The sequence below is a fragment of the Cytobacillus solani genome, assembly GCF_001420595.1.
Taxonomy (GTDB): domain Bacteria; phylum Bacillota; class Bacilli; order Bacillales; family Cytobacillaceae; genus Cytobacillus; species Cytobacillus solani.
This window is the reverse complement of the sequence record NZ_LJIX01000006.1, coordinates 1-57096: the sequence shown is the minus strand read 5'-3', so window position 1 is coordinate 57096 and position 57096 is coordinate 1. Positions and strand designations below refer to the sequence as shown.

At 37.5% G+C, this 57096-nt stretch carries 61 protein-coding genes, 20 tRNA genes and 1 pseudogene; 20 read left to right on the top strand and 62 right to left on the bottom strand.

All coding sequences use genetic code 11. From position 1 onward, the window contains the following. Positions 1-383: 383 nt before the first annotated feature. The 10 genes from AN957_RS02035 to AN957_RS01990 all read right to left on the bottom strand — a co-directional run bounded on the left by AN957_RS02035 (position 384) and on the right by AN957_RS01990 (position 9194). A complete protein-coding gene (locus AN957_RS02035) occupies positions 384-1592 on the bottom strand; it encodes an MFS transporter (RefSeq protein ID WP_053478168.1) in 1209 nt (402 codons plus the stop codon). 319 nt (positions 1593-1911) lie between these two features. Continuing rightward, positions 1912-2109, bottom strand: a complete 198-nt coding sequence (locus tag AN957_RS02030) for a hypothetical protein (RefSeq protein WP_380000889.1) — start codon at positions 2107-2109, stop codon at positions 1912-1914. A gap of 183 nt (positions 2110-2292) precedes the next feature. Further along, a complete protein-coding gene (locus AN957_RS02025) occupies positions 2293-2904 on the bottom strand; it encodes a DedA family protein (RefSeq protein WP_053478170.1) in 612 nt (203 codons plus the stop codon). 40 nt (positions 2905-2944) lie between these two features. After that, on the bottom strand, positions 2945-3589 hold the full coding sequence (locus AN957_RS02020) for a hypothetical protein (protein WP_053478171.1): 645 nt from the start codon (positions 3587-3589) through the stop codon (positions 2945-2947). Between the two features lie 15 nt (positions 3590-3604). Continuing rightward, the gene (locus AN957_RS02015) at positions 3605-3925 is read right to left on the bottom strand and encodes a PadR family transcriptional regulator (RefSeq protein ID WP_231690167.1); all 321 of its coding nucleotides are present in this window, start codon (positions 3923-3925) and stop codon (positions 3605-3607) included. Positions 3926-4284: 359 nt separating this feature from the next. Next, positions 4285-5535: an MFS transporter gene (locus AN957_RS02010; RefSeq protein WP_053478173.1), complete on the bottom strand. Its 1251-nt coding sequence runs from the start codon at positions 5533-5535 to the stop codon at positions 4285-4287. A 295-nt stretch (positions 5536-5830) separates the two neighbouring features. Next, entirely contained in the window at positions 5831-6748 is a 918-nt protein-coding gene (locus tag AN957_RS02005; RefSeq protein WP_321172078.1) for a sensor histidine kinase, read from the bottom strand. 2 nt (positions 6749-6750) lie between these two features. Further along, complete coding sequence (locus AN957_RS02000) at positions 6751-7506, bottom strand: ABC transporter permease (protein WP_053478174.1); 756 nt, start codon at positions 7504-7506, stop codon at positions 6751-6753. Next, on the bottom strand, positions 7499-8422 hold the full coding sequence (locus tag AN957_RS01995; RefSeq protein ID WP_053478175.1) for an ABC transporter ATP-binding protein: 924 nt from the start codon (positions 8420-8422) through the stop codon (positions 7499-7501). Before AN957_RS01995 ends, AN957_RS02000 begins: the two co-directional genes overlap by 8 nt. Positions 8423-8501: 79 nt before the next feature. Further along, on the bottom strand, positions 8502-9194 hold the full coding sequence (locus AN957_RS01990; protein ID WP_056681990.1) for a response regulator transcription factor: 693 nt from the start codon (positions 9192-9194) through the stop codon (positions 8502-8504). Between the two features lie 301 nt (positions 9195-9495). Here AN957_RS01990 and AN957_RS01985 point away from each other — a divergent pair, with 301 nt between their 5' ends. Next, entirely contained in the window at positions 9496-10560 is a 1065-nt protein-coding gene (locus tag AN957_RS01985; protein ID WP_053478176.1) for a DUF418 domain-containing protein, read from the top strand. Positions 10561-10673: 113 nt separating this feature from the next. Here AN957_RS01985 and AN957_RS01980 read toward each other — a convergent pair whose 3' ends face one another. Next, positions 10674-11261, bottom strand: a complete 588-nt coding sequence (locus tag AN957_RS01980) for a TetR/AcrR family transcriptional regulator (protein WP_053478177.1) — start codon at positions 11259-11261, stop codon at positions 10674-10676. A gap of 118 nt (positions 11262-11379) precedes the next feature. On the opposite strand from AN957_RS01980, the gene AN957_RS01975 reads away from it, so the two are divergent. Then, positions 11380-11943, top strand: a complete 564-nt coding sequence (locus AN957_RS01975; protein ID WP_053478178.1) for a hypothetical protein — start codon at positions 11380-11382, stop codon at positions 11941-11943. A gap of 45 nt (positions 11944-11988) precedes the next feature. Here AN957_RS01975 and AN957_RS01970 read toward each other — a convergent pair whose 3' ends face one another. Continuing rightward, entirely contained in the window at positions 11989-13044 is a 1056-nt protein-coding gene (locus AN957_RS01970; RefSeq protein WP_056681988.1) for a YeiH family protein, read from the bottom strand. Positions 13045-13158: 114 nt separating this feature from the next. Here AN957_RS01970 and AN957_RS01965 point away from each other — a divergent pair, with 114 nt between their 5' ends. Continuing rightward, positions 13159-14046, top strand: a complete 888-nt coding sequence (locus AN957_RS01965) for a LysR family transcriptional regulator (protein WP_053478179.1) — start codon at positions 13159-13161, stop codon at positions 14044-14046. Between the two features lie 66 nt (positions 14047-14112). On the opposite strand, the gene AN957_RS01960 is transcribed toward AN957_RS01965, so the two are convergent. The 11 genes from AN957_RS01960 to AN957_RS01910 form a co-directional block, all read right to left on the bottom strand. Continuing rightward, a complete protein-coding gene (locus tag AN957_RS01960; RefSeq protein ID WP_075209067.1) occupies positions 14113-14709 on the bottom strand; it encodes a hypothetical protein in 597 nt (198 codons plus the stop codon). Positions 14710-14740: 31 nt separating this feature from the next. After that, entirely contained in the window at positions 14741-15379 is a 639-nt protein-coding gene (locus AN957_RS01955; protein WP_053478180.1) for a hypothetical protein, read from the bottom strand. A 13-nt stretch (positions 15380-15392) separates the two neighbouring features. After that, complete coding sequence (locus AN957_RS01950) at positions 15393-15791, bottom strand: permease prefix domain 1-containing protein (RefSeq protein WP_053478181.1); 399 nt, start codon at positions 15789-15791, stop codon at positions 15393-15395. Next, entirely contained in the window at positions 15788-16117 is a 330-nt protein-coding gene (locus AN957_RS01945; RefSeq protein ID WP_053478221.1) for a PadR family transcriptional regulator, read from the bottom strand. The genes AN957_RS01950 and AN957_RS01945 overlap by 4 nt, the downstream gene beginning before the upstream one ends. A gap of 164 nt (positions 16118-16281) precedes the next feature. Then, positions 16282-17664: an MATE family efflux transporter gene (locus AN957_RS01940; RefSeq protein ID WP_053478222.1), complete on the bottom strand. Its 1383-nt coding sequence runs from the start codon at positions 17662-17664 to the stop codon at positions 16282-16284. 39 nt (positions 17665-17703) lie between these two features. Further along, entirely contained in the window at positions 17704-18060 is a 357-nt protein-coding gene (locus tag AN957_RS01935; RefSeq protein WP_053478182.1) for a GIY-YIG nuclease family protein, read from the bottom strand. 18 nt (positions 18061-18078) lie between these two features. Beyond that, positions 18079-18834 carry a DUF2087 domain-containing protein gene (locus AN957_RS01930; protein WP_053478183.1) on the bottom strand — a complete coding sequence of 252 codons (756 nt, stop codon included), beginning with the start codon at positions 18832-18834 and terminating at the stop codon, positions 18079-18081. Positions 18835-18976: 142 nt separating this feature from the next. Beyond that, positions 18977-20236: a polysaccharide deacetylase family protein gene (locus tag AN957_RS01925; protein ID WP_053478184.1), complete on the bottom strand. Its 1260-nt coding sequence runs from the start codon at positions 20234-20236 to the stop codon at positions 18977-18979. A 93-nt stretch (positions 20237-20329) separates the two neighbouring features. Next, entirely contained in the window at positions 20330-20644 is a 315-nt protein-coding gene (locus AN957_RS01920; RefSeq protein WP_053478185.1) for a DMT family transporter, read from the bottom strand. Positions 20645-20646: 2 nt separating this feature from the next. Further along, entirely contained in the window at positions 20647-20994 is a 348-nt protein-coding gene (locus AN957_RS01915) for a DMT family transporter (protein ID WP_053478186.1), read from the bottom strand. A 72-nt stretch (positions 20995-21066) separates the two neighbouring features. Further along, entirely contained in the window at positions 21067-21645 is a 579-nt protein-coding gene (locus tag AN957_RS01910) for a TetR/AcrR family transcriptional regulator (protein ID WP_053478187.1), read from the bottom strand. A gap of 162 nt (positions 21646-21807) precedes the next feature. Between AN957_RS01910 and AN957_RS01905 the strand changes: the two genes are divergently transcribed. Both AN957_RS01905 and AN957_RS01900 read left to right on the top strand, forming a co-directional pair. Beyond that, the gene (locus AN957_RS01905; RefSeq protein ID WP_056681985.1) at positions 21808-22704 is read left to right on the top strand and encodes an SDR family oxidoreductase; all 897 of its coding nucleotides are present in this window, start codon (positions 21808-21810) and stop codon (positions 22702-22704) included. 547 nt (positions 22705-23251) lie between these two features. After that, entirely contained in the window at positions 23252-25432 is a 2181-nt protein-coding gene (locus AN957_RS01900) for an MMPL family transporter (RefSeq protein ID WP_056681983.1), read from the top strand. Positions 25433-25457: 25 nt separating this feature from the next. On the opposite strand, the gene AN957_RS01895 is transcribed toward AN957_RS01900, so the two are convergent. Together AN957_RS01895 and AN957_RS01890 are read right to left on the bottom strand one after the other, a co-directional pair. Next, complete coding sequence (locus tag AN957_RS01895; RefSeq protein WP_053478190.1) at positions 25458-26384, bottom strand: CBASS cGAMP-activated phospholipase; 927 nt, start codon at positions 26382-26384, stop codon at positions 25458-25460. Between the two features lie 90 nt (positions 26385-26474). Then, the gene (locus AN957_RS01890; RefSeq protein WP_053478191.1) at positions 26475-26987 is read right to left on the bottom strand and encodes a YbaK/EbsC family protein; all 513 of its coding nucleotides are present in this window, start codon (positions 26985-26987) and stop codon (positions 26475-26477) included. A gap of 276 nt (positions 26988-27263) precedes the next feature. On the opposite strand from AN957_RS01890, the gene AN957_RS01885 reads away from it, so the two are divergent. The 6 genes from AN957_RS01885 to AN957_RS01860 all read left to right on the top strand — a co-directional run bounded on the left by AN957_RS01885 (position 27264) and on the right by AN957_RS01860 (position 33932). After that, complete coding sequence (locus tag AN957_RS01885) at positions 27264-27611, top strand: hypothetical protein (RefSeq protein WP_053478192.1); 348 nt, start codon at positions 27264-27266, stop codon at positions 27609-27611. A gap of 79 nt (positions 27612-27690) precedes the next feature. After that, on the top strand, positions 27691-28677 hold the full coding sequence (locus AN957_RS01880; RefSeq protein WP_053478193.1) for a ketoacyl-ACP synthase III: 987 nt from the start codon (positions 27691-27693) through the stop codon (positions 28675-28677). 356 nt (positions 28678-29033) lie between these two features. Further along, a complete protein-coding gene (locus AN957_RS01875) occupies positions 29034-30599 on the top strand; it encodes a Vga family ABC-F type ribosomal protection protein (RefSeq protein ID WP_053478194.1) in 1566 nt (521 codons plus the stop codon). Between the two features lie 204 nt (positions 30600-30803). Beyond that, on the top strand, positions 30804-31865 hold the full coding sequence (locus AN957_RS01870) for a metal ABC transporter substrate-binding protein (protein WP_053478195.1): 1062 nt from the start codon (positions 30804-30806) through the stop codon (positions 31863-31865). Positions 31866-31991: 126 nt separating this feature from the next. Beyond that, positions 31992-32996, top strand: a complete 1005-nt coding sequence (locus AN957_RS01865; RefSeq protein ID WP_053478196.1) for a permease — start codon at positions 31992-31994, stop codon at positions 32994-32996. A gap of 12 nt (positions 32997-33008) precedes the next feature. Further along, positions 33009-33932, top strand: coding sequence for a TIGR03943 family putative permease subunit (locus AN957_RS01860; RefSeq protein ID WP_053478197.1), 924 nt, complete (start codon positions 33009-33011; stop codon positions 33930-33932). 64 nt (positions 33933-33996) lie between these two features. Here the strand turns inward: AN957_RS01860 and rpmG are convergent, their stop codons facing one another. The 11 genes from rpmG to AN957_RS01805 form a co-directional block, all read right to left on the bottom strand. Then, positions 33997-34146 (bottom strand): 50S ribosomal protein L33, encoded by a 150-nt coding sequence (gene rpmG / locus AN957_RS01855; RefSeq protein ID WP_053478198.1) that lies wholly within the window; start codon positions 34144-34146, stop codon positions 33997-33999. Positions 34147-34162: 16 nt separating this feature from the next. Next, positions 34163-35353 (bottom strand): GTP-binding protein, encoded by a 1191-nt coding sequence (locus AN957_RS01850; RefSeq protein ID WP_053478199.1) that lies wholly within the window; start codon positions 35351-35353, stop codon positions 34163-34165. Positions 35354-35673: 320 nt separating this feature from the next. Next, a complete protein-coding gene (locus tag AN957_RS01845) occupies positions 35674-36321 on the bottom strand; it encodes a PspA/IM30 family protein (protein WP_053478200.1) in 648 nt (215 codons plus the stop codon). A gap of 23 nt (positions 36322-36344) precedes the next feature. Then, positions 36345-36686, bottom strand: coding sequence for a lmo0954 family membrane protein (locus tag AN957_RS01840; RefSeq protein ID WP_053478201.1), 342 nt, complete (start codon positions 36684-36686; stop codon positions 36345-36347). Positions 36687-36954: 268 nt separating this feature from the next. Continuing rightward, positions 36955-37326, bottom strand: a complete 372-nt coding sequence (locus tag AN957_RS01835; protein ID WP_056681979.1) for a VOC family protein — start codon at positions 37324-37326, stop codon at positions 36955-36957. Continuing rightward, positions 37323-38357, bottom strand: coding sequence for an S-adenosylmethionine:tRNA ribosyltransferase-isomerase (locus AN957_RS01830; protein ID WP_245637753.1), 1035 nt, complete (start codon positions 38355-38357; stop codon positions 37323-37325). The genes AN957_RS01835 and AN957_RS01830 overlap by 4 nt, the downstream gene beginning before the upstream one ends. Continuing rightward, positions 38357-39088 (bottom strand): SDR family oxidoreductase, encoded by a 732-nt coding sequence (locus AN957_RS01825; protein ID WP_053478204.1) that lies wholly within the window; start codon positions 39086-39088, stop codon positions 38357-38359. Before AN957_RS01825 ends, AN957_RS01830 begins: the two co-directional genes overlap by 1 nt. A 180-nt stretch (positions 39089-39268) precedes the next feature. After that, positions 39269-39727 carry a hypothetical protein gene (locus AN957_RS01820; protein ID WP_056681976.1) on the bottom strand — a complete coding sequence of 153 codons (459 nt, stop codon included), beginning with the start codon at positions 39725-39727 and terminating at the stop codon, positions 39269-39271. 149 nt (positions 39728-39876) lie between these two features. Continuing rightward, positions 39877-40578: a response regulator transcription factor gene (locus tag AN957_RS01815; RefSeq protein WP_053478223.1), complete on the bottom strand. Its 702-nt coding sequence runs from the start codon at positions 40576-40578 to the stop codon at positions 39877-39879. A 51-nt stretch (positions 40579-40629) separates the two neighbouring features. Next, positions 40630-41550 (bottom strand): c-type cytochrome, encoded by a 921-nt coding sequence (locus AN957_RS01810; RefSeq protein WP_053478206.1) that lies wholly within the window; start codon positions 41548-41550, stop codon positions 40630-40632. 196 nt (positions 41551-41746) lie between these two features. Further along, on the bottom strand, positions 41747-42439 hold the full coding sequence (locus AN957_RS01805) for an ArsR/SmtB family transcription factor (RefSeq protein WP_053478207.1): 693 nt from the start codon (positions 42437-42439) through the stop codon (positions 41747-41749). A gap of 98 nt (positions 42440-42537) precedes the next feature. On the opposite strand from AN957_RS01805, the gene AN957_RS01800 reads away from it, so the two are divergent. After that, positions 42538-43158: a flavin reductase family protein gene (locus tag AN957_RS01800; protein WP_053478208.1), complete on the top strand. Its 621-nt coding sequence runs from the start codon at positions 42538-42540 to the stop codon at positions 43156-43158. Between the two features lie 105 nt (positions 43159-43263). On the opposite strand, the gene AN957_RS01795 is transcribed toward AN957_RS01800, so the two are convergent. Further along, the gene (locus tag AN957_RS01795) at positions 43264-44085 is read right to left on the bottom strand and encodes a GNAT family N-acetyltransferase (protein WP_053478209.1); all 822 of its coding nucleotides are present in this window, start codon (positions 44083-44085) and stop codon (positions 43264-43266) included. A 311-nt stretch (positions 44086-44396) separates the two neighbouring features. Continuing rightward, positions 44397-44768 carry a winged helix-turn-helix transcriptional regulator gene (locus tag AN957_RS01790; RefSeq protein WP_056681973.1) on the bottom strand — a complete coding sequence of 124 codons (372 nt, stop codon included), beginning with the start codon at positions 44766-44768 and terminating at the stop codon, positions 44397-44399. Positions 44769-44972: 204 nt separating this feature from the next. Between AN957_RS01790 and AN957_RS01785 the strand changes: the two genes are divergently transcribed. Both AN957_RS01785 and AN957_RS01780 read left to right on the top strand, forming a co-directional pair. Then, positions 44973-46166, top strand: coding sequence for an MFS transporter (locus AN957_RS01785; RefSeq protein ID WP_053478211.1), 1194 nt, complete (start codon positions 44973-44975; stop codon positions 46164-46166). 25 nt (positions 46167-46191) lie between these two features. After that, on the top strand, positions 46192-47034 hold the full coding sequence (locus AN957_RS01780; RefSeq protein ID WP_053478224.1) for an aldo/keto reductase: 843 nt from the start codon (positions 46192-46194) through the stop codon (positions 47032-47034). A 217-nt stretch (positions 47035-47251) separates the two neighbouring features. Here the strand turns inward: AN957_RS01780 and AN957_RS27490 are convergent, their stop codons facing one another. Together AN957_RS27490 and AN957_RS01775 are read right to left on the bottom strand one after the other, a co-directional pair. After that, complete coding sequence (locus tag AN957_RS27490; RefSeq protein ID WP_156319161.1) at positions 47252-47419, bottom strand: hypothetical protein; 168 nt, start codon at positions 47417-47419, stop codon at positions 47252-47254. A gap of 39 nt (positions 47420-47458) precedes the next feature. Next, on the bottom strand, positions 47459-47737 hold the full coding sequence (locus AN957_RS01775; protein WP_053478212.1) for a hypothetical protein: 279 nt from the start codon (positions 47735-47737) through the stop codon (positions 47459-47461). A 206-nt stretch (positions 47738-47943) separates the two neighbouring features. Here AN957_RS01775 and AN957_RS01770 point away from each other — a divergent pair, with 206 nt between their 5' ends. After that, positions 47944-48987, top strand: a complete 1044-nt coding sequence (locus AN957_RS01770) for an ArsR/SmtB family transcription factor (protein ID WP_053478213.1) — start codon at positions 47944-47946, stop codon at positions 48985-48987. Positions 48988-49009: 22 nt separating this feature from the next. Continuing rightward, the gene (locus AN957_RS01765; protein WP_056681970.1) at positions 49010-50230 is read left to right on the top strand and encodes an MFS transporter; all 1221 of its coding nucleotides are present in this window, start codon (positions 49010-49012) and stop codon (positions 50228-50230) included. A gap of 49 nt (positions 50231-50279) precedes the next feature. Here AN957_RS01765 and AN957_RS01760 read toward each other — a convergent pair whose 3' ends face one another. Continuing rightward, positions 50280-50717: a MarR family winged helix-turn-helix transcriptional regulator gene (locus AN957_RS01760; protein ID WP_053478215.1), complete on the bottom strand. Its 438-nt coding sequence runs from the start codon at positions 50715-50717 to the stop codon at positions 50280-50282. A 189-nt stretch (positions 50718-50906) separates the two neighbouring features. Here AN957_RS01760 and AN957_RS01755 point away from each other — a divergent pair, with 189 nt between their 5' ends. From AN957_RS01755 to AN957_RS01745, 3 genes are read left to right on the top strand one after another with little or no spacing between them, the layout of a single operon-like run. Beyond that, positions 50907-51311, top strand: coding sequence for a CidA/LrgA family protein (locus AN957_RS01755; protein WP_053478216.1), 405 nt, complete (start codon positions 50907-50909; stop codon positions 51309-51311). After that, positions 51281-51973, top strand: a complete 693-nt coding sequence (locus AN957_RS01750; protein ID WP_053478217.1) for an LrgB family protein — start codon at positions 51281-51283, stop codon at positions 51971-51973. Before AN957_RS01755 ends, AN957_RS01750 begins: the two co-directional genes overlap by 31 nt. Positions 51974-51997: 24 nt before the next feature. Continuing rightward, the gene (locus tag AN957_RS01745; protein ID WP_053478218.1) at positions 51998-52903 is read left to right on the top strand and encodes an aminoglycoside phosphotransferase family protein; all 906 of its coding nucleotides are present in this window, start codon (positions 51998-52000) and stop codon (positions 52901-52903) included. A gap of 23 nt (positions 52904-52926) precedes the next feature. On the opposite strand, the gene AN957_RS01740 is transcribed toward AN957_RS01745, so the two are convergent. Next, on the bottom strand, positions 52927-53670 hold the full coding sequence (locus AN957_RS01740) for an alpha/beta fold hydrolase (protein WP_053478225.1): 744 nt from the start codon (positions 53668-53670) through the stop codon (positions 52927-52929). Between the two features lie 642 nt (positions 53671-54312). Here AN957_RS01740 and AN957_RS28325 point away from each other — a divergent pair. Further along, positions 54313-54567, top strand: a pseudogene (locus AN957_RS28325) (GNAT family N-acetyltransferase); the annotation flags it as partial. A gap of 210 nt (positions 54568-54777) precedes the next feature. Here AN957_RS28325 and AN957_RS01735 read toward each other — a convergent pair. The 20 genes from AN957_RS01735 to AN957_RS01640 form a co-directional block, all read right to left on the bottom strand. Beyond that, positions 54778-54851: transfer RNA gene (locus tag AN957_RS01735), tRNA-Arg, on the bottom strand. A gap of 12 nt (positions 54852-54863) precedes the next feature. Beyond that, positions 54864-54954 (bottom strand) — tRNA-Ser (locus AN957_RS01730). 11 nt (positions 54955-54965) lie between these two features. Continuing rightward, positions 54966-55040, bottom strand: a tRNA-Asn gene (locus AN957_RS01725). A gap of 15 nt (positions 55041-55055) precedes the next feature. Then, positions 55056-55132: transfer RNA gene (locus tag AN957_RS01720), tRNA-Ile, on the bottom strand. A gap of 16 nt (positions 55133-55148) precedes the next feature. Further along, positions 55149-55222, bottom strand: a tRNA-Gly gene (locus AN957_RS01715). A 10-nt stretch (positions 55223-55232) separates the two neighbouring features. Continuing rightward, positions 55233-55306, bottom strand: a tRNA-Cys gene (locus tag AN957_RS01710). A gap of 11 nt (positions 55307-55317) precedes the next feature. Beyond that, positions 55318-55392, bottom strand: a tRNA-Gln gene (locus AN957_RS01705). A 72-nt stretch (positions 55393-55464) separates the two neighbouring features. Continuing rightward, a tRNA-His gene (locus tag AN957_RS01700) sits at positions 55465-55540 on the bottom strand. 17 nt (positions 55541-55557) lie between these two features. Beyond that, positions 55558-55641 (bottom strand) — tRNA-Tyr (locus AN957_RS01695). 34 nt (positions 55642-55675) lie between these two features. Continuing rightward, a tRNA-Phe gene (locus AN957_RS01690) sits at positions 55676-55751 on the bottom strand. Positions 55752-55797: 46 nt separating this feature from the next. After that, a tRNA-Asp gene (locus AN957_RS01685) sits at positions 55798-55874 on the bottom strand. A gap of 3 nt (positions 55875-55877) precedes the next feature. Further along, positions 55878-55951, bottom strand: a tRNA-Met gene (locus tag AN957_RS01680). Positions 55952-56115: 164 nt separating this feature from the next. Further along, a tRNA-Ser gene (locus AN957_RS01675) sits at positions 56116-56208 on the bottom strand. A gap of 45 nt (positions 56209-56253) precedes the next feature. Further along, a tRNA-Ala gene (locus AN957_RS01670) sits at positions 56254-56326 on the bottom strand. Positions 56327-56338: 12 nt separating this feature from the next. Then, a tRNA-Pro gene (locus tag AN957_RS01665) sits at positions 56339-56415 on the bottom strand. Positions 56416-56421: 6 nt separating this feature from the next. Further along, positions 56422-56498: transfer RNA gene (locus AN957_RS01660), tRNA-Arg, on the bottom strand. A 12-nt stretch (positions 56499-56510) separates the two neighbouring features. Continuing rightward, positions 56511-56599 (bottom strand) — tRNA-Leu (locus AN957_RS01655). 7 nt (positions 56600-56606) lie between these two features. Then, a tRNA-Gly gene (locus tag AN957_RS01650) sits at positions 56607-56681 on the bottom strand. Between the two features lie 11 nt (positions 56682-56692). Continuing rightward, positions 56693-56774, bottom strand: a tRNA-Leu gene (locus AN957_RS01645). Between the two features lie 10 nt (positions 56775-56784). Then, positions 56785-56860 (bottom strand) — tRNA-Lys (locus AN957_RS01640). Between the last annotated feature and the right edge of the window lie 236 nt (positions 56861-57096).

Below are 57096 nucleotides of genomic sequence, written 5' to 3'. Positions count from 1 at the left end.
TAGCTTAAGATCCTGCTATCATTAAAGATAAATATCATGATATTAGATGAACTATTTTATTTTAAAGACAACAAAAAGAGAGTGAGTTCGTCCTCACCCTCTTTTTACATATGCCGTAAAATAAGGTTTCCTTAAAAAAGGCAGACCAATCCCGTTTACTCTGCGCACAAGCAGAGCCTTGAACGTATTCAATTACTGGTTCAAAGTTTGGAATCGAAGTCTGTTATCTAACACTAAGGAAAACCTCCATTCATTATAATTAACATTATCATAACATACCAAAGCAGCTATAACAACGCAAAAATTCAAAAATATTCCAGAATTATAATAATCAAAAGCAATTTAAAACTAATCAAACGTTTGATTAAGATATTAGCACTGATTTATGCTTTCTCCATCTTCACCTTAAACTTGTTATTTAATGCACGTTTTTGCCATACAATCGTCGTCGCTAACGTGATCACTAGGAGTATTAATCCTAAAACAAACGGATAAACTATTTTAACATCGTACAGCAGACCAGCAAGCGTTGGTCCTAAAACATTCCCTATACTCATATAAGCGTTATTCATTCCCATAGCAAATCCTTGCTCGTTGCCTGCCAGCTTGGAGATAAGTGTATTCAAAACAGGACGAAGGATAGAAGTTGCAAGGAAAATTAATAGTGTAATACCGAAGAAAAGCACATAGCTGGATGCGAATAACGACAGTAGAAAACCGAATGTTGCTACACCAATAAACATCGTCAATACGGTTCCTTCACCAAAACGGCTTACAATGCGATCGACGATAAATAGCTGAACGATGACACTAATAATCCCAGTAGAAGTAACCATAATGGCAATATCCTGCGGAGATGCACCAAACTGATTATCAACAAATAAACCAAGAACCGATTCATAAGCCATTAAACCAAAGCTCATGACAAGTGTAATGATGAGTGGAATGAAATAAGGCATCTTTACAGAACGTACCATTTTTCTTGCCATTGATTCATCCTCAGGGATATCACCCATAGCTCCTGACGGCAGATCATGCTGGCTTTCTTTAAGAACAATGATTGAGAAAACGACCGCTACAAGTGATACGACTGCCGAGATCAAGAAGGGCATCTTAAGGCCGAAATCAGCTAAAAAGCCACCGACTCCTGGACCTATAACAATCCCAAGTGACATAGCCGCTGAAACTAAGCTATTTCCCTTAGCTCGTTGATCCATGGTCGTAATATCTGCTACATAAGCGAAAATGGCAGGTACTAGCAGTGCAGCTCCTACCCCGCCAATAAACCGAGAAATATATAGCCACCAAATAGAATTAGTCCCATAAAACACAAACATAGAAGCCGTTAAGCCTATTAGCCCGTAAATAATCATTTTTCTTCGCCCATATTGATCCGTCCATTTTCCCGCAATTGGTGAAAAGATCAACTGTGCACCCGCAAAAATAGCAATCATTAAACCTGCAGCTGTTCCGCCTTGATTAATTGACTCCAAATAGGCTGGGAGGATTGGGATGATGATCCCAAAGCTGCCGATGGCAATAAACATATTAATCATCAAAATGGTCAATTTTTTCCTTTGATCCTTTGTCATATAATAAACACCTCTTTCCCTTAAATTCATTCGAATGAGAAGGTTCCTATCTAATGTTATAATCCCTTTACTACTTTAGGAGATTGATAACATAATTTTACAGCCGCTAAAAAGAAAATATCATATCACGATATACAAATGATGTCAATACATTCAAATAAAATTGGATGAAAATATTATTCTAAATCTTTTATTATAATCAGCATTCTATTAATCAAACGTTTGATTAATAGTTATTTCCTTTAATATTCCGAAAAAAAAAGGGATTAGACCAGCCTAACCCCTCCTCTTGTTGAAACTTTTTAAGAATAATCTTCAATTATTCAGACTTTTGAACATTTAATGCACTTTGAACCTGGCTTACAGCCGTTTGTGCTTGTGCAATTTCTTCCGCCGCCTGTTTAAGCGCCTGTTCAGCTAAAGCTGGGTCTGAAGAAGATTTTTCAATTGCTTGGTTTAATAATGTTTGTGTTAATGTTACATTGGCTTTTGCTTGATTTAATTGATTGACATCCATTTGTTGAGGCACTCAAATCTCTCCTTATCAATTTGAAATTACCTCTATATCTTAACCACACATGAAATTTTTATTATTAGAAAAAAACACCATGAATTAGTCTATTTACACTTTCCTAAAATCGAGAATTATTTTTCAAAAAAAGTCACAGGAAAATGTTCCTGCGACTCTTTCCTATATATACTATTTTTTTGTTACTCTTTTCTTAATGAATAAAACAACGAATACAATAACTGCCAGCGCTAAGAACGCATAAACAAAGTTTGAATAGATATCCATGTACTCCACAATCGTTTCCCATGAATCCCCCACTGCTGCACCGACATTCACAAGAATCACATTCCAAATTAACGTTCCTAGTGTTGTAAATAAAAGGAATACACCAAAGTTCATATGTGACATTCCTGCAGGTATAGATATCAAACTTCTAATTAATGGGATTAAACGGCAGAAGAAAACGGTCCATACTCCATATTTGTCAAACCATTGATCAGCCTTTTGAATATCCTTTTTCGTCAGGCGAAGAATATGTCCCCATTTTTCTATGATTTTTTCCATTCTGTCTACGTCGATCAGCCGGCCGATCCCGTAAAGGATAACCGCTCCAGCTACTGAACCAATAGTGGAAAAAGCAACTACTCCCAATACGGTTAATTCTGAAGTAGTTGTCATAAACCCGCCTAATGTTAGAATAACCTCAGATGGAATTGGCGGGAAAACATTTTCTAATGCAATCAGCAGTAATATCCCCATATATCCGAATTCATTCATAATCTCAGTAATCCAGTTTTCCATTTATGACACTCCCCATAAAATTTCATACTCAACTAATTTATCATGATACATTCTCTTTTAACTTTCGATAAATCATTGCATCAAATAACTTATACACAAAAAACAATCCCACAAATCCTAAACTATAAGCAAACAGCATAGATTCAACAATAAGCAATAAGGTGGATGAAGCAAATAAAACAATCCAAAATACCCCTATAAATGTAAAGAAAATACAAGCTAGAATTACCCAGCCTAATAAATAGTAGTGTGCATGTAAATTAAATAGTAACGTATTTTTCGATAATGATAAAATCTCTTGGACCTTAAAATGGTTAATTGCCTCTATTGAAGCATCTTCCTTTGTCTTTCCTTGCTGAATTAAATCTTCCGCAAAGTCCTCTAAATAAGCTTGAAGCTCCCATTTATCCTCTTGGCTTAACGCAAGCTGAGCAACATAAGCATGGATATTGTTTTGTTTTTGGTACATCACATTCATTCGAATATGCCCAATATAATTGATGGCTCCCCATAAAACCGCAATGGAAAAGGAAAGAAGATAGCCAGTGGTTACTATAGCCGAATCAATCAAAAGATCAGCACGATCAATATAAAATATCAGAAAGCATAGAATTATTGATAGCAACAGAATCCAACTATACTTTATATCATTTAAACTAAACATTTTCCGCATAAACTGACTCATTTTTTATCCCTCCCTCTATATAAACCGATCAACCATCTCAACAGTTTGCTTCCATTCATATATAGACTTTTGCAATAGATTCAATCCCTCCACGGTTACAGCATAGTATTTGCGCCTGCCGCCATGGCTTTCATTGCCCCAATAAGAAGTGATTGCTTGCTGTTTTTCTAATCGTTTTAATGATAAATACAGAGTAGCTTCCTGTATTTCAAAGGTTCCTTCTGTTCTTTCCTTTATCGCCTTTGAAATCTCATAGCCATAATTCTCCTTTTCTTTAAGAATAGAAAGAATAAGAAGATCAATCGTTCCTTTCAACATCTCTTTATTCAAAATCATAACCCCCAAAATTACTTAATAAAATTAAGTACTTAACAATCATAAGTTATATTACTTAAAATGGCAAGGTAAAAGAAAAGTGAAAGCGCTATGCTTAGTGACGTATGGACTGGACGTCTCCTGACTGAGATAAAGGAAACAACACGAAGAACGAGAGTGATTCGATGTTGACTTATCGTAGGGAAGGAACGGAAGTACATTAGTCGCTGGGCGCTGGAACTAGACAATTCTCAGACCCAAAAGATACACTTTTTTATCTGCAACAAAAAATCCACTGCTCTATTTTTTAGAACAGTGGATTTTTAATGGTTGTTATTTATTTCTTGTAAACTTTGTCATCACGCATCCGATCACTCTTATTAATCTTGCGAACCTAGAACCTCTTGCTTCTGCTCTACTTTCATATTATAAATTGGCAATATGAATAACAAACCAATAATAAACAAGATCGCTGCTGATTCAAAGATGGCAACTAATGAAAATTGTTCCTTTAGAATTCCTGCAGCACTCATTGTTAATACCATGGAACCCGTGAACAGCGGACTTAATATTCCATTGACCCTGCCTATAAAAGCAGATTCTGTTCTCTGCAAAATCATTGTATTAATTCCAATCTGGATACACGGAAGCATTAATCCGTTTAAAAACTCAGCACCAAGTGTTAACCAAAGATTTGTTGATAATCCCATGACTGCCAAGCCAATGCCATTAGCAAGCATTCCAAATATTAAAAGCTTCTGTGGTGGGACTTTTTTGGCAAATATCATGACTCCTGCCCCACCGATAATCATACCAATGCCATTAGCAGTAAGTAACCATTGCAGGTTTTCCTTTGGTAAACCTAATTGTTCCGTAACAAGAAAAATAGAGAGAGGCTGAACAAAACCAAGTCCAAGCCCTGCTGCTAAAAAGCATAAACCTAATTGGCTTAATTCCTTCTTATTTAACACATATTTAATGCCGCTCTTCATTTCTTCCCATAGTGAAGTCGTACGGCTCTCCTCTTCCATGAAGCGATCTTGAGGAAGGAAAGCTAAGGCAGCAGCTGATAGCAAGAATGCTATTCCTGTAATCGCAATGGAAATATTAATGCCAAATGCTTGAAATGCAAATGTTCCAAGAATTGGACCTAACACCATAAATACAGCAAATACCGTTTGATAGACAGACATCCCCGCCTGAATTTGTTCTTCCGGCAAATGCATCTTAAACAGCTTCATCCCAGAGGGCTGAGAAAATTGCGACAGAATGGCAGATATTAATGTTGCAAAAAACACAACCTGCCATGTTCCGAACATAAGTGTCACTAATACTGCAAATACAGATATGGCACTTAAGATATCACACCAAACCATTGTTCTTTTCGGACGCCAGCGGTCAGCAAACGTTCCTCCGATAAAAGAAAAGATAAAAATAGGCGCGAACTCAGCAACAGAAATCATTGAAACTGCAAAAGGATCTCCCTTTGTCTGCTCCATTACAAACAGCAGAACAGCAAAGTTTCGTACCCAAATTCCTATCTGTAAAAACAAGCCTGACATAATAATAGCTTGAAAAACCCGATTTCCAAACAGGCTTGATGAACGACCAGCTAATTGATTTGTTTCCAAAATAAAACCTCCTGTCAATATTCTAGACAGGAGGAGAAGGTACAATACAACACCAAAATGGCATAATACCCCTGATGGAAGGGACACAATGAACATATCGTTTGTATAAAAGTGTACAGACTAATCCTATCTAGAAAAAATGAATCGTATCATAAACGAATTTTTTCTTAACAAATAGGATTAATTGTTCATTGTTCCACGGACACCCTTCCTTTTTTTGATATTAACATCATAATTGAAAAATTATGGGAACGCAAGGTTTTTCGCAGCCTATTTTTTTACATATACTCTCAATTTAAAGCTCCCATTCACACTTCATATATAATTGATTCTCTTTTAATTCTGCCGTTAGTTTCCCATTCATTTTCAGCATTAGGCTTTTCGCAATAGATAATCCTAACCCTGTACTTTTTTCTGACCGGGTTTTATCTCCTTTGTAAAACCGGTCAAAAAGCAGATGAACATCTTTTTCGCTTAATTGATGTACAGGATTACTTATTATCAGTTGAACTGTTGAAGAAAGCTGATCAAGCTGTATTTTCACATTCCCTTTTGAATGTTTAACCGCATTAAGCACTAAATTTTCAATCACACGTTTAACTGCCGACGAATCAGCCTTCATTCGAATATCTTTCTCAGGAATATGAATGGAAGGCTCTAATCCCCTTTGGTTAAATTCCTCATAAAAACCTGCTAAAACATCAAATACCAAGTTATTCAATGAGATTGTTTCAACATTTAATGGATAATCTGCAGACTCAATGATCGATAATTCGAAGAAATCCTCTAATAAATCTTTCAACCTTAGTGCCCCATTTTTAACAATCTCAAAATACGCTGATCTATTCTCTGATGTATGTTCATCAGATTCCAAAAGTTGAATATACCCTAAGATAGAGGTCATTGGCGTTCGTATATCATGTGAAATATTAGCGACTGCCTGCTTTAACTCATTTTCTGTTCGCATTTTTTCTGCATTTGCCCTTTTTGTTTCATCTATTTGATCATTGATTTCTTTTGCCAGCTCTTCAAGATCCCTATCAAACAAAGTAAGGTTAATTTTTTTTCCCGTTATTTTGTTGTTCAGTTCCCTCAATTGACGGGCTGTACTCTTTATTTCTTTTTTCAAACGATAGTAGCGAGTGAGAAATAAAAGGGCTACTGCAGCACAGATAAACAACGTAATATAGTACATATCCTCACTCGCTTTCATCGTTATTTTATTTCTTTCTTCTGAAATACCCAGCTGCCTATAAGTCCAAAAACTGCAAAGGTTATGATTGGAACAAGCACAAATTTCAGAAGGGTGCCATGACTTATGTTAAATTCGTCGATTTCTAAAAACAGCTTGAACACTGAGTAATTAAAGATTTGTTCAATAAAAGAAAACTTTTGACTTAATGCATAGAAGATACTATCAAAAAGAATGAAGAATAAAATAAGAAAACCAATTGTCTTGCCGCTGTCAGTAAATATAATTGAAACTAAAGCCATAATGGAAGCAAATGCCGCTGCATAGATGATGGTTAAACCGAGAGTCCGAACGATGTAATCTAGTGCTGGCATATCATTAAAACCTGATAACATGGCTCCCACTACCATTATGACAATTGGGAAAGTTAATGAAATAATCATTGCTCCAATAGAAAAAATCATTAATTTAGAAAAGTAGATTCGAATTCTGCTATTGCCAGATGCTCCGATACTTTTCATTGTACCCATTGAATACTCACCGGAAATAAAGAAACCTGCAAGGATACAAGGGACAAGTTTAACGATGTAATTATTGCCGCCAAGTGCCGTATAAGCATACAATTCTTTCACCGAAATAGCATCTGCGCCAAATACTCCATCATTAAAAAAGATCAGCATCGGATAAAAAATTCCTGATGCAAGCAACCCAATAATTAATGTCGCAAAGGAACGATCCTTCCTTAACTTAAATAACTCTGCCTTTACTAAATTATCCATGCTGAACACCCCCGATCCGATTGGAGAAATATGTTTCCAAATCTTCCCCCATCGGCATGAATTGCTCGATTATTAGCCCTTCATCTGCAAGTGTCTTGGAAACACGGCCGGGAGCATCCAGATAGTCGAACAGCTTAATGGTACCTTCAGGCATGACTTCATATTGAGTTGTCCCAAGCTTCGTTTCAAAAATGGCTGCCGCTTTATCTGGATGATCGACTTTCACATGAATGTACTGCTGGCATCTTTCATTAAGTTCCTTTACTGTCAATTGCTCTAACAATTCCCCTTTATGAATAATTCCATAATGGGTCGCAAGTAAATGAAGTTCGCTTAATATGTGGCTCGAAATCAAGATGGTGATCCCATACTCCTGATTTAATTTCTTCAATAGCTCTCTTATTTCTACAACGCCCATAGGATCTAATCCATTTATCGGTTCATCAAGAATCAAAAATTCCGGATCACCTAATAAGGCAATTCCAAGACCGAGGCGCTGCTTCATCCCTAAAGAAAAATTCTTTGCTTTTTTCTTCCCTGCTCCTTGAAGACCGACAAGAGCAAGCATATTTTCCACACAATCTTTTCCAGGTATACCTTTTAAAAGTCTGTGCGTTTCAAGATTCTCCGCTGCTGTCATTTGCGGATACAAGGCAGGTCCTTCAATAATTGTCCCAATTCTTTTTCTAGCCTGAATAAGCTCTTGTTCACTGCTCTTTCCGAATAGCTCAATGGAGCCGCTTGTCGGATACGCAAGCCCTGTTACTACCCGTATGAGTGTTGATTTTCCAGCGCCATTTTGCCCAATAAATCCATAAATAGACCCCTTTTTAATCGTAAGGTCAATATTATCGAGAGCAAATTGATTCTTATATCTTTTTGATAAATGATTGGTTCTTAGAACGTAGTCATTCATTTTCTCCCCTCCCTCATGTGATGCTTTTAGTATAAAAAGGAAAACATAAGAAAGGCTTAAGATGATTCTTAAGAAAACCTTAAGATTTTAAACGATAGCCCATTCCCCATATTGTCTCGATATATTCTTCATTTGGATTGGCCTTGGCTAGTTTATTCCTTAAATTGCTCATATGTACATTAATCGTATTATCATCTCCATAAAATACTTCATCCCATACAGCTTCAAATACGTTGGCTTTGGTAAACACCTTCTTAGGTGAAGAGAACAATAGAACTAATATCGCGTATTCACGTGCAGTTAATGGTACCTCTCCTCCATTCACCTTTACTGCTTTTGCTTCTGTATCAATACTAATATCTTTATGCTTCAACTCTGGATTTTTCCGTAAATCCCCTGAACGTTTATATCTTCGCAAATGGGAGTCAATCCTTGCTGCAACCTCCTCAATATCGAAAGGTTTTGTAATATAATCATCTGCTCCTGTTCTTAATGTCTCAATTTTCGTTTTCTGCTCCAATTTTGCGGAGATGATGAGGACGGGAACCGAACTTTTTTTACTAATTTCCGCAAGGATTTCTTCTCCACTCATTCCAGGCAGCATTAAATCTAACAGAACCAGATCCCACTCTTGTCTTTCTAAATAAATCATCGCTTCAGTACCTGAAAAGGCAGGCTGTGGGGCATAACCGCTCCTTTTGATTATGCTGCATAGCAATTGGCTAATATCATTATCATCTTCCACTACTAAAATGTTTATCTCTATATCCATTTATCTTCACCTCATTTCTGTGTAAAAAATAAATTGTCGGTTCTGATTAATTAAACAAACCTTTATTTATGAAGAATTAACCAGCGCAGTAAAATTAGGCAGACCGACATTTATAAACGTGGTAGTTAGCAGATGCTCTTGAAGCTTTATTGATTTTGTATAGCTATCATAATCTTTCAAACAATCCTTTTACAATAACACCCTATCTTACAAAAATGTAAGAGTCTTTATAAGGGAAAACAATATATAATTCATCCGGACTCATGTAAGATAAATGAAGTCAGACTTACAAGGAGGTTTTATGGAAAACCCAAAAGCGAACAAACGAATTGATGTACTTGATTACATTCGAGGCTTTGCATTACTCGGTATTATTTTAGTTAACATTCTTGCACTGCTTCATATTAAAATACCAGATCCGCTTACTATAGATGCAAGCTACCAGCGTTTTCTATACTTATTTGTAGAAGGCCGTTTCTACACTATTTTCTCCTTTCTATTTGGAGTTGGCTTCTATCTCTTTATTACACGAGCCAATGCAAAAGGAAAAAAAGGGCATGTCCTTTTTTTACGCAGGATAGCTGCAATGTTTGTGTTCGGAATTCTTCATTCCTTGTTTCATCCAGGTGAAGCTTTAATGGTTTATGCCATTTGCGGTTTCATTACATTGCCTTTTTATAAAGTTAATAAACATATAAATTTAGCAATTAGTATCATTCTTATTATTATATTTGGTGTCATGGGAATAAAGGTAGCTTTACCTCTGCCTCTTATTTTACTAGGACTTGCTTGCGGACAATATGAAATATTTGAAAAACTGAAGCAAAAAACAAAACAGCTTTTTATATTTACAGTAATTATGCTTATCCTTAGCATGATTGGGTTGTATATCCAATACTTAAACATGCCTGAACAGCCATTTGAAACGATGATTTTACTAAGTGAAGATGGCCCCCTCGATCAGGCAAGTAAGTTTCTCCAAATCGGGGTAACAAACGGACCGATTATATCAGCCTTTTATATAGGAATTTTGCTCTTGCTCCTACAAACAAATATCGTACAAACCATTCTTAGCCCCCTTAAATATTACGGGCGAATGGCATTCACAAACTATATTGGTCAAACAGCTTTTATTTTACTTTTTGGCAGGATATTTCATTTCATAACCAATCTGACTTATGTCCAAACGCTTTATTTATGCTTAGCTATTTATGCTATTCAAATCCTCTTCAGTGTTGTTTGGCTGCAATACTTTAAGATGGGACCGCTTGAATGGATTTGGCGTATGTTTACGTACTGGCAAACAGTTCCTTTGAGAAAAACTGTGATTAAAGAAAATCATGTTCAAAATCATGGAGGCTTATAGAATAAAAACACCATTTGTTGATAAAAAATATGTGGCAAAAGTATATTATCTCCCAAAATCAGAATAAAAACAGAACGAAAAACGGACTATCCTTTATCGGAAGTCCGTTTTATTTACTCTATACAAATCGTATCCAAATGATGTTCTAACACACGAACGATTCGCTCCTTGTCAACCCGCTTCGGCTCAAGCAATGCATGAAGAGCAATCCCGTCAATAAGGGCATACAACCTTTCTGTTTCTACAGCTATATCCAGTTCTTTCCGCAGCAGGCCATACTGATCCATGGAATCAACTAGCTTTTTTATGCCATTAAAGACACCATCATCCTTTATATTAAAAATATCTTCCCTATGTCTGGCATGGGCAATAAAAGCAATCCATACCTCCATTTCGGCCATGGTTTCCTCATTTATAGGGACCATTTGCAATAAAATGCTTAAGATCATTTCTTTTGGCGGCAAATCCTTCCTAGTTATTTCATTAATACGTACAGTTGCCTGTTCCTTCACAAGATCCATCGCGTACACAAGCAATTCATCCTGTGTAGAAAAATAATGACGCAAGGCTCCAAGCGATAGCCCTGCTTCCTTTGCGATATTCCTAACGGTCGCTCCTTCCATCCCTAGATTTAAGATGACCCGCCATGTAGCTTCAGCAATTTGTTTTCGTCTTTTTTCATGATCAACAATTTTTGGCATAGTATTATTTTATCAATGAAAAATTAATTTTTCAATTTTATAATACAGTTGTATTATATAAAATAGCATGGTAAAATACTTTTTATATAATACATCTGTATTGAAAAGAGGTGCACGTTTGAATTTCCTTGCATGGATGATTATTGCGTGTGAGATCGGCTTCTGGGTCGTTATTGCCTTAGGTTTAGTCACTCGCTACGTATTTAAGATGAATAAGCTTGGTTTAGTATTTTTAGGCTTAACACCTGTTATTGACTTAATTTTATTAGTAACGACAAGTATTGATTTATACCGTGGAGCAACTGCATCTAGTATTCATGGGATTGCAGCCGTTTATATAGGTGTATCAATCGCCTTTGGGAAAAGTATGATTCAATGGGCAGACGAGCGCTTCCAATACTATATTACAAAACAAGGACCGAAGCCGGCTAAACGTTATGGGCTGGAATATGCTAAGCATTATCTTAAAGGATGGGGCAGGCATGTCATTGCATTTCTCATAGGTGCCGGGCTTCTTGCCGGGATGATTTATTTTATAAATGACTCCTCCCGAACCGAAGCATTAAGTGGGATATTAAGGTTATGGTCAATTATTTTAGGAATTGATTTTCTAATTGCCATTTCAAACTTTATCTGGCCAACGAAAGCGAAGGAAAAGCAAGTACATTCAAAGGACCGATGAAAATAGAAGCGGATTTTCCACTTTAGGAAAATCCGCTTTTTATAATTAAACAATAAAATAAGCGATAATTGATAAACAGATAGAAGCAATCCCCATGGCAATTAACGGCTTTAATGCTTTCGTACGCAAATCGTGAAGGCTGACATTCAGGCCAAGTCCGACCATTGCTGCTGTTAAACACCAAGTAGTAAGATTCGTTACCCCGTTCGTAAACGTTTCAGAAACAGGAATCGACTTTCCTAGTACATAACTGCCAACTACACTCATAATCATAAACCCAATGAGAAACCATGGAAATTCAATCCTCGTATCAGAATTTTTATCTCCTGCGTTTTTCTTTTTCATCATGTACATAAAAATAAAACATAGTGGAACGAGCAAAAATACTCTGCCTAGTTTTGCAAGCAAGCCAATAGCGAGTGCATCCTGTCCCCCAGGTGCAGCTGCTAATGCAACATGAGCGATCTCATGTAAACTAATTCCTGACCAAATGCCATATTCACTTGCCGTTAATGGAAGGACATGACGTAAAATCGTATAGCCAATTGCAAAAATAGTACCTACAAGTGCAATAATTCCAACCCCAATGGCTGTATCCTCATCCTTGGACTTGATAATTGGAGCAATAGCCGCAATGGCAGCTGCCCCACATACCCCAGTTCCTACTCCGACCAGCAGTGATATATTCTTATCTGCTTTTAACAAGCGGGCCAGCCAAACGGTTAACAAAATAGCAAAAACAATAACCCCAGCATCACGGATAAGTAATCCAAGACCATCCTCTAAAACCGTCCCGATATTGAGCTTTAACCCATATAAAATAATGGCAAATCTTAAGAGTTTTTTTGAGGAAAAACCAATACCTGCCCGCAAAAGCTCCGGGTATCCAAAAATATTCCGGTATAAAACCGCAATTACTATTGCGGAAGCCAGCTGACCAACATGGTCAAACCCAGGTAATTTTGCTAGTAAGTAGCCTAATAAAGCGATCAAAAAAGTAAACGCAATCCCACCGACCAATCTTCCAGTTGAGACAGGTTTTTTTTCTGGCTGAAGCTGTTCTTTACCAGTTGAATCTACTTTAGCTGCTTGTGCTGACATTTCAACACCTCCAAACTGATTGTAATCTTAGCATAATGTTTTCTTTACTATAAGGAAAATAATATTTTATAATGCTAATAATAAGTAAAACACATACCTAGCGGAGGTGATGATTTGGACCAGCAATTAGCTGTCTTTGTCACTGTAGCGGAAAAGCAGAACTTTTCACGTGCAGCTGAAGAATTACATATGACCCAGCCTGCTGTCAGCCAGTACATTCAAGCTTTAGAACGTGCAATGGGCACCAAATTATTAGAACGAACCAATAAATATGTCCATTTAAATAAAGCCGGAGAAATTGTTTACCATCATGCTAAAGAAATATTAGGGCTCTATGGGAAAATGCACTATTTAATCGATGACCTTACAAATAATCCAAATGGACTGTTATCCATTGGAGCAAGCTATTCTTTCGGGGAGTATGTTCTGCCTCACTTAATTGCTGACATGCAAGAAAAATATCCACAAATAAAGCCAGCCATCACCATTGGAAATACGAAGGAAATAGCTGAACTCGTCCTTGGACATCAATTAGATATCGGCATTGTGGAAGGACAATACAAGGAGAAAAATTTAAAAATTGAGCCTTTTGCAGTTGATAAGATGAGTATCATCGCCTCTCCAAAAAATCGATTATCACACATAGAAGGCGAGGTATCTATCGCTGATATTGAGGAAGAAACATGGGTTGTAAGAGAAAACGGCTCAGGAACAAGAGAAGCGACTGAGAAACTTTTTAAACAATTTAACATTGCACCTCAAAAAATATTAGAATTTGGGAGTACACAATTAATTAAAGAATCTGTCGAAGCCGGAATTGGCATTAGTCTATTGTCTGATTGGGTCATTCAAAAAGAAAGAGAAAACGGCTCATTAGCAGTAATCGATGTGAAGGGAATTTCTCTTACAAGAGAATTTTCAGTTGTTTTGCGCTCTCCCTTCCAAACAAAGGCGTTGTCTGTATTTTTAAAACTATTGAAAGATGAAAATGAGGAAATATGAAAAAGCTGATAAACGGCTCATAAGGCAATCGTTTATCAGCTTTACTAATGATCTTTCATATGAAAACTAGCTAAAATCAGGTGATTTATAAATCATTGGTTTTCCGAAACTAAAGTCATGTTCGATCATTTTTTCACTTGCCTGATGCGGATAGAGAACAAGATTTCCTTTAAATACTAATTCAAGCTTGTTCACCGCCAATAAATCTTGAGGTGTACATTGGCTCGGGGATTTATCAAGCATTCCTTTTTTTTCATTTAAAATGGTTGCAACAAATTGAGAGCAAAAGAACGCATTTTTTCGTTTAAGATTATATCTAAGCATAATGGCAATAAGTCCTAAGAAGTTATATTTATATAAATCTTTCTTTGCTTCAATTTGTCTAACCTTTGTTTGCATTTGTTCATATTCCTCTTCTGATAGGGAATAGCTATATATCTCACATCTCGCTTTTTTAAACAATCCCTCTGCAATTCTTTCCCTTACAAAGCCGCCAATAAAGGGATTATATGGCTTCTTGCGCCCGAAGCTGAATATATTCGTTAATTGTTTATCAAATGAAATCGATACATGGTTTAATGGCTGTTTCGTATATAGCTTGATTAATTTCGTAAAAAGTGTTCCTGTATCTGTAAAAATGATATAGACCTTTTTCTCCTCCATAATCTACCTTCACTTTCTTCTAGAATTCTAATCAATTTACTCTTCTCTTCTTATAGACGAAATAATACATAGAAAGGGGCCACCATAATACACAAAAAATTGGATAAACCGCCCAAATTGTGTTTGGAGAGGAGACTGCATTCACAGTAATGAAAAATAAGATGATTAATAAACTAGCATGTACCGAGAATGTGAAAAATGTCTTTTTCAACGCATGGTATAAAGATAACGGCCACCATAACACGACAAACGCAGGATAGATTGCCCAAGGATATCCGGGAGAGATGAGTATGTTCAAGATTAAATAATATAGAATTATACTTATGCTCCCTACCCATGCAATGGACATGGTCTTAGCCCTTTTTCCTAAAATAATTAGGATTGGCCACCATAGAATAGGAAAGATGGCATACAAGGACCACGGGTGAACCGGCGAATGAATCATATTTTCAGAAATAAGAAATAGAATAATGAGTCCACTGCATAAAATAGAAAATAGTTTATGTTTTTCCTGTTTCGCACAGTACAGACCAATTGGCCATAGCAGCAAGGCTAAAGAAGGATAGATAAACCATAAATACTCGGTGCTTGTTACATAATTTACGATCATAAAAAAGAGAATACTCATAATGCTTCCAGCTACCGCAAAACCAACATCATATTTTTTCATTTATTTCCACCCCTCATTTGGAACGCTGCCATTTAAAATACATTGTTAAAGGCCACCATAATACTGCAAACGTCGGATAAACAAACCAGATGACATCAGGAGAATAATAAAGGTTAATAAAAAGAAATAAAGCAATGATTAATGCGCTTCCCCAAATTGAATAACCTAAATTTAATTTCGTCATATTTTTCTTTATTGGCTGTTTGACACCAAGCTCCTTTTTCAAATCTTCTATATCCCCAAACTCCACAATGGCTTTATTAATCGCATCTTCCTCTTCTTTTCCGTTAGCCTTTAAATCCCAGACCTTTTCTTCAAGATTTTCCAAAACCTCTTGCTTAATTGCATTTTTTTGTTCACTTTCAGGAATGTCCTTAAACAGTTCTTCCACATGATTTTTTAACTTCTTCACTTTAACCCCTCCATAAATAAATCGATGATCGCCCTTACTTCCTTCCACTCTTTCACCATTTCTTGCAAGTAAGCTTTTCCCAGCGTTGTAATTCTGTAATATTTCCTTTTTCCGCCTTGGGAAACTTCCCCCAAGTAAGATTCAATTAGTTCTTTCTTCTCAAGCCGCTGGAACACTGCATATAAAGTTGCTTCTTTTATCTGAAATCGATTGTCTGTGCGTAAACTGATTTCCTTTGAAATTTCATACCCATAACGATCCTCTTCGTAAATCAAGCGCAAAATAATCGAATCCAAATGTCCGCGAATAATATCACTTCTAATCATTCTGACACACCCTTGTACATTCACTATTCTATCTGATAGAGTAATATTAACCGAAATTACTCTACCTGTCAAAGTAATTTTTATCCCTTTTTTAGCTTTTTTTGATTTTTTTGTAAAAAACAAAAGGAACATCTCCTTTTTCTAGAAGATGTTCCTTTTCAATTTTAGATTAGACGAACAATTTGCTTTTTCTTCCACGACCAGCGGTAATAAGAATACACGAATGCAAAGGTCACAATGAATGCTGCTGGATAACCAATCCATATCCCTTTGATGCCAAGATTTGTGTAACTGGATAACCAATACGCAACAGGAACCTCGATCAGCCAGATTGGAATAATACTTAAAACAGTCGGCCATAGGACGGTTCCGCTTGCCCGCATCGTCGAATTTAATATATGTGCATGCCCAATAATCACATAACTCCATAATGTAATCATAATCAAACTATTCGCAATTTCAATTGTTTCTTTACTTGTAATAAATAGCGAGAGGATGTTTTCAGAGAAAATATAGATAAGAATAATCAAGACCCCGCTGATTACATAATTAAATAAGACCCCTGTTCGAATGACCTGGTTTAATCGATCAAATTGACTGCCTCCAATAGCCTGTGCAGCAAACACAGAAACAGTGATGCTTAAACTGATTGCTGGCATCTGTACATAACTTGCCACTTGATTCACTACACCATATGCAGCTGTTGCATCCGATCCATAGCGGTTAACAAAAGTGATTACTGCGATTTCAGAAAGTGACAGCAAAATCATACTGATACTTGATGGAATACCGAGGCGCAATAGCAGTTTAAGCAATTCTTTATCCATTCGAAGATACTTCCGAATCGAAGCATCCATTTGCAGCGGATGCTTTACTCTGTGTAAATAGAAAAGCATGACAACAAAAGTAATGATAGTGGATAGTAAGGATGCATAGGCTGCTCCATACACACCGAGCTGCGGAACACCAAACCAGCCGAACACTAACAGCGGCAATAAAGCCACATTAAGAACAGTGCTGACAATTAGGAAATAAAAAGGCGTTTTTGAATCTCCTGTCCCCCGCATAAAAGTGGTGTATACAGAATACAAAAACAATACAGGCAATGACCAAAATAGAATTCTTGCATAATGAACACTAATATTTATAATATTATCCGGTGTGCCAATTAAGCGAAGAATATCCATGGCAAAGATTCCTCCGAGGATTGCCAGCACAACGCCTAAGATGAACGTAAATGTTAATGTTGTCCCTACGACAGCCTTAAGCTTTTCTTCATTTCTCGCTCCGAATGCCTGACCAATCAAGATTGCACTGCCTGATCCGATCCCGATGGCAAAAGAAATAAGCAGAAAGAATAAAGGAAAAAAAGCTGAAATAGCAGCCAATTCATTCACACCTAGCCAGCGTCCAACAATGACCATACCAAATAATTGACCAACAGATTGAAGAATATTGCTGAGAATCAAAGGAATGAGGAACATAAGCATGGGACGCCAGACTGGCAATGGGCTCGCTCCTAGACCTTCAGATTTAAGCTTTTCCATTTTTATATTTTGCTGTGATTCCAACTTTCATTTCTCCTTTTAACGGGTCTTATCCTGGTGATACCCGCGTTCTCCGAATGGCTGTAGCTGATTCAGCCATTTTTCTTCTAGTTTCTCTAATTCTTCCTTCTCATTGTAGTAGAGATCATCCTTCTCTTTCAAAATCTCTAACACTTCCATTTCAAAAGCGTCTTTTCCGTATTCGCTCCATTCTTTCTGGAGCATTTTATTTGTGTAGGCACCATTTTCTAACGCAAATTTTGTCCCATTTAATGTTTTTAAATTTCGTGTACTGCCAATAAAGATTTTATTGTTCTTTGTATTTTTAATTTGAAATATCCCTGCTTCAATTTTTATTTCTTTATATTGCTGCTTTAGTTCTTTTTTTCTGTCCATTTTTCTCTTTCCTCCCGATTATTTTTTCAGCCAATACTTGCTGCCATCTGCTTTTCGATCTAGAAAGCCGTATTCAATTAGATAGCGTCTTAATAATACATAATCATCGAAAGCATCATTTAATATTTGATTAACTTCCTTTTCCCCGTAAAACTTTTCACTATTGAAACGATTGGCTATTGCTCGAAGAACGACTAGCCTTTGCTTTTCCTTCGGTGGAAAGGATTTCAGTTGTTCATTTGTTCCCGCAGGAAAAAATTTCTTCAAGATTTCTTCATTTTCTTCCTTCGTCACATTGTATCGGTCATCTACCATTCTTGCTGTTTTATGAATATCAATGAAGTCTGGTTTATGATTGTCTTTTTCTTTTAAAAGCTCCATCAATGTTAAAAATAGCTTAGCCTGACGCTCTTTTTCTTTTAAGACAAAGCGATGATTCCGAATGGTCGATACACTGCCAATTCCCATGTCCTTCTGCACTTCCGCATCACTCTTCCCTTCATAAAAGAGCCGCAGAAGACGATTTTGATGATCTGTCAATCCCGTCAGCTTTTTATCGAGATCAATCAGGTAATCAAACACGGATTCATGTTCGCTCTGAATATGAAGAGACATATATCTTTCCGCTTCATAAAAAACATCCTCTGCTTGATAAACAATCCCCTTCTCCGTTGACTTCCCACATAAAAGACATATATAATGACGGTCTTCCTCAATATAACCTTGCTTCAATTCCTCAATTGAGGCATTCCAAAAAATTTCTGATAAACCCATTTATAGTCACAACCCTTATTTGTTTATATTATAGTAGACATTATATGTTTTTGTTTATTCATTGTCAAACAAATTAAAATTACATCTATATAACTGAGCATTTCCGCGAAATAAAAAGAACCTGACAAAATGCCAGATTCTTTTATTGATAAGCTTCTATATTTAATAATGTTTCTAAGTCTACCATTTCAAAGCCCTTTTCCTGCAATCCTTCAATTAATTCAGGCAATGCCTTTGCAGCTTCTGTCTTCTTCGCATCAGAGTGCATGAGAATGATGTCGCCATTTCTAACATGACTCATAACATTATTCACGATATTGCTTGCCTCTTTTTGTGACCAATCAAGTGTATCTATTGACCAAAGGACAACAGAATATCCCTCCTGCTGTGCCATCTCTACAACTTGTTTATTCGTCTCACCATACGGCGTTCGGATAATGGAAGGTTCTTTTCCAATAACCGATTTAATTGAATTTCCAGCTTGCTCAATTTCTATTTGAATTTCTTTTGCTGATAACTTCGGCAGTTCTACATGATTATAGCTATGGCTTAAAACTAAATGACCACTGTTATATGCCTTTTTCACAACTTCCGGGTACACTTCTACATTTCTGCCCAGAAAAAAGAAATTCCCTTTTACCTTATATTCATCTAAGATATCAATAATTGCTGGTGTTACTTTCCCATCTGGACCATCATCAAAGGTTAAAGCAACTTGTTTTTTATTTGGACCATTTATATACACATTCTTATTCTTTTGAGCAAATGAAACAATTTGTTTACGCCATTCCTTCATGCTTTCCCATGCCGATGCAGACAGTTGACTAGATTCCCCTTTAATATCAAGTACATACTCATCCTTTGCACGTTCTGAATTAAAAACAGATAGGTGATGAACGGCTTCTTCTTTTGATATAATGAATTTTAGTTCAATTTTCTGGTCTAATTCGTAAACATAAATCTCTTCATTATTTGCTTCCCTCAAATGGTCTGGCTGACCAAAACGTTCTTCAATCTGTACGGACGTAATTTCATTAAGTTCCTTAGCATAGGAACGGACATCAAATATTTCCCCTGCCTCATTAAATCCTAACGCAAAGTTTTTATTTTGATAGGTAGCATAGAAACCTTGACCTGCTTGATCGATCTGATCTGGCTCTCCCCACTCCGCTTTTACTTCATCTATTTTACTGTCCAGTACATTGTATGGACTGCCTAAGGTCATTCCGCTATCCGCTTTTTCCATCACTCGATTTAGCAAATCAGCAGCCACATTGCTTTCTTTCGGCTGCAGTCTATCTTCCCTCTGCTGTAATTGATCTGATGAAGCGGGGGTATCCGCATGACAAGCCGTTAATAGAGTAAATAACATGCCAATAACGAGTATGCTTTTCTTATTCAAGGTCCTATGCCTCCTTAAAAGTCATTACATCTTATCTGTCGGAAGCATTCAATTAAAAGTTGCAGGAATGCTTAAAGTCAGTTCTGCAAAACATTAGGATAATGCCTTCAAACCCGTTACACCGATTACGATAAGAGCCACACTTGCAATTCTTAGCTTATTCTTAGATTCCCCAAAAAGCACCATATTTAACAGAACCGCTCCTGCTGTTCCAATTCCAATCCACACCGCGTAAGCAATACTTAACTGCAAATAGTTGAATGAAGTGTATAAAAAGGCAAAGGAGGCACCAAATCCCCCTAAATAGATGATTCCATTTTTTATTGTTTTTTTCTGGCTATATAATTTTAATCCTAATACACCGATCACTTCACTTACAGCAGCACAAATGACAAACAACCAGCCCATACTTAAGCAACTCCTTTCGATACTGTTTCCTCTTCTTTGTTATCAGCTAGATTTAAACCGATAACCCCCATTATTAAAATTGCGATAAAAAGAAACTTCCCTATGCTAAAGCTGCCTCCGAAAAGGAAAATATCCATTAGGGCTGTTCCAATTGTTCCTACCCCCGCAAATACTGCATAAACGGTCCCTGTTGGAAGACTTTCACACGCTTTTGGTAGAAAGTAAAAATCAATCAGAATAATTCCGATAATGATTACCCATTGCCACCATGTCTCGGCTACATTAAATCCATACACCCAAATTAATTCAAATAAACAAGTTAAAAAAACATATATCCATGCTCTTTTCATTTTTTTGCTCTCCCTCTCGATGACTGACTGTCATTCATTTTTAATCATAAGAATTGGAACACTCAATTTTTGCTATTCTTGAATGCCTAGTCCATACCTTAAAAATTCTAAAACCTCAGCTTTTTGTATAGAAGCTTGATCATCCTGTTTTGAATCATATAAGTAAACCTGTTCAGCTGCTGATTCTACTAAGCCGATGAATAGCTTTGCAGTACGCTCAACATGAATCGAATCCCGGATCATTCCTGAAGACTTTGCCTCGTTTAGGAATTGGCTGATCCATGAATAGAATGGCTCATATACTGTTTCCCATTCCTTAATATGTTCCGTTGATCCCATACCCGCATAGATAAGCGCAAGAATTTCCCGGTAATCACATGTGATCTTAAAGATCGCATCAACTACTTGGGTAAGCTTTGCAGTAAAAGAGGCGTCCTCTTGTACTTCATTTTTCACCGCCGCAATGGTTTTCTCTACCATTACTTCTGCAATTGCCGGCATGACGGAAAGCTTAGAGGGGAAATACAAATAAAACGTGCCTTGTGCGATATTTGCTATTTTTACAATATCGGATATTTTCGTTTTCTCAATTCCCTTTTCACGAAAAACTTCAATTGCTGCATGAACAATCTTATCTTTTTTATTCATGATTTATTGTCCCTTCAAAAATATATGACTGACTTTCATTCATTTTATAAAAAATAATACGTGCTGTCAAAACGTAATGTCTCGTTTGTAAAGTTTCAAAGGGATCACTTTAGGGAACTTCTAAGAATACAATGAAACGATAAAGATCAGAGGAGTGTATAAAAAGTGTACCCGTCTTCCAATTATGGATACCAAAAAGTATGTAAGAATCAACCTATTGCCTTTCCGCCTCAGCATCAACAAACTCAGCCAGGGCTTGAATATTTAATGGTTCCAAGACCCATATCAGAGAAACCATCCTATAAAGGATCAGGGAAACTTAAAGGAAAAGTAGCCATTATAACCGGCGGAGATAGCGGAATCGGCCGTGCAGTCTCCTATGCTTTTGTTAAAGAAGGGGCAAAGGTCGTTATTGTTTATTTAAATGAACATAAGGATGCGAAGGAAACCGAACAAAGAATTAAAGAGCTTGGAGGGGAGTGCCTCCTCATTTCTGGTGATTTAAAAGATGAGAAAATGTCCCAGCAAGTTGTTCAGCAAACATTACAGGCATTTGGAAGAATTGATATCCTAATCAACAATCATGCCATTCAATATGTAAGAAAAAGCATACTCGAAATTACTAAAGAGCAGCTGGAACAAACGTTTCAAACAAATATTTTTTCATTCTTTTACTTAACGAAAGCCGTACTTCCTCATCTGAAGGCTGGCAGCTCCATTATTAATACAGCTTCCATAACCGCTTATGAAGGAAATAAGAAACTAATCGATTATTCAGCAACCAAGGGAGCTATTGTAGCATTTACACGTTCATTGTCCCTTTCTCTTGAAAAACAGCAGATTCGAGTAAATGCGGTTGCACCAGGTCCGATTTGGACCCCGCTTATTCCTGCGACCTTTTCCGAGAAAGAGGTTATAAAATTTGGACTGGATACCCCAATGAAAAGAGCCGGCCAACCATTTGAATTAGCCCCTGCCTATGTATATTTAGCATCTGAGGACTCAAGCTATGTTTCGGGGCAGATTATCCATGTGAATGGAGGGACAATGGTGAGTTCATAATAGCGCAGGTTTTTCATAGGTACGAAGCTGCCATTTAACATACACATGTCCAGGTCGGATCCTTCCTGTAACTGTCTTCCAAGAATTTTATTCTTCGTGGTCACAAGGTACCCATGCTTGTGACCTTCTTTTCTTTTTTTCACCTTTCACGGGCACATAATGACTCTTCTAGTGACCGCGATTGCTCTTTTCCTATCTTGCTCAGGTACATGGAACCCTCACTTGTGACCAGACTTCTCTTTTCCGACCTTACTCGGGCACATGGGACCCCCACTTGTGACCGCAACTTCTCTTTTCCGACCTTACCCGGGCACATGGGACCCCCACTTATGACCGCGACTCCTCTTTTCCGACCTTACCCGGGCACATGGGACCCCCACTTGTGACCGTATCCTCCCTTTTCACTCCTTTCACTGGCACATGCAGTCCCTATTTTAATCGGATCCTCATTGTTATATGTCTTGTATAAAGAAATATCCCATTCATTCTCCGTTCATATTCACTTCTTACAATGAAGTCAACATCAAACAGTAAGGAGTTGGATTGAATGCTTAAACCATTTCGTAAGTTAGTTCAATATACAAGCAGTCAAAAGGGAGCAAAGATGACTATCCTTGCCTGGATCTTAGCAGTTGTGCTTTTTAGCCTGCTAGCTCCATCGGCAAAAGAGTACGAGGTCAATAGTAAAGAAGGAAGCATAAAAGGAGACAAGCCATCAGAAGTAGCTCAACAGATTTTAAAGGAACAGTTTCCTTCTACGGATGGGCTGCCAGCCTTGCTTGTGTTTCACCGTGACGGGAAAATCTCAGAGGAAGACATCGGAAAAATTAATGAATTAAGTGAGTGGCTCGGATCAGACGAAAAGCCGGAACAGATTATGAGTGCACTTCCCTTTCATTCATTGCCGCCGAATGTTCAAAAACAGATGTATTCTGAAAATGAATCTACACTGCTCATTAATCTATCATTAGAGCCTGATTTAGAATCTTCTGAGACACTTGCAGTCATGAATGAAATAAAGGAAAAAGCAAATAAAATCGATATGAATGGAATGCAATTTGAAATCACTGGTCCTGCCGGGATTTCTGCTGATACCGTCTCTCTTTTCAAAAGTGCAGATATCGTTCTCATGCTTGCAACTGTAGCCTTAATATTTATTCTCTTGATTATTATTTACCGCTCTCCCATACTGGCAATCACTCCATTAATTATCGCGGGTATCGTTTACGGAGTTGTCGATCGAATTTTAGGATTGGCGGGGAAAAATGGTTGGTTCACCATTGATAGTTCGGCCGTATCCATTATGCTTATTTTGTTATTTGCGGTCCTAACAGATTATAGCTTATTTGTTTTCTCGCGTTATCGCGAGGAATTAAAGAAGCAGGAGTCTAAGTATGTTTCTATGAATGAAGCCATTTTCCACGTTTCTGAACCAATTGTTTTCAGTGGTGGAACAGTTCTTCTTGCAATGCTGACATTGTTTGTTACGATTTTTGAACCTTACAATCATTTCGCACCTGTTTTCTCGGTGGCAGTTGTCGTAATTCTCATCGCTGGCTTAACACTAATCCCTAGTATCTTCGCGATAATGGGACGCAAAGCATTTTGGCCGTTTGTTCCTAAGGTTGAAGAAGCACAGATAACAACACATGGGATTTGGTCTGCGATCAGTAAGCAAGTGATGAAGAAGCCAGCTTTATTAGGCGGCATCTTACTAATAGTCTTACTTATTGGCGTATTTAACTTTACTTCCATTCAATATTCTTTTAACCTATTAAAATCCTTCCCTGAGGACATGCCGTCACGGCAAGGTTTTGAGCTTCTTGAAGAAAATTACCCTGCAGGCCAATTAGCACCTATGACAGTATTAATTAAGTCTGACAAAGAGTTTCCTATAAATGCAGAGTTATTCGAAAAAGTGAATCATCTTGTTTCTATACTTAGTGACGAAAGCAATGTTGCCTCTGTTACTCCAACTATTCAGGATGAAATGTTGAATATTCCAGAATCACTGCCAAGAAATTATTTAGCAGAATCAAACAAAGCAATTAGACTTCAATTCGTGCTAGACAGCAATCCATATGAAAAAGAAGCACTTGATACAATCCAAAAACTGCGTGATTCAGAAGCATCCCTATTAAAAGCAAGCGGCTTTTCTACAGCGGATGTGAAGCTTCACTTTGCTGGCCAGACCGCTCAGCAATTAGATGTTAATCATATGAACCAGAGGGATATGATTGTCTTATTCTCACTTGTCACTGTATTTCTTACTATTATTCTAGGGTTCCAAACAAAATCTGTTATGATGCCAATTTTGATGATGGCAACGATTCTGCTATCTTTCTTTTCAACAATGGGTTTTGGCTGGTGGATATTCAAGCACCTTATGGGCTATGATGCAATCAGCTATCGATTGCCTGTTTACGCTTTTGTCTTCATGGTCGCACTCGGAATTGACTACAACATAATGCTTGTTTCAAGAATTAAAGAGGAAGCGACAAAGCTGCCATGGAGGGAAGCAGTTGGAAAAGGGGTCGCTGTTACAGGAGGCGTGATTTCCTCAGCAGGTTTAATCTTGGCTGCGACCTTTGCCGTGTTGATGACACAGCCATTACAGGAACTATTCTTATTCGGATTTACAATGGCATTCGGGATCTTACTCGATACATTTTTAATACGTGGCATATTCCTGCCATCTATTTTAGTATTGACAGGTAAAAAGGAATAATTGAGGCCTGATTCCCAACCATTAGTTATGGGGAATCAGGCTTTTTATTCAAAAATGACATAACATCTTTCTTCTTATTCAAAAAAGCCTGTTTTCCCAATTCAATCAGTTCATCGATAAATTTAATTTCATCAAAGGGCATTTCTTCCCCAAGATCCCCATTTAATCGAAAATAGTGATTACCAAGCAGATGCTGACAATGATACGTAACTGATTCGGATGACAATTGAAGGGCCAAGTCCAGCAATTTTGGTGTCATCTTCATTGATGGAAAATGAATTGGCAGCCAATGCTTTGCCCCCCAGTATTTTTCCTTCCCAATAGTAAAATCAATATGCTGCATACCTGTACCAATAGAAAAGATCTCTATTTCCTTTATATCTTTTTTAAAATGATGAAGTGCCTCCGTCACACAAACGAGCGATGGATTATTTGCCCATAAACCCCCATCAATGGACAAGTACTGATTATTAATATTGTTAGGCGGAAAAAAAACCGGTGCCGAACAGGAGGAGAGAACAGCATCCCAAAGCTTAATAGATAAATCATCATTCTCCGTATGTCCGTAGTTCGATCGATGAATAAAGGGCTTTCCATTTGTCACATCCACTGCAGGGATCAGCAGCGGCTTTTTAATATCTGCAAGTGCCATTTCACCAAATGCCTTCCGAAAAAAACGACGTAAATACTGATCACTATATATACTTTTAAAAAGGCCCACCTTTGCTTGCCTGACAAAAATTTTCTTCCCATATAATTCATAACTTTTCATGACTTCTCTCATACTCTTCTTCAATACAATAGATGCAGATATAATCGCCCCTGTACTTGTTCCAGCCACCACATCAAATAAGTCGTCAATCGGACATTCCCACTCTTCCTCTATTGCTTGTAAAATAGAAATAGCAAATACTCCTCGAATTCCACCGCCATCAATGCAAAGCATTTTCATCTTTTTCACCTTGAAATTGCGTCTTTCATACTACTATTCCCTAAGTCATAGACCTTTAGCATGAACACGAATCGATTAATGAGTACCCTGTTATACTTGGGAAAATTCTATTTTATTTTCGGAGTCAGTATCCTCCCAGCCTTTACAAACATCAACCCATTCTTTTGCAGAGGAAAATTCAAAAATTTCATCACATGTAAGTTCAATGGCTGAGTTGGTACTTCCACAAGCAGGGAAAAGAGTCTCGAAACGTTTCATGGAGACATCTAAATAAACATCCAAATCATTCGCCAACCCAAACGGACAGACACCGCCAATCATATGCCCCGTTTGCTCCACTACCTCATCTGCTGAAAGCATGCGCGCTTTCAATTGGAAAGCTTGACGAAATTTCTTATTATCAATCTTTGCATCCCCAGCTGCAACAACAAGAATAGCTTTGTCCCCTTCTCCTCGAAATGAAAGAGTCTTTGCAATTCTTGCAGGAATGACACCTATTGCTTCAGCAGCCAGATCAACGGTTGCGCTTGATGTATCAAACACCATCATATCCATTTCACGATTCCATTTTTTAAAATGAGCTTTTACACTTTCAAATGACATCTTCATCCTTCCTTTCCGTATATTATGTAAAATAATACCATCCTTTATTGCGTTGAAGCAACAGGAGTGATGTGGAATTTAACTAAATCAGAGTACATTTCTCCTTTTTTTAGTATAACAATCCCGAATATTTTAAAATAATCTAATTATTAATACATTTATTTTTCACCATTTTTTCACTTTTCACCCATATTTTTCTGATATAATGATTTTTTGAATAGCTTTACTAAATTTAATAGTAAATAACCAATTAATAAAGGAAGTGTGTAACCAATTATGGCAACAGGATCTTATTCGATGAATGTAAATCAAGTGAAAAAGACAATCGACATGACGGTTAGTGGAAGTTTTACACCTGAAAAGGCACAAGAATTTATTAATGAATACCAGCGTAAAACAAGTGCTATTAAGGCTGATGAATTTATACTTCAATTTGATTGCCGAGATTTAAATCTAGTTACGCAAGAAATGATTCCAGATCTTGAAAACTGCTTCCGACTTTATCATAGTTCTGGGTTCAAAAAAATTGTTATTGAAATAAAAAAGAGTGCGGTCTTGAAAATGCAATTAAGCCGTTTAGCTCGCAATACCGGTTTAAATAATGTAGAGGTCACTGAAATTTAATACGATAAGTAAATGAGTAAGGCTTTTTTAGTCTTACTCATTTACTTAATACATTTATAAGACATCCATAGGAGACGTTATGACAAACATTAAAATCAATGCAATTGAGGTTTACCACCCTAATAAAATTGTTAAAAACGACTACTTTATTGATCATTTTAAACAAAAAGGCAGAGATATTACTCATTTTTTGGATGTTATGGGACGTAATGAAAGATACCTAATTGAGAATAACAGTGAAAATGGGATAACAATGGCGGTAGAAGCATCCAAACGCGTATTAGAAAAGGCAGGGTTAACAGGAACAGATATTGATATGATTATTTTTTCAACTCAAGTCCCAGAGAAAACTGTGCCTACCAATGCCATCTATGTTCACCATTCTATTAAGGGAAAAAAAGATACAATTGTAATGGATACAAACGCAAATTGTGCTGGAATGACCATTTCAATAGAGCAAGCTTCACGTTATATGTTATCTAATCCACATGTACGTACCGCCTTAATTATAGGTTCAGATAATTTTTCACTTATTGCTAATCCTGAAGAGGAAATCACATATGCTAATTTTGGCGATGCTGCTTGTGCCGTAATACTCGAGAAAACCGAAGAGAATACCGGATTTATCGATGCGATCTATGAAGTAGATTCCACTTATCGAGATAATATTCTTTATCCTGAAGAGGGTTTATCCCAGGCTATTAAAGGAGAAGGATCGATTGATTATATGAAATGGTTTCCATTTGATGGAAGCGTCTCTTTGCCCTTTACATATGAAAAAATCAAAAAACTATTAGAACGCAACCACTTAAAAAGTGAAGATATTGATAGTTATTGTTTATCACAATTTGCTCTCTCTAATATCCTAAAAATCCAAGAACATTTTAACATTCCTGATCAAAAAATAATGTATGTGGGTGACCAATATGGCTATACAGGAACAAGCAGTCCATTTATTGCCCTTTATGAAGGAATTGAATCTGGTCGAATAAAACGTGGAGATCATATCCTTTTTTGGACAATTGGCGGAGGCCACGAATTTATTGCGATGTTATTTAAATATTAAATTTCAACAAATTGTATCGGGCCATTTAAATGCATATCATTCCCACCATTTTTTATCAGTCAATTGACAAATACCAGCTAATTGTATATTGTAATAATAACTATACGCGAAAGGGTGACCCAATTAGATGAAGTTCTAATCCTATTTTTCGAAAGCAATCAATTGAAGACTGTCTTAGTTAGCAGATATCTGCTCTATTTCGTGTTGTCTTCAATCGAGGTTTTCAGAATAGGATTAGGTTTCTATAGTTGGTCCTTCAAAGGGAGTAGTCTCTTTGTGCACCCCTATGCCTCCTATTCTGAATGCAGATAGGAGGCTTTTTTGTCTCCAAGCACTTATGAAATGGGGATGATTGTATGATGCTATTAGAAGCAAACCATATCAAATTATTTATAAAAGACCGTTTATTATTAGATATAGAAAAATTACAAATTCAAAAACATGATCGAATTGGTCTTGTTGGCAGGAACGGCTGTGGAAAAACAACCTTATTAGAGGTTTTAGCAGGAGAAACATCTCCTGACAACGGAACGATCGCAACAAATGGCATATGCGAGCTTTTACCGCAGCTAAAAAGAACGGATACGACAAAAAGTGGCGGAGAGGTGACACAGGAATATATTAATGCCGCACTCGCAAAAAGCCCTGCTATTTTACTAGCAGATGAACCAACAACAAATTTGGATACGAGCCACATTGAATGGCTGGAAAAGAAATTCAAAAAGTCCCTCAGCGCACTTGTTCTTGTTTCACATGACCGTGCATTTTTAGATGCTTTATGTACGTCCATTTGGGAGCTTAATGAAGGAAAAGTGAAAGTATATAAGGGTAACTACTCCGATTACATGGAGCAGAAGGAATTGGAGCTGCACCAGCAGAAGCAAGCTTACGAATCATATGAGAAGAAGAAAAAACAGTTAGAGGAAGCATTAATATTAAAAGAGAAAAAAGCAGAACGAGCTACGAAAACACCGAAAAATGTAAGTTCGATCGAAGCGGGAAAATCCAAGCCTTACTTCGCTAAAAAGCAAAAGAAACTGCAAAAAACGGCAAAGGCGATTGAAACGCGTTTAGAAAAGCTTGATAAAGTTGAAAAAGTCAAAGATGCGCCTGTCATAAAAATGAATTTGCCTAACGAAGAAACCTTTAAAGGACGAATTGTCCTGCGAGCAGAAGATATACAATGTTCGATCGGTAAGAGATTACTCTGGAAATCTGCCAGCTTTCATGTACGCGGAGGAGATAAGCTTGCTATCATCGGACCGAACGGATGCGGAAAAACAACGCTCGTGAAAAAAATAATGAATCAGGAGGAAGGGATATCGATCTCCCCTTCCATGAAAATCGGCTATTTTAGTCAAAACATCGATATTTTAAATACAGAAAAATCCATACTTGAAAATGTCAGCACAACCTCGATACAGAATGAGACATTCATACGGACAGTCCTGGCGAGGCTGCATTTTTTCAGAGAGGATGTCTATAAGCCAGTTGGTGTCCTAAGCGGCGGGGAACGAGTAAAAGTAGCATTCGCTAAATTATTTGTTAGTGAAATTAATACAATTATATTAGACGAACCAACAAACTTTCTTGACATCCCATCAGTGGAAGCACTCGAAGCCCTCTTGCAGGAATATGAAGGAACCGTTATTTTTGTTTCTCATGATCGGCAATTTATCGAGAGCATTGCCACACGAATTTTAGCGATTGACAACCAAGAGATTCAGTTATTTGATGGGACATATGAGCAATTCAAAAACTATACACCAAAAGTTGCACACGATACAAAAGGGGATCAGCTCCTCCTATTAGAAACTAGGATAACAGAAGTACTGAGCCGCCTTAGTATGGAACCTTCTGATGAGCTGGAATTAGAATTTCAAAGACTTTTAGCTGAAAAGCGAAAATTGGCAAACCAATAACAAGGTAAAAACGGCAGAAATCGATCTGCCGTTTTTTCCATTATGCTGCGTTGATTTATTAAAAAGTGAAATTTTAAAGGAAAGAAAGCATAAAAACATTTACAAACTCATAGTCTTACTTTAGAATGTAAAACGTAATAATTACGATTTAAGCCGCTGATAGTTTCATGTACTAGTAAATTAATGAAGATTGGAGTTACACATATGAAATTTAAAAAACCTCTTCTCACCTCCCTATTTACATTCAGTCTAATGCTTTCAGGCTGCGGAAACACAGAAACAGCAAAGAAAGCTGACGGAGAAAACGTAGACAAGGATGAGGATAAATTAACTGTTTTAACAACTATTTATCCTCTAGAAGATTTCACAAAGAAAATTGGCGGAAACTATGTTGACGTTAAGAGTATTTACCCGCCAAATGTGGATGCTCATTCCTTTGAGCCTTCTACGAAAGATATGATGGGACTTGCTGTTTCTGATTTATTCATTTATACAGGAGTTGGAATCGAAGGATTTGCAGAGAAAGCAACAGAATCTTTGAAGAACGAGAACGTCGCTATTCTAAAAGCTGGTGATGGTATTGATCTATTAAAATCAACCCATGAGCATGATCACGAGGATGAAGGCGAACATAATCATGACGAAGATGATGGGCACACCCACGACCAAGGCGAACATAGCCATGACGAAGTAAGTACTGAAGAGCACCATGAGCATGAAGAACACGGTCATCACCATGGTGATTATGACCCTCATGTATGGCTGGATCCTATTCTATCAATTGAACTTGCTACTAATATAAAAAACTCACTAATCCAATTAATGCCAGAACATAAATCAGAGTTCGAAACTAATTTCTTGCAACTAAAAGGCGAATTAGAGAAACTTGACGAGGAATATAAAACGGCCATCGAGAATTCAAAAACAAAGTATTTGCTCGTTTCTCATGCAGCCTATGGATATTGGGAAGAAAGATACGGAATTGAACAGATTGCTATTGCAGGCCTGTCTCCAACACAGGAGCCTACACAGAAAGGCTTGCAAAGTATTATTGAAGAATCGAAGGAACATCAAATTCAATACGTGATCTTCGAACAGAACCTATCAACAAAAGTAGCGGAAATTATTCAGAAAGAGATTGGAGCCGAATCTCTTATTCTTCATAATCTAGAAGCAATTACAGAAGAGAATTTGAAGCAAAATGATGATTACTTTAGCATAATGAGAAGGAATCTAGAAACTATTAAGAAGGCATTAAACAATTAAGGTTTGAATCCCCCTTCCCTGCCACATGAATGGCAGGAGGGACTTTTTATTTTTTTGTTTGACAAGCCCTGATTAGTCACAATAGGCTGCTTGTTAAAATACACTTATCTTTTGTAGGAGGAATTCATGAAACGCCTTTTCCATGCTAATATCATAGATATAACGGGGATTTTAATTATCGGATTGGCTTTATTCTTTTTTTCATTTGGCTCTAATATAAAAAATCTATTTGAAGTACCAGCTTCTTTTTTAAACATGAATACGATATTTTTGAGTATTTTAATAGAAGCACTTCCTTTTGTACTCGTCGGTGTCCTTATCGCAGGAATTATCCAAATTTTCGTAACAGAAGAACATATCAAGAAATGCATTCCCAAAAATAAATTACTGGCTGTGCTTATGAGCTGTATTATAGGAGCCCTGTTCCCTGCATGTGAATGCGGGATTGTTCCTATTGTTCGAAGACTTATCTCCAAAGGGGTGCCTATCCACGCTGCGATGGGCTTTATGCTAACAGGACCTCTTATCAACCCAATCGTTATCGCCTCTACATACATGGCCTTTGGAAACAACTTTAAAATTGCAGGATTAAGAATGGGCTTAGGTTTTGTCATTGCCATTATCATATCCATCGTAATCAGCCTTCTTTTTAAAGGGAATCAATTTAAAACTGCACCCCAGAAGCAAACGATCCATTCACATTCACATACAAAAAAAGGGCCTTTTTTAAATCGATTTTGGTCTATGCTAACCCATTCGATAGATGAATTCTTTGATATGGGAAAATACTTAGTCATCGGGGCTATTTTAGCTGCCTTTGTGCAAACATATATGCCAGCTAAAGCGCTGCTAGAGGCTGGGGATGGAACAGTAGCCTCATTAATAGTAATGATGGGCTTAGCATATGTATTATCTCTTTGTTCCGAGGCGGATGCATTTATCGGTGCTTCATTCAGCAGTTTATTCCCAACATCTTCTATTCTAGGCTTCTTAATTTTTGGTCCAATGATTGATTTTAAAAATACAATCATGATGCTTAATGTCTTTCGATTTAAGTTTGTTATAAGTGTGTTAGCGTTGGTCGCATCAATTATATTTATTGTCCTTTTACTACTGAGCAGCTATATATAAGGAGGAGAAAAAGTGAAATTCAATTTTCAGCAGGCTGCAAGAGCACTCATATTGTTTGCTTTTTCTGCCATGCTTTTCAAGATGCATTATACTGGGGACTTAACTAAATATATTAATCCAAAGTACGAATCATTAAGTCAATCTGCCTCTATTCTATTTTTGATTTTGTTTTTCATTCAATTAACGCGAATTTGGACAGTTAAAGAGCAAGGTCATCATTGTCATCATGCTGATCATGCCTGTACCCATGATCACGGAGATTCCACTTTTAGTATAAAAAAACTCCTCTCATATGGGATTTTAATATTCCCGCTGATTACTGGATTCCTCTTGCCACCCAAAGTGCTTGATGCATCAATTGTAGATAAAAAAGGGGGTATGGCTATCCTGTCAAATCAAAAACAATCTGCTCAGAAAAATGAGGGGACAAATTCCGATCCAGCTGAACAAGCTGATCCTTCTGAACCACTTGAACATTCTATCGACCAATCAAACCTTGATTTTCCTGAAGAAGTCTCCCAAGATGAGTATGACAAGCTAATCCAAAAGCTTGAACAAAGCACTAACATTGAGATGAATGACTATGTATTTTCTCCTTACTACGAAGAAATCAGCTTTGATGTCAACCGGTATAAAGGAAGAAACATTACTTTAACAGGCTTTGTATACAAAGAAGAGGGCTTTGAACAAAATCAGCTTGTGTTATCGAGGTTTTTAATTACCCACTGTGTTGCAGATGCAAGTATTATTGGCTTTCTTTCTGAGTTCTCTGAAGCTGCCTCCGTTGAGGAAGACACGTGGATAGAAGCAACTGGTGTTTTAGACGTAACGACTTATGGCGGAAATGAATTGCCTATTATTAAAATTACCCATTGGAAGAAAATTAGTGAACCAGCAAAACCCTACCTGTATCCTGTTAATATTAAAATTTTATAAACAATACTCTTTCTTTTTGAAAAGGTATAAGCACTTAACGAATGAAGTGCTTATACCTTTTTTGCTATTTTGTTTCGCGGTGTAAAGTATGTCTCTTTAAACGCGGACAATATTTTTTCAACTCAATACGGTCAGGATTTGTCCGCTTATTTTTTGTCGTAATATAGTTTCTATCTCCTGTTTCAGTACAAGCTAATGTAATTTTCACTCTCATTGTTCTTTCCTCCTATTTATTCTGTTTCTTCTATTACAAACGGTGGTAGCGGGTCTTTGAATGTTGACCAATCCGCTAAGAGCTCTTCCTCTGTTAGCAGACATTTCTTTAAGGATTCTTCAATTTCATCCCGGTCCATATCAATCCCTATTAAAACAAGCTCAGTTAGGCGATCTCCATATACGTCATCCCACTTCTCCAGCAGTTCAGGTTCTTCGATTAATACTTGTTTCCTTTCCTCTTCTGGATAGGCTGCTATCCACTCACCAACACCTTGCAGGATAATGGAAGGGCCAGCTTGCGAGAGAAGTGCTGCTATATTATTTCGTGTGGCTATCCATATAAAGCCTTTTGCACGAACAACATCAACTGGCCAATCCTCTAGCCATTTCATCAGCCGCTCTGGATGGAATGGCAGTCTCCGTCTAAATACAAACGAGGAAATGCCATACTCCTCTGTCTCTGGGATATGTTCATTATTCAGTTCCTTGATCCAGCCTGCACTTTGGCTTGCTTTATCAAAATCAAATAATTTCGTATCCAAAACACAATTGAGCGGAAGCTGAGCATGATCCGTTTCGATTATACGTGCTTCAGGATTTAGCTTCTGCAGAACCGCTTTTAATTCACGAATATCCTCATGTTCTACCAAGTCGATTTTATTTAACAAAATCACGTTAGCAAATTCAATTTGGTCTATCAGTAAATCAACAACCTCTCTCGTATCTGCTTCATCTGTCGCTTCCTTGCGATCTAACAAGCTTTCACCAGAAGAGAAGTCATTCCAGAAACGATTGGCATCCACAACAGTGGCCATCGTATCCAGTCTGCATAATGATGATAAATCAATTCCTAAATTCTCATCCACATATGTGAAGGTTTGCGCCACAGGAACTGGTTCACTAATACCTGTTGATTCGATCACGATGTAATCAATGTCACCTAATGATGCTAGCTTTTCTACCTCTTTAATCAAGTCCTCCCTAAGGGTGCAGCAAATACAGCCATTTTGCATTTCTACAAGCTTCTCCTCTGTTCTTGAAAATCCGCCTTGTTTGACTAAAGAAGCATCGATGTTAATTTCACTCATATCGTTAACAATAACAGCAACTTTCTTTTCTTCTTTATTTTGCAAAATGTGGTTGAGTAAAGTTGTTTTACCCGAACCTAAGTAACCACTCAATACTGTTACAGGTATTTTTCTCATTAAATTCATTCTCCTTAATCAAAATGATTACGATTTATATAATAAAAAAATTAATCTATTGAATCTCCTTTAATACAACAAACCAACAGATAACCGTCCTTTTTCACCCCCACATTTAAAAATTTTAAATAGCTTCACAATTTCCCTATGATACAAATCGTAATAATTACGATTTACCCTTTGTTACAATACCATCTCTTTTTCGAAAAAACAAGAGTAATTATTAAATAACCCACCCTATTTTATAAAAAAAGTCAAAGGAATCAAGTTCCTTTGACTCTTATCATAGTAAATTCCATTTCCTTTCTTAGACCATTAGATTAAGAATGAAGTTTACCTTCACTCATTTTCATCTCATTTTCCAATTGCGCTATCTTCGCATCAATGGAGCTGCTGTGAAAAGCTCTGTTTACTTGATCCTCTAAACGATCAAGATAGCCTTCTATTGCTTGAAATCGAGAATATGGCTTATCGGAGTTAGAAGTTGAATCCAATACTTTGTTAATTTGGTGATTGGCTCGTGTGATATTTTCACGTCCCATTAACTCCATCCTGCGAATATACATGTCTTTAAGCTTACGCTTCATTTCTTCATATTTTCCTTCTAATTCTTCAAGCTGTCTTAAGATGTGATTCAGAGAAACTCTTAGGCGTTCGGCACGGTCTGAATAATGCTGATACTCTGCTGAGGCAAATTGATAGAGCTCTGTTTCCCCTGCTTTTGAAGCAATCTCTGACTGATGCTTCCTTTTTTCGGCAAGCTCTGCTGCTTCTACTAGCTCTCTTTCAAACTCATCCTTGAGCTGATATTGACGATCGACAAGCTTTTTTACCTTTTCTGTTTCTTGTTCACATTCATGAAGAAATTGATTAAGCAACGTAATCGGATTTTGATTTTCTTTTCTTTCCAGCACTTCGTTTAAATCAGCTTTTATTGTATTTTTAATTTTTGTAAGTAAATTCGTCATGACTCACTCTCTCCTTCATTCAATTATTTGTTGATGTCATTCCATTGCTTTTCAAAATTAACAAATGGGTCTGTTTCTTTAACAACCACCTGTTTGTTTTCATTCCATTTTTTATAAACTAGGTACAGGACGTATGCTGCCACAACTCCTATGATCGCAGGTGCATTATGAATAGAAGCCATCAGAATAAAGAAACCGACCACCCCTAACCCAATTTTCCCTCCTGTTGAATCTGTCTTCAAAAATTGTTTAAAGATGAAATATAGAAGCGCAATACTTACTAGGAACCCAATCATAGGACCAATCGTAGAAAGTAATATCATCGCTGAAATTCCGCCGATTAATAACAAACCAAATTTTTTCATTTTGTTTTCTCCTTCCTTTATCTTGATTTCATCTTACCTTTATTTTTGAATTCTCATAACGAGCTTGCGCTTTATTTTCAACTAAGTCCCGAGACTTAGTGAGGGTCAGCCCCCAAAATACGAATTGTAAAATAAAATGTATTTTTCCAATATTTATTAAAAAGACATATAACTTTAAACAACTTATTTATAGTAGAATAAGAATCGCATGGGTATTTATACCGATTTAATAAAAACTGCACCTCCAAACAATTGGGGTGCAGTTCACTCAGGTAAGGTTTTTAATTTTAGTTACTTGAATCAATTCGATTATCTCACGATCGGGTCCCTCATAAAATACAGTGACCCACCCATTTCTTATGCTATAAGGTCCTTCCGATGGATAAAGTCCTTCTCTTTTCAGCTTTCTATTCCAACCCTCTATATCCTCCACTTGCCACGCTATATGAATAGAATGTAATCGTACTGGATTTTCCTCTGACTCAATTAGTTCAATTTGGACATTCCCATTCCGAAGAAAAACAATTTTTTCATCCTGAAACGTTAAATATTTCTCAAAGGAAAAACCAAACATTCGTTTATAGAACTGGATGGAATCATTTAAATTACTTACTAGAATTCCAGCATGATGCCACTTCATTTTCTCTCATCCATCGGCAGGATTAAATTCATATCTCCAAATTCATGCCATAGATACCCATCAGCTAATGCCTTTTTGTATGCCTTCATTAATAAACCTTTATCAATAAAAGCAGAAAGCAAATCTAAATGGCTTGCTTCTGGCTCGTGAAAGCCTGTAATTAAACCATCAACAGCCTTCAAAGGGTACCCTTTTTGAATATACAAACTTGTAATCCCTTCCTGTGGCTCCACATTTCCATCTGTATTGACCGCTGTTTCAAGTGCCCTTACAACAGTCGTTCCAACCGCAATTACTCGCCCATTATTTTTCCTTGTTTTATTAATCAATTCTGCTGTTTTTACTGGAACACAAAATTCCTCAAGATGTTTATTAGGGTTTGGCCAGCGATCATTGCCGTAATAACTTAAGCCAGCATGCAGCTGTATATAGGCAATGTTTACACCTTTTCCCTTCAGCATATTTAACAATCTCCAAGTAAATGCTCTTCCGGCCGATGGCATTTCTACAGATCCCGGAACAGAAGCATAGACGGTTTGATACATTTCTATTGGCCAAGGAGTTTCAATATATTCGTAATGGAGCGGCTCCCCGTATTGATAGAAGATTTCTAATAAATCTAATCCGCTCTTTGAAAAGGAAAGGACGATTAAAGGTGCCTCTGTTCCTAGCCCAGTAATAGTTGCTGTTAGTCCTCCAGGTAAATCAATCTTTTCTCCAACAGTGATAACTCCGCCAACGATAAGGGCTTCCCATTCTCTATCCGATAATTTTCTGGATAAGCGAATTTCAATCGTTTGCTTTCCTCTTTTTCCTTTTAATACTGCCGGAATGGTTCGACTATTATTTAAGACTAGTAAATCTCCCTCTACTAGATACGAATCCAATTTGTTAAAAAAATTATGGGAACAATCTCCTGTCACTGTATCTAAAGTCATCAAACGGACATGATCCCTCTGGATCCCTCGATATTCTGCTGGCATACGTGCATTTAAATATTCAGGCACTTGGAATGAACGTGCGGTACTCATCATTGTTCATCCCTCTTTCCTTGTAAAAAAGATTGTGCCTCAAACCGTTTTCCATTTAATTCAATCGAGTCATCTAATGCAAGGGTAACAAATATCTTGGCCACTTCATTAGGATCCTCTAGTTCATAATCGCATTCTGGGACAGCAACTTTATGCATTTCTGTATCCATTTCCCCTGGGTCCACCATGCTGACAGTGACTCCTGTGTCTTGTAGCTCATCCGCCCAAGTTTGTGTTAAACCTTCTACTGCAAATTTAGAGATGCCATATGCACCCCATTCTGCAAATCCTGTTCTGCCAGCTTCAGAGGTCAAATTGAAAATTCTCCCTTTGTTTCGAATCAACATACCTGGCAATACTCGCTTTGTAACGAGGAAAGGATTCACTGTATTGACCCGAAGCACTTCAGCAAAATCATGTTCCGGGTAATCAGATAATAGCGCTGGTCCGGGTCCAAATATAGAAGCATTATTAATTAATACATCGACACGTCCAAAGCCCTCTTCTACTATAGATACGAAGCGGTTTACATCCCTTATGTCAGAGACATCTGCTTCAACGGCAATCACTTCTGCTCCAAGTGCCAGTACCTCTTTCTCTATTTTGCGGAGCATCATTTCTCCTCTTGCACAAATAGCTAGCCGTACCCCTTCTTTAGCCAATGCTAATACTAATGCTCTTCCAAGACCTTTTGATGCGCCCGTAATCATTACAACCGGTTTTTTATCCATTAGAATCTCTCGCTTTCTATATTGTTCTTAACTTTATTTTAGAAAGAAAGCGTTCGCGAAGCATCGGAAGCGAGATGGAATACGGTTACTCAATTATGATGATAAACTTCTACTACTTTTGAATGAGAATTCATTTAGGACGCATAAAAAACGAAGACAAATTGGCTCCAATTTCCATCACTATTTCTTTTCAATCACTTGTATCCATTTATAATAACCTATTAATATAAGTAGTAATATCGGGTCAAACACTGCAGAATACTCCAACCTCCACCAGCCATATTCAAAATAGCCCCACGGAGGCGGAAGCTGGACAATACTTTCATAAAGTAATATGACTCCTACCCATATAGCCAAGTATAAGCATTTTTTCATAAAGGAACGTTTAAAAGGAAACCAGTTTAAAAATAGGATATTAACAGGAGGGACTAATATTGTGTAGGCAGGAAAGGCTTCCCAATCAATTCCTTTCGTTATATACCAATAGCCATGATATTTTAAATCGATAAAAATATCAAAAGTTAATTGGAATGAAATCGTGAAGAACCAGATGTGGACCATTTGATTCATAGTCAGATTCTTCTTTACAAAAAAAACGATCGTATTGATTGCTATAACAGAAAGGATTAATCCAATCATTCCAGCCCTCCTTGCCTGTTGTCCATTTATGATTTTGCATCTAACTTATATTAATAGTATTACCGATTGAACTATTGGTTTATGCTGACATTTATAAGACTAAAAAAAACGAAGATGTTACATATATAACATCTCCGTTCTCCCATTTCTTAAAAATCGATATTAAATTTATAACCTAAGCCACGTATAGACACAATATAAGGATAGTCCGAAAATCCAGCGATTTTCTCCCTGAGATTTTTAATATGGACGTCCACTGTCCTTTCGTTTATAACCTTTTCATTTTTCTTATATAATTCATTAATAATTTGTTCCCTTGATAATATCTGATCTGGATGTGTCATAAAAAGATACAAAAGCCGATACTCAAAATGGGTTAATTGAATTTCATAATCATGAAATTTTACGATCCCCTTTATCGGCTTGATTGTCAGTCCTTTAAAGCTTAGCTTGCTGCAGCGGTTAACGGTTCTTCTCAAGACAGTCTCTATTCTTATCAATAGCTCTTCAGAGTTTAGCGGTTTCACAATATAGTCATCTGCACCCATCTTCAGCCCTTGTATTTTGTCTTGGTCAGCACCTTTCGATGATTGTATGATAATAGGAACATTGTTAGAATTCTGGTTGCGAACCCAAGTACAAAAGTCTAACCCATTCATATCAGGAAGTTCTGTTTCAAGCAGGACGAAACAGGGGTCATACTTTAAAAATTTCATTTTGGCTTCTTCTCCATTCTCGGCCTCTATAATCTCAAAGCCATTTTTGGATAAATACCAATTAAGCTCAACCCGGTTTTCTTCGCTCTCATCAATAAGAAGAATCGTCTTTCCTCTCAGCTTCCCATCTTCCATAACAATCACCACATTTCTCTTATACAGTAAAACTAGCTTTATATTAAACTTCTATTTATCAGATTTCTTCTTGCCCGCTAAAGTTTCATAGGCTGCATCATCTGGTGCATCTCCATTCGGCCAGTCATGAATTTTGTTTGGAAAGTCTGGACGCTCCATTGAATTGATGTATGCTGCGATATTCATCGCTTGTTCTTCTGTAAGAGAACCTGCCTCATAATCACCTACGGGCGCCTTTGGCATATACTTTTGAATGTAGCCAGCAGCTGTTCGAACTCTAGCCATCCCGGCACCAATATTGTATGAGTTATCTCCCCAAAGTGCAAGTCCTGTTGCTCCGCCAGCACCATCTTCCCCATGACAAGTGATACATGCTTGCTGATAAAGTTCTCTTCCTTCATCTACATTCACTTTTGATAAATCGCCTTCTGCCTTTTTAAGCTTAGCCCACGGACGATCAGTCGTACCTTCTGGAACATTTGTTGAAATATAATTATAATATGCAACCATTGCCTTCATTTCTTCTCCCTCTTTAGGAAGGGGCTTTCCATTCATACTTCTTATAAAGCATCCGTTAATTCGATCCTCTATACTTACTTCTCGTCCGGCACGAGGATTATATTGTGGATATGTTTTTGAGATTCCAACTAAATCCAGAGAATCACCAACTCCTCCATTCGCATGGCAGCTGGCACAACTTAATGTATTGCCGACATACCCGTCTAAAACACTGCTTGTTTCATTATGATATTTTTGTCCTAGCTTAATTAATTCGCCTTCTTCCCCTTCTGGCACCTCTTCCATACTTGGCGGAGCATATGGATGAGTCTTTTCTTCTACTTTTGGTTCAGAACTCGCCAATTCCGTCTTTGCTGGCTTATCCTTTACATAAATATAAAGATACGTAAAGCCGGCTATCATCGTAACAATGATGGCCATTATTGGTAAGAACATCGGATTTTTAACTTTCATATTCATTCTCCTTTCGACTGCTGTTCATTTGGCATTTACTATGATTGAAATCACAAGTAAATTGTCTAAAAGGAGTGTTAAGAGTTGGTTAATTTGTCGTGAGCGTTTCGTGAACTTTGCAGTGAAAGGTATAGATTTCATATATTCTTCATATTTCAGAGCAGACTATATTTTATGCTTACTCAGAAAAATTCTGCTATATACTAACTTCTATAGAAAAGGTTTCCTTCAATCCTTTTTCACCTTTAGATGTAACTTTAATTGCTCTTGTTTTTGGTAAACGTTCTACCCAGTTTAATTCTAATAACCTTTCTAAAAGGGCATTTCCAAGTGCTCCAGCAAGGTGGTGCCGCCTTTCACTCCAATCCAGGCATTTGTGTGAAAATGAACGCCTCTTTGTCCCAACCTTTTTGAGATCAATTTGAAAATCAGCAAGGAACTCCTTTCCCTTTTCTGTAACTGTGAATTCTTTCGGTCCCTCATAAAGAATGCCTTCTTGAATAAGAGCATCTGTCAATTGCACGCCAAGTCCCCCTGCAAGATGGTCATAACAAGTCCTCGCTAAGCGTATGGCCTTATCTTCAGAAGCTTGTTTGAATGATTTAATTTCAATTGGCGGTGCAATTAATAGCAAGGATTCCATAACCTGAGCAACATCTTGATCTTGAATGCCATAATAGCGATGTCTTCCATGCTTCTCTACTGCCACTATATTTGCGCTGACCATTTTTGTTAAATGAAAGCTTGCTGTTTGTGGTTTAATTCCAGCCATATATGCTAATTCACTTACCGGATGATATCTGCCATCCATTAGGACAGTTAATATTGCTGCACGTGAAGGTTCACTAACAAGACTAGCAATAATCGCTACATTGGGATTTGCATTCACATAACCCCCTCCTTCTCATTGTATTCCATATTTCGATGGAGATTAGAATATTACTATTTTACAATAAATAAGAACATATAAGTAGGAGGAGAATAAAAATGGAAACTGCCTATCAAGCACTAAACATAGAAAGAATTCAGCCTAGCATTCTATACTATGGAACTCCCGTAATCTTATTAAATACACTAAATGAGGATGATTCCGTAAATATTAGCCCTATATCATCATCGTGGGCATTAGGGGATTGCATCATTTTGGGCATTGGTCTTGGAGGAAAAGCCATCGAAAATTTAGAACGACATCCTGAATGTGTAATCAACATTCCAAGTCCTTCATTATGGAGAAATGTTGAATCATTAGCACACTACACCGGAAAGAATCCCGTTCCCGAATTTAAGAAAAAAGTAGGGTTTGAGTATGGGAAAGATAAGTATGCCATTAGTGGATTATCACCAATTGAATCTAAGACTGTGAAACCTTCTCGAATTATGGAATGTCCTTTACAAATTGAAGCAGCAGTGAATAACATTCGGATTCCCGAGCATACCCCTGATTTTGCCATTGTGGAGACAAAGGCAATACACATACATGCTCATAAAGATATTATTATTGGAGAAAATCATATTGATCCAAACAAGTGGAGTCCAATTATATATAATTTCCGTCATTATTTTAGCCTTAGTCATCAGCTGGGAAAAACATTTAGAGCGGAGATATAGTATTTGTTTAAAATAAAGGGGAAAGTCACCCTATCCCTAAAAATAGAGGGTAAGGTGACTTTCTTTTCCCATAAAGGAGTACTTTTATAAATGATAAAACCATATTTATTCCTTTTTATAATAATCCTGTGCATGATAGGCTTTAAATCCACAAGACTCATATAATTTTAATGCGTGCGCATTCTTTGCTTCTACTTCTAGAAAAATCGAAAATCCATTCTTATCTTCATTTAAAATGACGTTTGTTAACGCTTTTCGTCCAATGCCTTTGCCTTGATATTCAGGGAAAATAGCAAATCCGTAAATCCAAGCTTCTCCATTTAGATGAGAGATCCGCATTTTGCCAGAAGAAATCCCATTCGCTTCAATGATATAAAATTGATCCGTATTTTCCCGCTTGATTCTTTCATTATATTCTCGTGCATCCTCTTCTTCAAAGTTGAAGCACTGGACATCTAATTGGACTTCTGTTTCAAAATCATCGGGACTTGATAACCTTAATACCACATCCTCTTTATAAGAGAGTTCCGTTTCTTCCCATTTCATCTGATGCTCTGAAAATGCATAAGAACATGGAATGGATTGCAGAAAGCCTTTTCCAGATTCAGAATTGGATGGAGCATTCAAGAGAATATGCGAAGTTCCCCGTTCCTTCAACACATTTTCTGCCTTGCGATAAAGCTTAGTAAATATGCCTTTTCTCCGATAATCTGGTGCAACCATCCCACAAGCTTCCACTTTATTTCCAAACCCGTACAAACCTAGAAAACCAACTAACTTTCCATCTTCATAATGAAAAAAGTCATTTCCTTCATTTTCCTCACGTGATTGGAGCATATCCCAATTCAATTTCAATTCGAAGGGTTCACCCTTCTCACAAACATACTGTAGTTCCTTAATATCTGTTAACTGTTTCGCTGTCAGCATTCTTTACCTCCCTAAATTAAGCGATAGTAACTTATTCTTTATTTCTAGCATAAAATCCTTTTTATGAGTTTGTTGACATTGTTTGGGCAATTGCTAAGGAAAATAGAAATTAAAACAGCCGATTTTACCTTTAAGGAATCGGCTGTTTTATCTGTCTTACATTTATTGTCCGGTAATTTGGATCCGTTCTGAGTGAATCGGAAGAAAGTAGGTGACAAATCAGACCTATCATTTCCTCCAAATGAAAAATAGATGAAAAGAGTTGCGAATAAAACTAAATCATAACCGGAAAACTCAAACTCCTAATCCTTTCATTTAAGCTGTTCATTCAACACACTATCTTCTAAAACCGAAAATTTATCTCCATATACTCTCGTTAAATGTGTTTCACCCCATGCACATAGTAGATTAAGGATCCCTTCTAAGCTTCGTCCATATTCACTGAGTTCGTATTCTACTTTTGGTGGAACTTGATTGTACACGATTCGATTGATGATACCATCTTCTTCTAGCTCGCGCAGCTGTTGGGTGAGCATTTTTTGTGTGATAGTTGGCATGAGCCGCTTTAATTCGCTAGTTCGTTTTTTTCCGTGAGTTAGATGGCAGAGAATCACACACTTCCACTTTCCACCAATGACTTCTAATGTCGCTTCAACAGAAATATTGTATTTCTTTTTTTGCATTCTTGTCCTCCTCCTTACAGGCACCAAAAAGTACCTATATTACTTTTTGGTTTCTATATAACTTTAAAGTACGTACTTTTCTTTATGTCCTATATATCTCATAATAACATTTGCTGGCCGATTCATTCTATACTTTCTTTCAAAATATATTATTCGCCGAAAAGAAAGTTTCCATTTGTATAACAGAAAAAAGGAGGAAATAATATGGCTTTAAGTAAAAAGCAAAGCACGTTCGCGTTGCTTGCTTTAGCAGTTAGTGCCTTTGCAATCGGAACGACTGAATTCATCAGTGTCGGGTTGCTTCCGCTTATTGCAAATGATTTAAGTATTCCGGTTACCACGGCAGGATTAACTGTCTCTTTATATGCTTTAGGGGTAACGTTTGGAGCTCCTATTTTGACATCTTTGACATCGAGAATGTCACGCAAGTCATTATTACTTTGGATTATGATTGTCTTTATTATTGGTAATACTCTTGCCGCAATCTCTACAACAATTGGGCTCTTGCTAGTGGCACGTGTGATTTCAGCATTTTCACATGGGGTCTTCATGTCAATAGGATCGACAATAGCTGCCGATTTAGTTCCGGAAAATCGCAGAGCTAGTGCGATATCAATTATGTTTACAGGTCTTACAGTAGCTACGGTAACTGGTGTACCATTTGGAACCTTTATTGGTCAACAGCTAGGCTGGAGAACAGCTTTTATAACCATTGTTATCATTGGTGTCATTGCCTTTATTGCAAATAGCATTCTTGTTCCATCTAATTTACGAAAAGGAGTAAAAACTACCTTTCGTGATCAGCTTAAGCTTGTGAAAAATGGCCGGCTATTGCTTTTATTCATCATTACAGCATTAGGATATGGCGGAACATTTGTCGTATTTACATTCTTATCCCCATTGCTTCAAGACATCACGGGGTTTAAAGAAGGAACCGTGGCTGTCATTTTATTAGTTTATGGAATTGCGATTGCGATTGGGAATATGATTGGAGGGAAGTTATCGAATCAAAATCCAATTGGTGCATTGTTCTATATGTTTATTGTACAGGCAGTTGTCTTATTTATTCTGATGTATACAGCACCATTTAAAATTGCTGGTTTAATAACGATTCTATTGATGGGTCTGTTAGCATTTATGAATGTCCCGGGCTTACAAGTATATGTTGTCATGCTGGCTGAGCGCTTTGTCCCTAGTGCGGTTGATGTAGCATCAGCTATAAATATTGCTGCATTTAATGCCGGGATTGCGATTGGCTCCTATTTAGGCGGTCTCATTACAGACTCGATAGGGCTCATCCAGACATCTTGGATTGGAGCACTTATGGTTTTAACGGCTGCAGTCTTAACTGGATTTAGCAGAGCATTAGAACGAAAAGATCAAGTAAGTAAAATATAATAAAATTTTGGAGGGTTTAAAGATGATGGTTAAAAATTTACAAGATACAACAACTTTGCATAATGGTGTGAAAATGCCTTGGTTTGGAATTGGAGTTTTTAAAGTCGAAGAGGGTCCTGAATTAGTGAACGCGGTAAAAATAGCGATTAAACATGGATATCGCAGTGTGGATACAGCAGCGATTTATGAGAATGAAAAAGGTGTTGGCAAAGGGATCCAAGAAGGTTTAAAAGATGCAAGCATATCAAGAGAAGAGCTATTTGTTACTTCAAAGGTTTGGAACGCGGATTTAGGATATGAATCAACAATTGCTGCTTATGAAGCAAGCTTAAAGAAACTTGGCTTAGAGTATTTAGATTTATATTTGATTCATTGGCCGGTTGCAGGAAAATATAAGGATGCTTGGAGAGCGTTAGAAACTCTTTATAAAGAAGGCCGAGTAAAAGCAATTGGTGTAAGTAATTTTCAAATTCATTATTTAGAAGACTTAATGAAGGATGCTGAAATCAAGCCGATGATCAATCAAGTAGAATGCCATCCACGATTAACTCAAAAAGAGCTGAAAGCATTTTGTGAAGACAACGGCATTCAGCTAGAAGCATGGTCACCATTAATGCAAGGTCAGTTACTAGATAACGAAGTTTTACAGGAAATTGCGAACAATCATAATAAATCTGTCGCCCAAATTATTTTGCGTTGGGACTTGCAAAACGGGGTTGTTACCATTCCAAAATCAACAAAAGAGCATCGTATTGTTGAAAATGCGAATGTATTTGACTTTGAATTGACGAAAGAAGAAATGGAAATCGTTGATGGATTAAATCAAAATCTTCGTGTAGGGCCAGATCCAGATAACTTTGATTTTTAATTTAAAAGAACTCGGACTCCGAGTTCACAGAGTGTAGAGAAAGAGTATTTTTTCTCTACACTTTTTTAATGATTGTCTTCAAATTGATTTCTTCTCCTTTAATTATTTTTTATAATATAGAGGTTTACTCCCGTATAACTAGTTGACATATTTGTATTATTCGAAGATAAAAAAGCCTGGAGACACCCCCAAGCCTTCAATAGTTCATATTCTCTTATTATTTAGATTCCGTATCTTGCTTCGGATCTGGCTGTTTTCCCTTCTCTTTTAACTCTTTATTCGTATCCATACTCTCCATTACTTTTCCATTTTCCTTCATTTCCTTGAAATTCTGTACCATCGTGCCGTTCATTGGTTTCAGAGTCTCTTTCATCTCTCTCTTCATTACACTCACCTCAAGTTATTATTTGATTTGATGAAAAGATTACTGAACTTTTTCATTAAAAAATTGAACAGAATATTGAGCTCCTTCACTTACCATATTATTATCCTCGATATCCCACGGATGTGGGTGTCCCCCTTTTTCAATTGGGAGATTTTCACTTTTATCAAAAGGAGTCGGCTTTACCTTTCGTTTCCAATCCCTTAGCACATCTTTAGCAAGGATTCGGTTTGGTTTAGACGATAACCATATGGCTGCCGCTGATGCTCCTACCCCTATACCTACTACCGTTAATGATTTTACAAGTGAAGCTTGTTTCATAATAAGTCCTCCTCGTCTATTATGTTTTAAGCTTTCTTAATGAATCATTCTATCTATTTCTCTACTAGATGTATTCCCTATTTCTATCAAATTAAACATTTTTCTTTTCACATGATTTCAAATGCATAATATTTATTTTATAAATATTGAATATATTATTCTATAATTATAGAATATAGAGAAATAAAATAAATGAGGTGCTATATTTGGATATTTTAAATCTTACAGGCAGAAAGAGAGAAACTTACCAAATTCAGCTAGAATACTCCCTTTTGTGGGAATGTGCATTAGGGATCGCAGCCATTACCAATACACCGCTTATTAAAACGTTAGATAAACCTCCCGCGTATTGGACTGATATTAGAAATTCTGCACCAAAAGAGTTATTGCAGCATTTAGACTTTGTCGAGAAGAATAATACGTGGAAAGCGCTACTCCAACTGCTGCATAAAAAGCCATTCATCCAGCTATCCGAATTTACAACGTATATAGAAGATCTCCCGAATATAGATTTAAAGTTTATTTGTTTGCCATTTATAGGCACCCACTATCAAGAAATCAGGCACAGTGCAGCAATCGGTGTGCAAACTGCAATGAAAGAAATGCAGCGCTTAACGAACGAACATCCTTATTTGCCTCACTATATAGCATTTATTTGTCAAGTAGATGGAAATCTCCTGAAAGAACATCTTATCTATGTCATGACAGGCTGGTACGGAACAGTTATAAATAATTGGCCTGAAAAGCTTTTGGCTATTTTACAAACGGATTATGAAGCGAAGAAATTAATGGCAGAAAAAATGGAATCTGAAGAATTCGTAGAATGGGCAACTGGCGGGGTTACTTATATACCAGAACCAAGCATACATACAGTCATTTTAATTCCACAATATATATACCGCCCATGGAATATCGAAGCAGATATAGAAGGAGCAAAGGTTTTCTATTATCCCATAGCCAATGAAAGTATCTCTCCCAATGATAAATACACACCTAATCACTTTTTTGTTCTTAAACATAAGGCATTAGGAGATGAGGTTCGAATGCGAATTATCAAAATGCTTAATGAGCATGACCGTACCTTACAGGAGCTTACTTCACAATTGAATATTGGAAAATCTACGATCCACCATCACCTTAAGATTCTTAGAGCAGCTAAACTAGTAGAAACGTTCCAATCCAAATATTCACTTAAAAGAAACGCACTCGAAGGATTAGCAAAAGAGTTAGATCTGTATTTAAATCAATGATAAGGCTATAGGTGGGAGATATATGAGGAACAGTATTTTTAAAAATCGATCGTTTGTATTTGTATGGATTGGAAATGCAATCTCTGAATTTGGCGGTGCTTTTGGGACCTTTTGCAATTCAATTCTTATTTATCAGCTTACTGGTTCCACAATGGCACTTGGGAGTATGTGGCTATTATATTTTCTCCCGTCCCTTATTCTCCAATTATTCATTGGTCCCTTTATCGATCGCTGGAGTCGAAAATGGATTATGGTCTTTTCTCAATGGGCTAGGGGGGGAATTTTTCTCATTCCGCTTGTTTCCTTACTAACAGGAACTCTCGAACCCTGGCATATTTTCGCAGTCCAAATCTTCGTAGGCTTGATTACGCCCGTATACACACCAGCGAATCAGGCAATCATCCCTTTCATTGTGGCAAAAGAACAGCTAAATACAGCTAATGCCTATTTAGATGGAACCGTAAGACTGATGACTTTTATGGCTCCAATTGCTGGAGGAGTAGTGGTGGAATACTTTGGTGTAAAACTAACTCTTTTCTTTGTAAGTGGGTTCCTTCTGGCAAGCGGTACACTATTACTATTTATAAAAGAGGAAAAGACCTCTCAAAATGAGCGAAAAACTTGGTTACAGCAATTTACTGAAGGAATATCCTACTTTTTCAAGCAGCCTATCATAGTTTGGCTAGGAATCTTTCTTGCTTTTATTCAATTTGGAGTGGGCGCTGCCATGGTCATCAATCTTCCCTACATAACTACTGAGTTATCAGGTACCTATGCAGAATATGGTTATTTTATGGCAAGCTTCCCTCTTGGTTATGTAATCGGATCTATGTTAATCGGGAAAATCAAATACAAAAGCCGGCGAGTGATCATGCTAGGATCACTGGTTATAGGCGGATTTACTTATCTATTCCTTGCCATTAATCATAGTATGTATGTTGCATATATGACAGAGGCTATTGCCGGTATTGCCATGGCAATTTTCGGAGTACATAATATATCCATCTTTCAGCAAATAATACCAAACCATTTAATGGGGAAGGTCATTTCTGTAAGGCTTTTTATTATTCGTGGTGCAATGCCTTTAGGGGTAGCCGCAGGCAGCGTATTAAGTGAGCTATGGGGGATAAGGCCATTATATCTATTAATAGGATCACTCATTTGTTGTGTCTCTTTAATAGGTATCTTTTTCCCATATTTTAAATTTATTGATAATCCAATAAAAAAGGAGATGGCTTCATAATAAGAAGCTCTATAAACAAGCTGCCGTAATTGGCAGCTTTCTAATGAATCTAATCAATCAATGCTTCATTCATACGCTCAAGAAGTTCACCAAATATCTCTTTCTCTTTATTTGACCAGTTGTCTAACATTGCATGATAGCGCTCAATTCTCATTTTTTTGTCTATTATTAATTTTTCCCTGCCTATATCCGTAAGTCTAAATAAACTCACCCTTCCATCCGTTGGATCTGAAAAACGCGAAATATATCCTTTTGCTTCAATAGCAGATGCTTGTCTAGAAAGAGTTGATATATCTAAATTAAAGGTTTCAGCCAAAGCTTTTAATCGAGATGGACCAAATTCATCTAGATGCCTTAATAATAAATAGACAGATCTCTCTAAATGCCCAATTTTTTTATCGGAAATATCTAAATAAACAGCTCGTCGGATTAATGTAGTAAGTTCATATTCTATACGTTCAACTGCTTTTTGGTTTTCTTTTTGCAATGGATTCCCCTCCGCTTATATTTTATACAATTTAATTGATGATTGACAAATCGGCATTTACTTGTATAATACAAACATATACTTGTATCTTACAAGTATATGTTTGTAAAGTAAAGGTCTTAATTATCATCATCACGATTTCACATGAAAAAGGAGGCAGCTGTTCTTTATTTAAAGAACAGCAGTATTATGAAGGGACTACAAATTATCTACCAAATTGCAATCTTATATGCTTTCACATGGATTGGAAATGTTTTTCATCATATTTTCCCTATCCCTATTCCAGGAAGTATTATTGGTCTAATTCTATTACTTATTTGTTTATCACTTAAAATTATTCCATTGAAGATCATAGAGAATGGAGCAAACTTTTTATTAGCCTATCTGCCATTATTATTTATTCCTGCCATGATCGGAATTATGAATTACCCGTCACTATTCTCTATCAGCGGAGCGATCTTATGTTTGATCGGCATTGTTAGCACTATTGTGACCATGCTGGTGTCAGGAACAGCCAGCCAATTTTTAGAAAAGAAGACACTAAAACGAAAGGATAATAAAAAATGCAGCAGTCACTTATCGCAATCATTATAATTCTTGGAACTGTTGTTGTTTACTTAGCAATGGCGAAAATCTATGCAAGGCTTCCCTATCCGATTTTAATTCCCGTCCTTACTGCAACAACGCTCATCATTCTGCTTCTATTACTTACTAATATTTCGTATGATGAGTATATGATTGGCGGTAAGTGGATTAATTCTTTATTAGGACCAGCAGTTGTTGCATTGGCCTATCCACTTTATAAAAACCGCCACATATTAATAAGCTACATCTATCCAATTATCGTTGGTGTTCTAATTGGATTGTTTTCCGGTATGATCAGCGGAGTCTTAATTGCAAAGGTTTTTGGAATAAATCGTGACTTAATTCTATCCATAATTCCAAAGTCAATTACTACACCTGTAGCCATTCAGATTGCTACAGATTTGGGTGTTGAGCCTTCTATGACAATGGTATTTGTCATGATTGCCGGTTTTTCTGGTGTTATTCTAGGGCCATTATTTTTAAAATGGAGCCGCATTAATAGCTCTATTGGCAGAGGGATTGCCTTTGGAAGTGCATCACATGCGCTCGGCACCTCGAAGGCATTTGAATATGGCGAACTGACAGCGTCCATCAGCTCTGTTTCTATGACATTATGTGCTGTTCTTGGGTCCATATTTGGACCCATTGTTGCATGGGCTTTTCATATTTAGAATCTCTGAAAAAGGAGACATTAAATGAGGCAATTACCGAACAAATTTGTACAAACAATCAAGTCTGTCCACAAAGAGAACGGTGAACAATGGCTGAAGCGTTTTAATAAGCTCATTGAGGAATGTGAGGAGCGCTGGGACATCCAGATCATGCCTCCATTCCCTTTGTCTTATAATTTCGTTGCGCCTGCTGTGCAAAAGGATGGGAAAGAAGTCGTTGTTAAGCTTGTCATTCCTGGTGAGGAATTCAATGCAGAGGTTTACACGATACAGCAATTTAACGGTCGTGGAATGGTGGGGATCATTGATGTGGATCTCAAAAAAGGAATTCTCATTCTTGAACGACTAACTCCAGGAAAAATGTTAGCATCCATAGAAGATGATGAAGCAGCGACACGTATTGCTTCAAGAGTCATGAAAGCATTGTGGGTTCCAGCATCGGATACTCTGCAAATTCCTACTAGTGAAGATAGGGAAAAAGCTTTATTAAACATATTGATAGAAAACCCTGAAGGAATTGGTCCCATTACAAAAGAGACGCTTCAGGAAGCAGCTAAAACATTTACAGCATTGAATAGATCAATAGAAAAGCCATACTTGCTTCATGGCGATCTTCATCATTACAATATATTGAATGCTGGCAGCGATTCATGGGCAGCCATTGACCCTAAAGGATTAATTGGTGATAGAGAATATGATGTCATTCAATTTTTATTGAATCGGCTGCCTGCAGAAAATTTGTCAGCTTTGATTGACAAGCGTATAGCCCTTTTAGCAGAGGAATTAGATCTCGATACTCATAGAATTTATTCATGGGGATTTGCCCATTCCGTTTTAGCCACATGTTGGTCTATTGAAGACCATGGGAATTATGATGAAGCTTTTTTTCATTCGATACAATACTTTTGGGACCATCGCCGACCTATTTAAGGGATCGGGTAAGATGGTCCTTTTTAATGACTCCGATTAATAAGCTTTCCTTCCTTTGGAATCCTCCCTTCAGCAATCCAGTCTTTAATGATTTGATTGAAAAAGGCCGGATTTGCGAGAGACAGTCCATGTCCTATATTTGGGATAATCATGCCTATACAATTTGGATTCCTCTGCACAATATCGATTGCTGACTTCTTCATTACGGCTTTCTCTTTTTCACCTACAGTAACCAATATCTGCGCCCTTGCTTCATGGAAATGATCGGGTATCTCAAATGACATATTTTCCTCTAGTATTCGAATCAAAGTATCAGATTTCATTTGACAGGTTTCTTTATAATAGATTTCAAAATTATCCTTCCCAATATAAAGTGTTCTTGCCTGAATTCTTGAAAATGACTGATTTTTGATAAGGGGAAATGTAAGTTTAATAGAGGGGCTGATCCACTTTTTCACCCAAAGCATAGGCCTTACTAGCGCACTATTGATCATTGCATAATCGATTAATTCTGGTTTCATGCTTAACATTTGAATGGTTACCTGAGCGCCTAATGAAAATCCAATTACAATCACTTGCTTTCCATCTGCTTTTTCTTGAACTAATTCAATTAGTTTTTCAGCAGAGTTTTTTATCGAAAAGTACGTTCCATCATCGCTCTTCCCTTGCTCAGGCAAATCTGGGACAATGCAATGATAATGCATGAAGAATTGAACCTGCTTATCCCACATCCAGCCGGTCACTCCTCCGCCATGCAAAAAAAGCATTAATGCGGCTTTTTTATCTCCGTATTCTTTATAATGCAATCGTTAGATCCTCCTTTAAGTACAGAATAAGTACGTTTGTACAATTCCAGGGTTTGCTACTTGTTTTTCTATTGCCTTTCCAGCCCATTTTTTTAGTTTTTCATCGTATACTCCTGCTTTTTTTAATAAAGGGGTTACTTACTATTTCTACTATATTTCAAATCATCCTTCTTTTTATGGCCTAGATATGTGAAAAGGGACATGGTGACTTTTCACCTTGTCCCTTTTCAACCCCTAATTTTCTGATGTGTATTTGATTTTAATCTTTTTATCCTGTTCAGGGGCTCGGATCGAATCAAAGCGCAAGTATAGTTTTTTAGGGTCTGCAAAGTAATGGCTTTCCAAATAGATAATTCGCTCATTCTCACTTATCCATGTATCCCGAACTGTATTCCTATTCCAGAATTCTCCTTTTTCATCCTCCAGCCTAAGCCGGAAAAGTCCTGACGAGGCGATTGAAGCCTGGAATAATATTAAAAGACTTTCTGGGAGTAATAAATATATTTCCTTATAAAAAGTAGTTGTGTGAAAAAAAAGAAACACGGAGGGATGTATATGGATAAGATTGTTTATACGATTCAGCCCCCTGATAATTTTTAGGGATTGTTGAAAATATATGAATCATTAGGTTGGAATTCTCTAAAATTAACTTTCAATGATTTAGAGAAAATGTGTAAACAAAGCTGGTTTGCAGTGTACGCTTTTGATGAAAAACAGTTAGTTAGGATAGGATAAGTTATTTCTGATGGTGTTATTACTGCCATTATATGTGGAGTTTGTGTAATGCCTGGTTATCAGTCCATGAGAATTATAAAACAGATTGTGACGGGGCCACATTGTAGTTTGGGTTATATAATTCTTCTTCGATTGCAGCATCGATCTCAAATCAATGAATAATTTCAGTGAATGTTGCTGTAAGAGTGAATCGGCCGCACATTGATTGCTAACACCTCAATGATCTATTTTGAAATATTGTACCAAATTAACAGGCAGCAAAAAAGGATAGCTAACCATACTAATGCACTATGGTCAGCTATCCTTTTACTTATTATTTGAATTACTTTTTTACGCGCCTTAGAGGATTCGAACCTCTGACCGTACGCTTAGAAGGCGTATGCTCTATCCAGCTGAGCTAAAGGCGCATGATATATGTATGGCGGAGAAGGAGGGATTTGAACCCTCGCGCCGGTTACCCGACCTACACCCTTAGCAGGGGCGCCTCTTCAGCCTCTTGAGTACTTCCCCAATTATAAAAATGGCTCCGCAGGTAGGACTCGAACCTACGACCGATCGGTTAACAGCCGATAGCTCTACCACTGAGCTACTGCGGAATAATAAATCATTTATGGTGGGCCTAAATGGACTCGAACCATCGACCTCACGCTTATCAGGCGTGCGCTCTAACCAGCTGAGCTATAGGCCCATTATATTATAAATAATGGAGCGGGTGAAGGGAATCGAACCCTCGACAACAGCTTGGAAGGCTGTGGTTTTACCACTAAACTACACCCGCATATTAAAATTGGAGGCAGCAACCGGATTTGAACCGGTGATAAAGGTTTTGCAGACCTCTGCCTTACCACTTGGCTATGCCGCCTTAAAAAATAATGGCTGGGCTAGCTGGATTCGAACCAACGCATGTCGCAGTCAAAGTGCGATGCCTTACCGCTTGGCTATAGCCCATTGAAATTTCATCATCAATTACATCATTGAAAAAACTACATGATCTAACCAATTCTACATAAATTACACAAATGGGGCGGCTGATGGGAATCGAACCCACGAATGTCGGAACCACAATCCGATGCGTTAACCACTTCGCCACAACCGCCATATTTAGAATGAAAATGGTGGAGGGGGGCAGATTCGAACTGCCGAACCCGAAGGAGCGGATTTACAGTCCGCCGCGTTTAGCCACTTCGCTACCCCTCCATATTGAATGAAGGTTAAAAAAGGATAAAAAAAATGGTGGCTCAGGACGGAATCGAACCGCCGACACAAGGATTTTCAGTCCTTTGCTCTACCGACTGAGCTACTGAGCCACACAATAAACTATATATTAACAGTAGGTCCCTACTGGAAAAAATATGGCGGTCCGGACGGGACTCGAACCCGCGACCTCCTGCGTGACAGGCAGGCATTCTAACCAACTGAACTACCGGACCATATTGCGGGGACAGGATTTGAACCTGCGACCTTCGGGTTATGAGCCCGACGAGCTACCGAACTGCTCCACCCCGCGATAGTAATACTATAAATTTTTAATTATGCTATTATCTTACAGTTAAAATAACCGCCCCGATTTCGGGAAGATTATTCAAGCAGCAGCTCAATCGGTGCGCTGAAGTAATTCCTTCGAAGCGTTTTCGATCGTGCTCCACCCCGCGATAGTAATATTAAATTAAATGGAGGAGGAAAGGGGATTCGAACCCCTGCGCGGTTTGACCCGCCTGTCGGTTTTCAAGACCGATCCCTTCAGCCGGACTTGGGTATTCCTCCGAAAAAATAAACAAAGCAGCTAAAATAGAACTGCCTATTTGAAGTAAGTGCCTAGCGGGATCGAACCGCTGACCTCCTGCGTGCAAGGCAGGCGCTCTCCCAGCTGAGCTAAGGCCCCATAAAATATGAATGGTCGGGAAGACAGGATTCGAACCTGCGACCCCTTGGTCCCAAACCAAGTGCTCTACCAAGCTGAGCTACTTCCCGTTTTTATGGCGCGCCCGAAAGGAGTCGAACCCATAACCTTCTGATCCGTAGTCAGACGCTCTATCCAATTGAGCTACGGGCGCTATTTTTTAAAGTGGTGCCGAGGACCGGAATCGAACCGGTACGGTAGTCACCTACCGCAGGATTTTAAGTCCTGTGCGTCTGCCAGTTCCGCCACCCCGGCAAATAATTGGAGCGGAAGACGGGATTCGAACCCGCGACCCCCACCTTGGCAAGGTGGTGTTCTACCACTGAACTACTTCCGCAAATAAAATGATGCGGGTGAAGGGAGTCGAACCCCCACGCCTTGCGGCGCTAGATCCTAAGTCTAGTGCGTCTGCCAGTTCCGCCACACCCGCATTATTTAAATGGTGAGCCATGAAGGACTCGAACCTTCGACCCTCTGATTAAAAGTCAGATGCTCTACCGACTGAGCTAATGGCTCCAAAACGAAATTTTATTTCCTAATCTTTGATATCAGTCCTAATTGTGTTCCAAATCCCTGCGTGATTTGTCACAGATTGCTACAACTTGCTATTCAAGGATGAATGCTTCGACCTGCAAGTCTCCGCAATCCTCTACCGACTGAGCTAATGGATCTTTTTAGGAAACATGCCGGCCAGAGGACTTGAACCCCCAACCTACTGATTACAAGTCAGTTGCTCTACCAATTGAGCTAGG

Coding starts and splice junctions, on each gene's coding strand:
- AN957_RS02025 (WP_053478170.1), bottom strand. CDS start 2,904: ATGGAAAACTGGATTACTGAGATTATGAATGAATTCGGATATATGGGG.
- AN957_RS01840 (WP_053478201.1), bottom strand. CDS start 36,686: ATGAAAAAATTTGGTTTGTTATTAATCGGCGGAATTTCAGCGATGATA.
- AN957_RS01900 (WP_056681983.1), top strand. CDS start 23,252: ATGCTTAAACCATTTCGTAAGTTAGTTCAATATACAAGCAGTCAAAAG.
- AN957_RS02000 (WP_053478174.1), bottom strand. CDS start 7,506: ATGGATAATTTAGTAAAGGCAGAGTTATTTAAGTTAAGGAAGGATCGT.
- AN957_RS27490 (WP_156319161.1), bottom strand. CDS start 47,419: ATGAAGAGAGAGATGAAAGAGACTCTGAAACCAATGAACGGCACGATG.
- AN957_RS01815 (WP_053478223.1), bottom strand. CDS start 40,578: ATGGAAGATGGGAAGCTGAGAGGAAAGACGATTCTTCTTATTGATGAG.
- AN957_RS01865 (WP_053478196.1), top strand. CDS start 31,992: ATGAAACGCCTTTTCCATGCTAATATCATAGATATAACGGGGATTTTA.
- AN957_RS01740 (WP_053478225.1), bottom strand. CDS start 53,670: ATGCTTTTTTTGCATGGCGGAGGAGTGACCGGCTGGATGTGGGATAAG.
- AN957_RS02005 (WP_321172078.1), bottom strand. CDS start 6,748: ATGAAAGCGAGTGAGGATATGTACTATATTACGTTGTTTATCTGTGCT.
- AN957_RS02020 (WP_053478171.1), bottom strand. CDS start 3,589: ATGAGTCAGTTTATGCGGAAAATGTTTAGTTTAAATGATATAAAGTAT.
- AN957_RS01960 (WP_075209067.1), bottom strand. CDS start 14,709: ATGGAGGAGAAAAAGGTCTATATCATTTTTACAGATACAGGAACACTT.
- AN957_RS01835 (WP_056681979.1), bottom strand. CDS start 37,326: ATGAAGTGGCATCATGCTGGAATTCTAGTAAGTAATTTAAATGATTCC.
- AN957_RS01775 (WP_053478212.1), bottom strand. CDS start 47,737: ATGAAACAAGCTTCACTTGTAAAATCATTAACGGTAGTAGGTATAGGG.
- AN957_RS01850 (WP_053478199.1), bottom strand. CDS start 35,353: ATGAGAAAAATACCTGTAACAGTATTGAGTGGTTACTTAGGTTCGGGT.
- AN957_RS01890 (WP_053478191.1), bottom strand. CDS start 26,987: ATGTCATTTGAAAGTGTAAAAGCTCATTTTAAAAAATGGAATCGTGAA.
- rpmG (WP_053478198.1), bottom strand. CDS start 34,146: ATGAGAGTGAAAATTACATTAGCTTGTACTGAAACAGGAGATAGAAAC.
- AN957_RS01935 (WP_053478182.1), bottom strand. CDS start 18,060: ATGGACAGAAAAAAAGAACTAAAGCAGCAATATAAAGAAATAAAAATT.
- AN957_RS01745 (WP_053478218.1), top strand. CDS start 51,998: ATGAGGCAATTACCGAACAAATTTGTACAAACAATCAAGTCTGTCCAC.
- AN957_RS01955 (WP_053478180.1), bottom strand. CDS start 15,379: ATGAAAAAATATGATGTTGGTTTTGCGGTAGCTGGAAGCATTATGAGT.
- AN957_RS01885 (WP_053478192.1), top strand. CDS start 27,264: ATGGCAACAGGATCTTATTCGATGAATGTAAATCAAGTGAAAAAGACA.
- AN957_RS02030 (WP_380000889.1), bottom strand. CDS start 2,109: ATGGATGTCAATCAATTAAATCAAGCAAAAGCCAATGTAACATTAACA.
- AN957_RS01880 (WP_053478193.1), top strand. CDS start 27,691: ATGACAAACATTAAAATCAATGCAATTGAGGTTTACCACCCTAATAAA.
- AN957_RS01970 (WP_056681988.1), bottom strand. CDS start 13,044: ATGTCAGCACAAGCAGCTAAAGTAGATTCAACTGGTAAAGAACAGCTT.
- AN957_RS01895 (WP_053478190.1), bottom strand. CDS start 26,384: ATGAAAATGCTTTGCATTGATGGCGGTGGAATTCGAGGAGTATTTGCT.
- AN957_RS01785 (WP_053478211.1), top strand. CDS start 44,973: ATGGCTTTAAGTAAAAAGCAAAGCACGTTCGCGTTGCTTGCTTTAGCA.
- AN957_RS01765 (WP_056681970.1), top strand. CDS start 49,010: ATGAGGAACAGTATTTTTAAAAATCGATCGTTTGTATTTGTATGGATT.
- AN957_RS01870 (WP_053478195.1), top strand. CDS start 30,804: ATGAAATTTAAAAAACCTCTTCTCACCTCCCTATTTACATTCAGTCTA.
- AN957_RS01915 (WP_053478186.1), bottom strand. CDS start 20,994: ATGAAAAGAGCATGGATATATGTTTTTTTAACTTGTTTATTTGAATTA.
- AN957_RS01780 (WP_053478224.1), top strand. CDS start 46,192: ATGGTTAAAAATTTACAAGATACAACAACTTTGCATAATGGTGTGAAA.
- AN957_RS01800 (WP_053478208.1), top strand. CDS start 42,538: ATGGAAACTGCCTATCAAGCACTAAACATAGAAAGAATTCAGCCTAGC.
- AN957_RS01920 (WP_053478185.1), bottom strand. CDS start 20,644: ATGGGCTGGTTGTTTGTCATTTGTGCTGCTGTAAGTGAAGTGATCGGT.
- AN957_RS01945 (WP_053478221.1), bottom strand. CDS start 16,117: ATGATTAGAAGTGATATTATTCGCGGACATTTGGATTCGATTATTTTG.
- AN957_RS01985 (WP_053478176.1), top strand. CDS start 9,496: ATGGAAAACCCAAAAGCGAACAAACGAATTGATGTACTTGATTACATT.
- AN957_RS01940 (WP_053478222.1), bottom strand. CDS start 17,664: ATGGAAAAGCTTAAATCTGAAGGTCTAGGAGCGAGCCCATTGCCAGTC.
- AN957_RS01795 (WP_053478209.1), bottom strand. CDS start 44,085: ATGCTGACAGCGAAACAGTTAACAGATATTAAGGAACTACAGTATGTT.
- AN957_RS01750 (WP_053478217.1), top strand. CDS start 51,281: ATGCAGCAGTCACTTATCGCAATCATTATAATTCTTGGAACTGTTGTT.
- AN957_RS01820 (WP_056681976.1), bottom strand. CDS start 39,727: ATGATTGGATTAATCCTTTCTGTTATAGCAATCAATACGATCGTTTTT.
- AN957_RS01875 (WP_053478194.1), top strand. CDS start 29,034: ATGATGCTATTAGAAGCAAACCATATCAAATTATTTATAAAAGACCGT.
- AN957_RS01980 (WP_053478177.1), bottom strand. CDS start 11,261: ATGCCAAAAATTGTTGATCATGAAAAAAGACGAAAACAAATTGCTGAA.
- AN957_RS01810 (WP_053478206.1), bottom strand. CDS start 41,550: ATGAAAGTTAAAAATCCGATGTTCTTACCAATAATGGCCATCATTGTT.
- AN957_RS01790 (WP_056681973.1), bottom strand. CDS start 44,768: ATGCAAAAAAAGAAATACAATATTTCTGTTGAAGCGACATTAGAAGTC.
- AN957_RS01990 (WP_056681990.1), bottom strand. CDS start 9,194: ATGGATATAGAGATAAACATTTTAGTAGTGGAAGATGATAATGATATT.
- AN957_RS01930 (WP_053478183.1), bottom strand. CDS start 18,834: ATGGGTTTATCAGAAATTTTTTGGAATGCCTCAATTGAGGAATTGAAG.
- AN957_RS01830 (WP_245637753.1), bottom strand. CDS start 38,357: ATGAGTACCGCACGTTCATTCCAAGTGCCTGAATATTTAAATGCACGT.
- AN957_RS02015 (WP_231690167.1), bottom strand. CDS start 3,925: ATGATTTTGAATAAAGAGATGTTGAAAGGAACGATTGATCTTCTTATT.
- AN957_RS01995 (WP_053478175.1), bottom strand. CDS start 8,422: ATGAATGACTACGTTCTAAGAACCAATCATTTATCAAAAAGATATAAG.
- AN957_RS02035 (WP_053478168.1), bottom strand. CDS start 1,592: ATGACAAAGGATCAAAGGAAAAAATTGACCATTTTGATGATTAATATG.
- AN957_RS01825 (WP_053478204.1), bottom strand. CDS start 39,088: ATGGATAAAAAACCGGTTGTAATGATTACGGGCGCATCAAAAGGTCTT.
- AN957_RS01755 (WP_053478216.1), top strand. CDS start 50,907: ATGAAGGGACTACAAATTATCTACCAAATTGCAATCTTATATGCTTTC.
- AN957_RS01845 (WP_053478200.1), bottom strand. CDS start 36,321: ATGACGAATTTACTTACAAAAATTAAAAATACAATAAAAGCTGATTTA.